General features: G+C 37.0%; 49 protein-coding genes (1 of these 49 cut by a window edge). 30 read left to right on the forward strand and 19 right to left on the reverse strand.

Translation table 11 applies throughout. The annotated features are described in order from the left end of the window. Positions 1-365: the 5' end (the start) of a histidine phosphatase family protein gene (locus AC6EI0_RS10665; protein ID WP_498522474.1), read on the reverse strand. The gene continues 964 nt to the left of window position 1, outside the view; only the first 365 of its 1,329 coding nucleotides appear in the window; it begins with the start codon at positions 363-365; its stop codon lies off the left edge, out of view. A 109-nt stretch (positions 366-474) separates the two neighbouring features. Here AC6EI0_RS10665 and AC6EI0_RS10670 point away from each other — a divergent pair, with 109 nt between their 5' ends. The 4 genes from AC6EI0_RS10670 to AC6EI0_RS10685 all read left to right on the forward strand — a co-directional run bounded on the left by AC6EI0_RS10670 (position 475) and on the right by AC6EI0_RS10685 (position 5,266). Then, positions 475-1,821 carry a CPBP family intramembrane glutamic endopeptidase gene (locus tag AC6EI0_RS10670; RefSeq protein WP_498522475.1) on the forward strand — a complete coding sequence of 449 codons (1,347 nt, stop codon included), beginning with the start codon at positions 475-477 and terminating at the stop codon, positions 1,819-1,821. Positions 1,822-1,971: 150 nt separating this feature from the next. After that, positions 1,972-2,370 (forward strand): hypothetical protein, encoded by a 399-nt coding sequence (locus tag AC6EI0_RS10675; RefSeq protein WP_498522476.1) that lies wholly within the window; start codon positions 1,972-1,974, stop codon positions 2,368-2,370. 8 nt (positions 2,371-2,378) lie between these two features. Next, a complete protein-coding gene (locus AC6EI0_RS10680) occupies positions 2,379-4,175 on the forward strand; it encodes a peptidoglycan D,D-transpeptidase FtsI family protein (RefSeq protein WP_498522477.1) in 1,797 nt (598 codons plus the stop codon). Positions 4,176-4,267: 92 nt separating this feature from the next. Continuing rightward, positions 4,268-5,266: a transaldolase gene (locus AC6EI0_RS10685; protein ID WP_498522478.1), complete on the forward strand. Its 999-nt coding sequence runs from the start codon at positions 4,268-4,270 to the stop codon at positions 5,264-5,266. On the opposite strand, the gene AC6EI0_RS10690 is transcribed toward AC6EI0_RS10685, so the two are convergent. The 5 genes from AC6EI0_RS10690 to AC6EI0_RS10710 form a co-directional block, all read right to left on the reverse strand. After that, the gene (locus AC6EI0_RS10690) at positions 5,255-6,400 is read right to left on the reverse strand and encodes an NAD(P)/FAD-dependent oxidoreductase (protein WP_498522479.1); all 1,146 of its coding nucleotides are present in this window, start codon (positions 6,398-6,400) and stop codon (positions 5,255-5,257) included. The genes AC6EI0_RS10685 and AC6EI0_RS10690 overlap by 12 nt on opposite strands. Continuing rightward, positions 6,397-6,945, reverse strand: a complete 549-nt coding sequence (gene frr / locus AC6EI0_RS10695) for a ribosome recycling factor (RefSeq protein ID WP_498522480.1) — start codon at positions 6,943-6,945, stop codon at positions 6,397-6,399. Before frr ends, AC6EI0_RS10690 begins: the two co-directional genes overlap by 4 nt. A gap of 52 nt (positions 6,946-6,997) precedes the next feature. Continuing rightward, the gene (gene pyrH / locus AC6EI0_RS10700) at positions 6,998-7,711 is read right to left on the reverse strand and encodes a UMP kinase (RefSeq protein WP_498522481.1); all 714 of its coding nucleotides are present in this window, start codon (positions 7,709-7,711) and stop codon (positions 6,998-7,000) included. Between the two features lie 97 nt (positions 7,712-7,808). Beyond that, a complete protein-coding gene (gene cobO / locus AC6EI0_RS10705; protein ID WP_498522482.1) occupies positions 7,809-8,501 on the reverse strand; it encodes a cob(I)yrinic acid a,c-diamide adenosyltransferase in 693 nt (230 codons plus the stop codon). An 81-nt stretch (positions 8,502-8,582) separates the two neighbouring features. Continuing rightward, positions 8,583-9,743, reverse strand: a complete 1,161-nt coding sequence (locus tag AC6EI0_RS10710; protein WP_498522483.1) for a site-specific integrase — start codon at positions 9,741-9,743, stop codon at positions 8,583-8,585. 71 nt (positions 9,744-9,814) lie between these two features. Between AC6EI0_RS10710 and hemH the strand changes: the two genes are divergently transcribed. From hemH to AC6EI0_RS10725, 3 genes are all read left to right on the forward strand, one after another. Beyond that, the gene (hemH, locus tag AC6EI0_RS10715) at positions 9,815-10,990 is read left to right on the forward strand and encodes a ferrochelatase (protein ID WP_498522484.1); all 1,176 of its coding nucleotides are present in this window, start codon (positions 9,815-9,817) and stop codon (positions 10,988-10,990) included. 146 nt (positions 10,991-11,136) lie between these two features. Continuing rightward, a complete protein-coding gene (ilvB, locus tag AC6EI0_RS10720; protein WP_498522485.1) occupies positions 11,137-12,900 on the forward strand; it encodes a biosynthetic-type acetolactate synthase large subunit in 1,764 nt (587 codons plus the stop codon). A 153-nt stretch (positions 12,901-13,053) separates the two neighbouring features. After that, positions 13,054-13,263 (forward strand): hypothetical protein, encoded by a 210-nt coding sequence (locus tag AC6EI0_RS10725; protein ID WP_498522486.1) that lies wholly within the window; start codon positions 13,054-13,056, stop codon positions 13,261-13,263. A gap of 27 nt (positions 13,264-13,290) precedes the next feature. Here the strand turns inward: AC6EI0_RS10725 and AC6EI0_RS10730 are convergent, their stop codons facing one another. The 3 genes from AC6EI0_RS10730 to AC6EI0_RS10740 all read right to left on the reverse strand — a co-directional run bounded on the left by AC6EI0_RS10730 (position 13,291) and on the right by AC6EI0_RS10740 (position 16,227). Then, a complete protein-coding gene (locus AC6EI0_RS10730) occupies positions 13,291-13,407 on the reverse strand; it encodes a hypothetical protein (protein ID WP_498523544.1) in 117 nt (38 codons plus the stop codon). Between the two features lie 631 nt (positions 13,408-14,038). Next, complete coding sequence (locus tag AC6EI0_RS10735) at positions 14,039-14,926, reverse strand: Tab2 family RNA-binding protein (RefSeq protein WP_498522487.1); 888 nt, start codon at positions 14,924-14,926, stop codon at positions 14,039-14,041. Positions 14,927-14,955: 29 nt separating this feature from the next. Continuing rightward, a complete protein-coding gene (locus AC6EI0_RS10740; RefSeq protein ID WP_498522488.1) occupies positions 14,956-16,227 on the reverse strand; it encodes a S1 RNA-binding domain-containing protein in 1,272 nt (423 codons plus the stop codon). Positions 16,228-16,328: 101 nt separating this feature from the next. Between AC6EI0_RS10740 and AC6EI0_RS10745 the strand changes: the two genes are divergently transcribed. The 5 genes from AC6EI0_RS10745 to AC6EI0_RS10765 all read left to right on the forward strand — a co-directional run bounded on the left by AC6EI0_RS10745 (position 16,329) and on the right by AC6EI0_RS10765 (position 20,862). Continuing rightward, positions 16,329-17,126, forward strand: coding sequence for a creatininase family protein (locus tag AC6EI0_RS10745; protein WP_498522489.1), 798 nt, complete (start codon positions 16,329-16,331; stop codon positions 17,124-17,126). A gap of 74 nt (positions 17,127-17,200) precedes the next feature. Continuing rightward, positions 17,201-17,926, forward strand: coding sequence for an aldehyde oxygenase (deformylating) (locus tag AC6EI0_RS10750; RefSeq protein ID WP_498522490.1), 726 nt, complete (start codon positions 17,201-17,203; stop codon positions 17,924-17,926). 145 nt (positions 17,927-18,071) lie between these two features. Beyond that, positions 18,072-19,112 carry a long-chain acyl-[acyl-carrier-protein] reductase gene (locus AC6EI0_RS10755; RefSeq protein ID WP_498522491.1) on the forward strand — a complete coding sequence of 347 codons (1,041 nt, stop codon included), beginning with the start codon at positions 18,072-18,074 and terminating at the stop codon, positions 19,110-19,112. Positions 19,113-19,138: 26 nt separating this feature from the next. Next, positions 19,139-20,128 (forward strand): acetyl-CoA carboxylase carboxyltransferase subunit alpha, encoded by a 990-nt coding sequence (locus AC6EI0_RS10760; RefSeq protein WP_498522492.1) that lies wholly within the window; start codon positions 19,139-19,141, stop codon positions 20,126-20,128. 26 nt (positions 20,129-20,154) lie between these two features. Continuing rightward, positions 20,155-20,862, forward strand: coding sequence for an SDR family oxidoreductase (locus AC6EI0_RS10765; protein ID WP_498522493.1), 708 nt, complete (start codon positions 20,155-20,157; stop codon positions 20,860-20,862). Between the two features lie 22 nt (positions 20,863-20,884). Here the strand turns inward: AC6EI0_RS10765 and AC6EI0_RS10770 are convergent, their stop codons facing one another. Continuing rightward, positions 20,885-21,565, reverse strand: coding sequence for a phosphoribosylanthranilate isomerase (locus AC6EI0_RS10770; protein ID WP_498522494.1), 681 nt, complete (start codon positions 21,563-21,565; stop codon positions 20,885-20,887). 20 nt (positions 21,566-21,585) lie between these two features. Between AC6EI0_RS10770 and AC6EI0_RS10775 the strand changes: the two genes are divergently transcribed. Beyond that, positions 21,586-22,869: a site-2 protease family protein gene (locus tag AC6EI0_RS10775; protein WP_498522495.1), complete on the forward strand. Its 1,284-nt coding sequence runs from the start codon at positions 21,586-21,588 to the stop codon at positions 22,867-22,869. Here AC6EI0_RS10775 and AC6EI0_RS10780 read toward each other — a convergent pair. Next, positions 22,860-23,609: a lipoyl protein ligase domain-containing protein gene (locus AC6EI0_RS10780; RefSeq protein ID WP_498522496.1), complete on the reverse strand. Its 750-nt coding sequence runs from the start codon at positions 23,607-23,609 to the stop codon at positions 22,860-22,862. The two genes, AC6EI0_RS10775 and AC6EI0_RS10780, sit on opposite strands and share 10 nt — an antisense overlap. Positions 23,610-23,878: 269 nt before the next feature. On the opposite strand from AC6EI0_RS10780, the gene AC6EI0_RS10785 reads away from it, so the two are divergent. Together AC6EI0_RS10785 and AC6EI0_RS10790 are read left to right on the forward strand one after the other, a co-directional pair. Beyond that, positions 23,879-24,283: a hypothetical protein gene (locus tag AC6EI0_RS10785; protein ID WP_498522497.1), complete on the forward strand. Its 405-nt coding sequence runs from the start codon at positions 23,879-23,881 to the stop codon at positions 24,281-24,283. 69 nt (positions 24,284-24,352) lie between these two features. Next, positions 24,353-25,366: a protochlorophyllide reductase gene (locus AC6EI0_RS10790; RefSeq protein WP_498522498.1), complete on the forward strand. Its 1,014-nt coding sequence runs from the start codon at positions 24,353-24,355 to the stop codon at positions 25,364-25,366. 16 nt (positions 25,367-25,382) lie between these two features. Here the strand turns inward: AC6EI0_RS10790 and bchL are convergent, their stop codons facing one another. Further along, on the reverse strand, positions 25,383-26,273 hold the full coding sequence (gene bchL, locus AC6EI0_RS10795) for a ferredoxin:protochlorophyllide reductase (ATP-dependent) iron-sulfur ATP-binding protein (protein WP_036906964.1): 891 nt from the start codon (positions 26,271-26,273) through the stop codon (positions 25,383-25,385). A 360-nt stretch (positions 26,274-26,633) separates the two neighbouring features. Between bchL and AC6EI0_RS10800 the strand changes: the two genes are divergently transcribed. Next, on the forward strand, positions 26,634-27,890 hold the full coding sequence (locus AC6EI0_RS10800) for a ferredoxin:protochlorophyllide reductase (ATP-dependent) subunit N (RefSeq protein ID WP_498522499.1): 1,257 nt from the start codon (positions 26,634-26,636) through the stop codon (positions 27,888-27,890). A gap of 4 nt (positions 27,891-27,894) precedes the next feature. Next, positions 27,895-29,472, forward strand: coding sequence for a ferredoxin:protochlorophyllide reductase (ATP-dependent) subunit B (locus AC6EI0_RS10805; protein ID WP_498522500.1), 1,578 nt, complete (start codon positions 27,895-27,897; stop codon positions 29,470-29,472). Between the two features lie 11 nt (positions 29,473-29,483). On the opposite strand, the gene AC6EI0_RS10810 is transcribed toward AC6EI0_RS10805, so the two are convergent. Then, positions 29,484-29,849 (reverse strand): DUF8679 domain-containing protein, encoded by a 366-nt coding sequence (locus AC6EI0_RS10810; RefSeq protein ID WP_498522501.1) that lies wholly within the window; start codon positions 29,847-29,849, stop codon positions 29,484-29,486. Positions 29,850-29,950: 101 nt separating this feature from the next. On the opposite strand from AC6EI0_RS10810, the gene AC6EI0_RS10815 reads away from it, so the two are divergent. Beyond that, entirely contained in the window at positions 29,951-30,727 is a 777-nt protein-coding gene (locus tag AC6EI0_RS10815) for a BMC domain-containing protein (RefSeq protein WP_498522502.1), read from the forward strand. Here the strand turns inward: AC6EI0_RS10815 and AC6EI0_RS10820 are convergent, their stop codons facing one another. Beyond that, a complete protein-coding gene (locus AC6EI0_RS10820; protein WP_498522503.1) occupies positions 30,728-31,315 on the reverse strand; it encodes a non-canonical purine NTP pyrophosphatase in 588 nt (195 codons plus the stop codon). It abuts the gene before it with no gap. A gap of 357 nt (positions 31,316-31,672) precedes the next feature. Here AC6EI0_RS10820 and csoS1 (AC6EI0_RS10825) point away from each other — a divergent pair, with 357 nt between their 5' ends. The 9 genes from csoS1 (AC6EI0_RS10825) (at position 31,673) to AC6EI0_RS10865 (ending at position 39,423) form a co-directional block, all read left to right on the forward strand. Then, positions 31,673-31,984 carry an alpha-carboxysome major shell protein CsoS1 gene (gene csoS1, locus AC6EI0_RS10825; RefSeq protein WP_011130577.1) on the forward strand — a complete coding sequence of 104 codons (312 nt, stop codon included), beginning with the start codon at positions 31,673-31,675 and terminating at the stop codon, positions 31,982-31,984. A 73-nt stretch (positions 31,985-32,057) separates the two neighbouring features. Continuing rightward, positions 32,058-33,470, forward strand: a complete 1,413-nt coding sequence (locus AC6EI0_RS10830) for a form I ribulose bisphosphate carboxylase large subunit (RefSeq protein WP_036906976.1) — start codon at positions 32,058-32,060, stop codon at positions 33,468-33,470. 100 nt (positions 33,471-33,570) lie between these two features. Continuing rightward, a complete protein-coding gene (locus AC6EI0_RS10835) occupies positions 33,571-33,912 on the forward strand; it encodes a ribulose bisphosphate carboxylase small subunit (RefSeq protein WP_036906978.1) in 342 nt (113 codons plus the stop codon). A 98-nt stretch (positions 33,913-34,010) separates the two neighbouring features. Continuing rightward, entirely contained in the window at positions 34,011-36,395 is a 2,385-nt protein-coding gene (csoS2, locus tag AC6EI0_RS10840) for an alpha-carboxysome scaffolding protein CsoS2 (protein WP_498522504.1), read from the forward strand. A gap of 7 nt (positions 36,396-36,402) precedes the next feature. Then, positions 36,403-37,962, forward strand: coding sequence for a carboxysome shell carbonic anhydrase (locus AC6EI0_RS10845; protein ID WP_498522505.1), 1,560 nt, complete (start codon positions 36,403-36,405; stop codon positions 37,960-37,962). Continuing rightward, positions 37,963-38,238, forward strand: a complete 276-nt coding sequence (csoS4, locus tag AC6EI0_RS10850; protein WP_269609931.1) for an alpha-carboxysome shell vertex protein CsoS4 — start codon at positions 37,963-37,965, stop codon at positions 38,236-38,238. After that, complete coding sequence (locus AC6EI0_RS10855; protein WP_498522506.1) at positions 38,238-38,489, forward strand: carboxysome peptide B; 252 nt, start codon at positions 38,238-38,240, stop codon at positions 38,487-38,489. Before csoS4 ends, AC6EI0_RS10855 begins: the two co-directional genes overlap by 1 nt. 45 nt (positions 38,490-38,534) lie before the next feature. Continuing rightward, the gene (csoS1, locus tag AC6EI0_RS10860) at positions 38,535-39,083 is read left to right on the forward strand and encodes an alpha-carboxysome major shell protein CsoS1 (RefSeq protein ID WP_498522507.1); all 549 of its coding nucleotides are present in this window, start codon (positions 38,535-38,537) and stop codon (positions 39,081-39,083) included. A 76-nt stretch (positions 39,084-39,159) separates the two neighbouring features. Further along, positions 39,160-39,423, forward strand: a complete 264-nt coding sequence (locus AC6EI0_RS10865; RefSeq protein ID WP_498521652.1) for a 4a-hydroxytetrahydrobiopterin dehydratase — start codon at positions 39,160-39,162, stop codon at positions 39,421-39,423. On the opposite strand, the gene AC6EI0_RS10870 is transcribed toward AC6EI0_RS10865, so the two are convergent. The 3 genes from AC6EI0_RS10870 to gloB all read right to left on the reverse strand — a co-directional run bounded on the left by AC6EI0_RS10870 (position 39,420) and on the right by gloB (position 40,948). Continuing rightward, complete coding sequence (locus tag AC6EI0_RS10870; protein ID WP_011294518.1) at positions 39,420-39,650, reverse strand: DUF3136 domain-containing protein; 231 nt, start codon at positions 39,648-39,650, stop codon at positions 39,420-39,422. The two genes, AC6EI0_RS10865 and AC6EI0_RS10870, sit on opposite strands and share 4 nt — an antisense overlap. 86 nt (positions 39,651-39,736) lie before the next feature. Further along, complete coding sequence (locus tag AC6EI0_RS10875) at positions 39,737-40,147, reverse strand: Rid family detoxifying hydrolase (RefSeq protein ID WP_498522508.1); 411 nt, start codon at positions 40,145-40,147, stop codon at positions 39,737-39,739. Between the two features lie 45 nt (positions 40,148-40,192). After that, positions 40,193-40,948 carry a hydroxyacylglutathione hydrolase gene (gene gloB, locus AC6EI0_RS10880; RefSeq protein WP_498522509.1) on the reverse strand — a complete coding sequence of 252 codons (756 nt, stop codon included), beginning with the start codon at positions 40,946-40,948 and terminating at the stop codon, positions 40,193-40,195. Positions 40,949-40,998: 50 nt separating this feature from the next. Here gloB and hisG point away from each other — a divergent pair, with 50 nt between their 5' ends. Genes hisG through AC6EI0_RS10895 form a run of 3 tightly spaced genes read left to right on the forward strand, consistent with a single transcriptional unit; the run spans position 40,999 to position 44,000 of the window. Then, positions 40,999-41,661 (forward strand): ATP phosphoribosyltransferase, encoded by a 663-nt coding sequence (gene hisG / locus AC6EI0_RS10885; protein ID WP_498523545.1) that lies wholly within the window; start codon positions 40,999-41,001, stop codon positions 41,659-41,661. Continuing rightward, positions 41,648-43,444, forward strand: coding sequence for an ABC transporter ATP-binding protein (locus AC6EI0_RS10890; protein WP_498522510.1), 1,797 nt, complete (start codon positions 41,648-41,650; stop codon positions 43,442-43,444). Before hisG ends, AC6EI0_RS10890 begins: the two co-directional genes overlap by 14 nt. Before the next feature lie 13 nt (positions 43,445-43,457). Further along, positions 43,458-44,000 (forward strand): GNAT family N-acetyltransferase, encoded by a 543-nt coding sequence (locus AC6EI0_RS10895; RefSeq protein WP_498522511.1) that lies wholly within the window; start codon positions 43,458-43,460, stop codon positions 43,998-44,000. Positions 44,001-44,023: 23 nt separating this feature from the next. Here AC6EI0_RS10895 and AC6EI0_RS10900 read toward each other — a convergent pair whose 3' ends face one another. After that, entirely contained in the window at positions 44,024-44,728 is a 705-nt protein-coding gene (locus tag AC6EI0_RS10900; RefSeq protein ID WP_498522512.1) for a TIGR04283 family arsenosugar biosynthesis glycosyltransferase, read from the reverse strand. Then, positions 44,677-45,339: a TIGR04282 family arsenosugar biosynthesis glycosyltransferase gene (locus AC6EI0_RS10905; RefSeq protein WP_498522513.1), complete on the reverse strand. Its 663-nt coding sequence runs from the start codon at positions 45,337-45,339 to the stop codon at positions 44,677-44,679. The genes AC6EI0_RS10900 and AC6EI0_RS10905 overlap by 52 nt, the downstream gene beginning before the upstream one ends. Between the last annotated feature and the right edge of the window lie 289 nt (positions 45,340-45,628).

Here is a 45,628-nt window from a genome sequence, read left to right on the forward strand (position 1 = left end):
TTATTAATGGTTAGTTCATTTGGCTCTTTTTGCCAAACAGAAAGCTCTTGTGGAAAATCGTTTTTTATTTCATTTTTTGTTAAACCGCTCCAAGGCCCAAGGTCAACCTCTAATAGTTCGTCCGTATAAATTGCTTGAAGGTCTCTTTGATGTTGTTCGATAATGATTTTTGTGGTTTCTGAGGCTCTTTGCAGAGGGGAACTATAAATTGCATCTATTGGAATAGAGGAAATTGTTTTTCCAGCAGCCTCTGCTTGTAATTGACCTTCTTTAGTTAATTTTGAAAGGTCGTTTCTTCCTTGAATACGCCCTTCCTTGTTAAAACTACTCAATCCATGACGGACAAAAATTAGACGCAATGTCATTAAATAAAGTGTCTTCTAAATAATTATGGTATTAGCCATGAAGGCAATCTAATGTTCTTTTGGTAAAGATAGAAGTCTTTCTCCATGTCAGTCGTCACAAATTGATTTTATGAGACAAGCCAAAACTTGGTGGAAATGGGCTGTAGCTCTGTTTTCATTACTTTTAACTATTCTGATATGGCGGCAAGGTTTGCAAGAAAGCTTTGAGCGACCTTCCGTCGCTCCAAAGATTTCATTGATGCAAACTGAGATGGCAGTTTCAGCTTCTTCATCCATACCTGAAAAAATACAAAATGTATTTTTAGGATCAGAACCTCAAGAAAAACTATATCAAGCTCTTCGAGAGATTCCTTTAGAACAACTTGAGGATAGGCAGAGGCTGTTATTGGCAATGCTGGAAGAGTCTGAGGATGAGAAAAAATTAATCCTGACGAAAAATTTTAAGGATAAAAACTTTGAAACTGTTCGAAACTATACATTGGATAGACAAGAAGGAAAAGAAGTAAATAAATTTCCTGAATTTAATGAGATTAAATTAGACCCTTTACTTTACCAAATTTCATGCTCTACTCTCGGATTCTCGGATGGAAAATGTATTGATGAAAAATATAACTCAATAGCTGCTATAAGACTTTTAACTTCACAATTTTTACCACTTTTTGCTTCCTTTGTAGGGAGTATATTACTAATTAGGTATGCTTTTATTTTCTTAAGAAATAAAAATACTCCCTGGCCAGAAATTATAGCTCCACCTCTATCATTCCTAGATATGATTCTACTTGTTTCTGGTGGTTTCGTTGTAATAGGTGAAGTCGTTTTTCCTGCACTAGTAATACCAATAACTGATTTATTATTTAATAATTTATCCTCTCCATTAAAACAATCTTTAAGAGTATTTATTGGTTACTGTTCAATGACTATAGGTCCTTTATTTATTATTCGATATCAATTAATGGGTCTAGTTCCCACGGGAATAGATGGAGGATGGTTGCAATGGAAGATCAAACCAATTAAAGAAGGACTTTTTAAATCTATAAGTGGATGGTTAATGATTATGCCTTTAGTGCTATTTATTGGGTGGCTAATGAATGAGATTATAGGTGACCAGGGTGGTAGTAATCCTTTGTTGGAACTTGTTTTAAGCAGTGATGAAATTTTCCCATTGTTTTTACTTTTGATTACAACGGTTGTTTTGGCTCCTGTTTTTGAAGAATTAGTTTTTAGAGGTATTCTTCTGCCTGTATTGGTATCCAAAGTTGGCAAAATCAGCGGTGTTTTATTGAGTGCCTTGATCTTTGCTTTAGCTCATTTAAGTGTAGGAGAATTACCTCCTTTATTTGTTTTAGGGATTGGTCTCGGTTTAATGAGATTGAGTTCAGGAAGGTTGTTCCCTTGTGCTCTTATGCATTCTCTTTGGAATGGAGTCACTTTTATTAGCTTATTATTAGTAGCTTGATATTAAATAAATAAAACATCATTATTTCAGCTCTTGCAGTTGCTTGATCAAGGTGTTTGACTTGGATTACTTTCGAAGTTTGATTTGGTTAGTCATACTCTATATAAACAAAAAGTAGGACAATTTCAAAAAAAGAAGTTGCCCAAAGGATTGTTAAACAGTGTTTTTTCATCTAAGCAGGTTCAAAGAAAATTTCCAGTTCAAGCTGCTCTTCATATCGTTTTAGATGGTGCATTGATAGGAATACTCACAACAGTGGCGATCATGTCATCAGTAGCTCTGCACTCTCAATATTTGTGGACTAAGTCTTTTACTAAACTTGAGAAAACCAGAGACTTGAACCGAAGGATATTGGAATCAACTTCAATTATTGAAGGTTACCTATTGAAAAATCAAAAGTTGTCTAGAGATTTAGTCCCGACTAAAGCAGAAGATCTAATATATGTAGATAGACCAAAAACAGAAAAAGCCAAGAAATCATTCGATAAAACATTAAAAACCAGGTTATTAGCACAAATATCTGCTTTCCCAATGAAGTCAGGTTATTAATAATTTCGATGAGAAAAATTAATTCTAAAAAAAAGCGAAAGACCTTTAAAGCGAAAACTCTTTCCCCTCTATCTCAGTCAAGGTTTAGGATTGTATTTGCTTTATTATGCTTTGGACTTGGCGGTCTTTTCTTAAGAGTAGGTTGGCTTCAACTATTTCAGGCTGATCAATTAAGATCACTAGCACGCGAAGTTCAAACGGAACAAAAGAACCCTCTAGGAACCCGTCGATCTATTTTTGATAGGAATGGAAAGCTTGTCGCAATAGATGAGAAACGTTTTAAGATTTGGGCTCATCCCAGATATTTTAATTTTCCTGGTGATTCATATGGAACCATTCGTAAGCCAGTTGAAGTAGCAAAAATTCTCTCTACTCCACTATCCAAAAGTGTTGATGAGATTTTAAATAAATTAGGAAATTATTCTTCAGGGGTAAAACTTGCAGAGGGGATAACACAAGAGCAGGCTAATGCAATTAAGAAACTTGGAATAAGTGGTATCGACTTGGAGGTTTATCCTCAAAGGCTTTATCCTCATGGATCACTTTTTGCGAATGTGGTTGGTTTTTTGGATTTAGATAGAAGGCCTCAGGCTGGACTCGAATTAAGTTTAGATAGAGATCTTAAACGTCTTGAAAAAGCTAGTGTAATCAGGAGAGGAGCTGATGGAACACCTTTGCCTATAGGTGTTCAGCGTGGCGTATTTGATGAGGACCAATTGAATCTCCAGTTAACCTTAGATGTAAGGCTCCAAGAAGTAGCAGTTAAAGAAATAAGCAAGCAAGTAAAGGAGTGGAATGCAAAAAAAGGCGTGGTAATCGTAATGGATATTAATACGGGAGAACTTTTAGCATTGGCTTCAACCCCAACTTATGATCCCAATAAGTATTGGGACTATTCGCCATCTCTTTTTAAAGAGTGGTCTGTGCAAGAATTATTTGAACCTGGGTCTACCTTTAAGCCCATCAATTTAGCCTTGGCTTTGGAAGAGGGAGTTATAACTCCCAATGGAGAAGTAAATGATGATGGTCTAATTACGGTCGGAGGATGGCCTCTCTCGAATTGGAATCGAAAGCCTAATGGAATACTTACTTATCCTGAGGTGTTACAAGTCTCAAGCAATGTCGCTATGGTTAAGATTATGAATAAATTGAATGCAAATAATTACTGGCAATGGTTAAGGCGATTAGGGATAGATGAAATACCAGAAACTGATCTTCCAGGTGCAGTAGGTGGCCAAATAAAATCAAAGCAGATTTTTGTAAATCACCCTATAGAACCTGCAGTAGCTTCCTTTGGCCAAGGTTTTTCTATTACACCTCTGAAACTAGCTCAATTACATGCTTTGATTGCTAATGGAGGCAAACTTGTTACCCCTCACATCACTAAAGGACTGAAAGGTGATTATGAGTCGTATTTCAATACTCCGTCTGTATCTAAGCAAGTTTTATCTCCTGAAGTTACGAATACTGTTCTTGGCTGGATGGAAACTGTTGTGTCTTTTTACGATGAAAGTGGTATTGAGGTAAATGTTCCTGGTTATCGAATTGGAGGAAAAACAGGAACGGCACAAAAATCTCAGGATGGCCTGAATTATAGTTCTAAAATTTGCAGTTTTGTTGCAAGTCTTCCTATTGATGATCCCCGCTATGTCGTTTTAGCAGTTATTGATGAACCCCAAAAGCCAAATGCCTATGGATCAACTGTGGCCCTACCTGTGGCAAAAAAAATTATTGAAACTTTGCTTGTTATTGAAAAAATCCCACCAAGTATTTCTAAAAAAGAATATTTAGCTATCAAAAGCTAAGAGATGGCTAAATTTTTCCAAAAGTGCAAATTAAAGGGTGAAATCCAAAAAAAATATAGCTAGTCTATTTCCTATGCAAGACGTTTTTTATTATGGAATCCCTTCTTAAGCAGTTATCTTCAATGACTGTAGTAGTGGCTGATACTGGTGATCTTGAAGCGATTAAAAAATTTCAACCTAGAGACGCGACAACAAATCCTTCTTTAATTCTGGCGGCGGCACAAATACCTGCTTATCAAAGTTTGATTGACAAAGCGCTAACCACTTCAAGAGAAATGCTAGGAGCTAAGGCCTCGAGAGCTAATGTTGTCAAAGAAGCTTTGGATGAACTATGTGTTGTATTTGGTAAAGAGATTCTGAAATTAATTCCTGGCCGAGTTTCAACAGAGGTTGATGCAAGACTTAGCTTTGATACTGATGCCACAATTGCAAAAGCGAGGAAAATAATTTCTAAATACAACCAAGATGGCATTACTAACGATCGGGTTTTAATCAAAATAGCTTCTACTTGGGAGGGGATAAAAGCTGCTGAGGTACTGGAAAAAGAGAATATTCATTGTAACCTAACTTTGCTGTTTAATTTTTATCAAGCAGTTGCTTGTGCTGAGGCAGGTGTAACTCTTATTTCACCCTTTGTCGGCAGGATTTTAGATTGGTATAAATCCGCTACAGGAAGAGATTCTTATCCAGCAATTGAGGACCCAGGGGTCGTTTCTGTTACTAAAATATTTAATTATTTCAAGTCAAATGGTTATGAAACAGAAGTCATGGGAGCAAGTTTCAGGAATATAGAGGAAATAACTGAGCTTGCAGGATGTGATTTGTTAACGATTTCCCCTAAATTGCTTCAGGAACTTAATGAATCATATTCGGTTTTGCCAATCAAGTTAAACGCACAAAAACCTTTAGTGATTGATGAGACGATTCATTTAGATCAGACTGCTTTTGAACTAATGATGGCCGGAGATAAAATGGCTACGGAAAAACTAAATGAAGGAATTAGCGGTTTCAGCCAAGCAATTGATAAATTGGAAAATCAATTGAATGAAAGACTTGAGTTGATTGAAAGAGGAATTGCACTAACTCTTTGAACTTGAATTTTGAAAGAGTAATCTCTTAATTACTCTTTTTGCGATGTCTTCATAACTCATCTCACCAGAAAGAATTTGTGCAATCCTTTTTGGAGCAGTAGGTCTTTTTACACCTAATTGATATCCAACTTTTGGAAAACGATAAAAAACTTGAGAAATTCTTTTACCCCAAGCCATCGAATTTCCCCATTTTTCTTGCATTGTTTTCGTGTATGAATCTAAACAATTGACTTCTCCATCTAACCAATAGATAAGGTTTTTTGCAGCTTCAAATCCACTCATTAAAGCGGGCCTTAATCCCTCTGCTAAAAAGGGATCACATAATGAGGCGGCATCACCAACAAGAAGAATCCCTTCCCCGTTTAATTTACTGTGGCTATTCCATATCCTTAATTTTTTTTTATGACCGATTATTTCAGTTGGGTCTAAGCCCAAATCAGGCAGAAATGATTGAAGTATTTTATTAACTTGAATTGAAGTCGTATTATCCAGAAAAGTTCCCATACCAATATTTACTTCATTTTTTAATGGAAATGCCCATGCAAAACCATTTTTTACTAGGCCAAATTCAAATCTAGCAGTTTCATTTCCTAAGTTTCCCCTCCTTTTAATTCTTCCTGAGAAAGTGGAGGCGAATTTTTGTTGATTTGGACCTAAATTAAAAGTTTTAGGCCATGGTGATTCAGAGCCATCAGCAATAACAACTGCTCTTGCCTCTATTTGTCTCCCATCAAGAGCGGTAATATGCCAAATATTAGAAACTTTTTTTAGGTCGACTACTTTAAAAGTAGTCAATAAATTACAACCTGAAGATAGTGCTTTATCTAATAAGAATGCATCAAGTTTTTCACGTTTAACTATCCAAAAAGGAGAAGAGCCTGAGAGTTCAGCGACCACTTTGTCGGTATTGCACCAACTAAACTCTACATTTGTTATAACTTCATCAACTATTGGTAACAGTTCAAACGGAAACCAATTTTGCACTGCAGCAGACATTCCACCCCCACAGATTCTCTCTGGAGAGGAATTGTTTTTTTCAAGAATACATACTTTTTTCCCTTTACTAGCCAGATGAAATGCTGTAGTAGTGCCTGATGCTCCCCCTCCAATAATGGCAACATCTAAAAGTGTCAAACTTTTAAAATCTCAGCTTCTTTTTCTGAAAGTTTTTTTTCAATATCTTTAATAAAATTATCAGTCTCTTTTTGAATTGTTTCTTGTTCATCTCTACTTTGATCTTCGGAAAGATCACCATCCTTTTCAGATTTTTTGACTCTCTCTATTGCGTCACGGCGTATATTCCTTAGTGCGACTTTTCCTTCCTCTGCATATTTAGATGCGAGTTTGCAAAATTCTTTTCTACGCTCTTCAGTTAAAGGTGGAACATTGATACGAATTATTTTGCCATCATTGTTTGGAGTAAAACCTAGATCACTTGTAGCAATGGATTTTTCAATGGAAGCCAATGAGCCCAAGTCGAAAGGTTGAATTGCTATCGTTTGAGAGTCGGGAGTAGTTATTGTTGCTAGTGATTTTAGCGGAGTATCTGCTCCATAGTATTCGACTGAGATTCTATCTAATAAAGATGTATTTGCTCTTCCCGTCCTGATTGTATTGAAATTTCTTTGAGCTGCTTCAACAGATTTGCTCATTGTGGTTTTTAGCTCTTGGTTTGACATTTAGATAAAGTTATTGCGAATTGATTATTAAATAAGGTTCAAAAATTTAGTTTTAACTTGAATTAGATATTCTTGATCCAATTTGTTCGCCAGAAATAGCCTTTGCAATGTTCCCAGGTTGAAAAATATTAAAAACAACTATTGGGATTTTATTATCTTTGCAAAGAGCAATAGCAGTGCTATCCATTACTTCTATTTCGTTAGTTAATACATCTTGAAAGGTGAGATTGTCATATTTGACAGCATCAGAGAATTTCTTTGGATCTCGATCGTAAACCCCATCAACTTTCGTGGCTTTGAAAACAACTTCTGCGTTGATTTCAGCGGCCCTAAGAGCAGCAGTGGTATCAGTTGTAAAAAATGGATTGCCGCACCCACCTCCAAAAACTACTACCCTTCCTTTCTCTAGATGTCTTATTGCTCTTCTTCTTATGTATGGTTCAGCAATCTGTTGCATATCAATAGCAGATTGAACCCTGGTGGGCACTCCAGCTCTTTCTAATCCATCTTGAAGTGTGATTGCATTCATTACGGTTGCAAGCATTCCTACATAGTCAGCAGTGGCTCTGTCCATCCCTGCAGCGGATCCTTTTAGACCTCTAAAAATATTTCCACCGCCAACCACAATTGCTATTTGCGTTCCATTTTTAACCGCTTTTGAAACATCCTTTGCAATAGATTGAACTATTTCAGGATCAATTCCATAAGGTTTTTCTCCCATAAGAGCTTCACCACTGAGTTTTATAAGTGCTCTAGAGTATGTCATTAAAAGTTCATAACAAACTGACAGTAGCAAGTCTTGGGGGAACGTCTTTATGTCTGTATTGGATCCCTTGCGATGGAAATATTTCCAAGATTATAAACTAATATTCTATTCCTTCTTGTGCTTTTATTCCCTGCTCTCTAAAAGGATGGTGGATTAATTTCATTTCTGTCACAAGATCAGCTGAATGGATTAATTTTTCTGAAGCACCTCTCCCCGTCAAGACTACATGTGTAAGCTCGGGGCGTAAATTTATGCCATTTATAATTTCATCTTCATCTATGTATCCAAGTTTTATTGCAACGATAATCTCGTCTAAAATTATAAGTTTATAATTTGGGTTTTTAATATAAGAGACAGCTTTTTCCCAGCTTGATTTAACTAAATTTATATCTTTATTTCTATCTTGTGTTTCCCATGTGAACCCTTCTCCACAGGCATGAAATTTTAACTTGTCCCCAAATATTTTCAAGGCTAACGTCTCACCTGGTTCCCACCCACCCTTAATGAATTGAATGATTGCAACTTTGTGGTTATGACCAATAGCTCTTAATCCCATACCAAGAGCAGCAGTAGTTTTACCTTTGCCTTGTCCAGTATTGATTATTATAAGACCTTTTTCTTTATTCCTTTCTTGTAATCTTTGTGTTTGAACTTCTTTCCTCTTTTGCATCCTTTCTCGATATTTTTCTTCAGTTATATTTGGTATTAAATTACCTCCCATTCCTATTTTCTCTGCACTCTTATCTAGGCTGTTAAGTTTTAAATCTTCTTCGGAAATCTTATTTTTCATTCCTTTGGCTTAAATTATATAAGTTAATAAAAGAATAATTTCTAAAAATGATATGGCTATAAATATTAATTATTCTTCTTGTTAAAATTTAACTTTTGATAGAGCACTATCAACAGCAATTTGTTGGTCTCTTCTTGTTATCCAATGATGATAGGTTTTTGTGTGGATTGAGACTGAGTGCCCCATCATTTTTGCAGCTACGGTATTTGGTAGGCCTATTAAGATTGTCCTTACTGCCCATGCATGCCTTAAATCATAGGGGGTAAATGATATTTTATATCTTCTAAATTGTTCAGATACTCTTCTTCCGATATGTTGAAGAGTTGTCACCTTGAGATCCGTTTGGATATCTGGGAGTAAATCTGAAGTATTAATTTTGTTATCTAGCTCAAATAAGCCAACCCATTCAGGATGAAAGGGCCAAACTTGATGTTCTCCTGTTTTTGTGTTAGGAAAAACACGAAGTATTTGATCCCCACTTTTTTTTAAACAAGATAAGTCACTAAAAAAGACTTCATGATTTCTAAGCCCATAGGTTGCCATTAGCCCAAAAACAAATCTCCATTTTGGATTTGGTATTAATTTAAAACTATCAATAATTTCTTCGTCACTTGGTAATTCTCTGAAATTAAACTCGTGTATTCCATAACCACTTTGAAGTTGTTTCCAGTTCTCTGGAAGCTCCAATTTAAGATATCTAGCTAAAGCACCTAAAGCAATTCCACATTGTTGCCTGCTCCTTGAGTTTTTTTTGTAACTTAAAAGGATTTTCACTAGAAGATCATCGTTTAATTTTAAAGCAGATTTATTACTTTCTCCAATTAATCTGTTCAAATATGGTTTGTAAGCAGACTGCCAGGTGCTGATCATTCCAGCTGGTGATTTGCTCCTGGATGTGTCAGAAAAAAATTGCCTTTTAAAGTTTTCTATTTCATTGCTTACTACTGATTTATTAGTCTTTGTTGTTGTTATGGTTTTTTCTTTAATCCAATTAGACCAGGAAAATTGATTTTTTTTGAGTTGAAAATCAATTAACTCTATAGCTTTTCTAGCCTCTTCTAGACCATCAATGTTGTGTGGAAGTTTAAGACTTATTCTTTGTATTTTGGAAAGATTATGAGATTTCTTATCTGGCAAAGAACCTCGAATGTTTAAAACTTTACCCCTTTTCTCAATTCTCAGATTGATTCCCTTTGATTCAAGGTCTTGGTTGATATCTAGTAACTTTTGATTCTCGTCCATGATCCTGTAAATTTAGCTAGCTTTACTTTTATTAGGGTTTATATAACCTTTTATAAGGAGTTTTTTCTGAAATGGCTCGGGTTGGTGTCCTCTTATTAAATCTCGGAGGTCCAGAGAGGATTAAGGACGTTGGACCATTTTTGTATAATTTATTCTCTGATCCAGAGATAATTCGTTTACCAGTTCGTTCTTTTCAAAAACCTCTAGCGTGGCTTATAAGCTTATTAAGAAGCAGTAAATCACAAGAGGCTTATAGATCGATAGGAGGTGGATCACCTTTACGTCGTATTACCGAGCAGCAAGCACGAGAACTACAGAGCTATCTTAGAAATATTGGAATAGACGCTACAACATACGTTGCAATGAGGTATTGGCATCCATTTACTGAGTCGGCTGTAGCGGATATGAAGGCTGATGGTGTTAGCGAAGTTGTTGTTTTACCTCTTTATCCGCATTTTTCTATAAGTACAAGTGGATCAAGTTTTAGAGAATTGAAAAGGTTAAAAGATGGTGACTCTGAGTTCGCAGAATTATCAATTCGTTGTATTCGTAGCTGGTTTGATCATCCAGCCTATGTTTCCTCAATGGCTGAATTAATAAAGAAAGAAATCTTGGCTTGTGATTTACCCCAAGGGGCCCACGTTTTTTTTACTGCACATGGTGTTCCTAAAAGCTATGTAGAAGAAGCCGGTGATCCTTATCAAGATCAAATACAAAACTGTTCACTTTTGATTATTGATAAGCTTGAAAACTCACTTGGATATAGCAATTCATTCTCACTTGCTTATCAAAGCAGAGTTGGGCCAGAAGAGTGGCTAAAACCATACACTGAAGAGGTATTAGAAAAACTAGGCAAATCCGGCATAAAGGAACTTGTTGTGGTCCCCATAAGTTTTGTGAGTGAGCATATTGAAACCCTCCAGGAGATTGATATTGAGTACAAAGAAATTGCTGAGAAGAATGGAATTGTTAATTTTAAAAGAGTTCCAGCGCTTGATATATATCCTTTGTTTATTGAAGGATTGGCTGACCTTGTTTCTTCTTGCCTAAACGGTGCGGGGATAAGTTTAGAGGAAGCATCAAAATTGCCAGAAAGAGTAAAACTTTATCCTCAGGAGAAATGGCAGTGGGGTTGGAATAACAGCTCTGAAGTTTGGAATGGAAGAGTCGCAATGATTGTTTTTCTATGTTTTTTGGTGGAATTAATAATTGGTAGTGGACCTTTACATCAAATAGGTTTGCTCTAAAGAATTAAAATAATTATTTGTGTTGATTTATTTGATAAGTAAGCTTCCTATTAAAACTTAGAGAATTTAATTAAATCTTTGCTTAATTTAGATTAATTGAAATTATTCACACTAAGATTTATTGTTAGTTTAGTTTTTGTTTTGCCGTGACCCTGACTTCTGCGCCCAATCAAATAGGGGATTCAGGATCACAAACTCAAAATGAGATCTCAGGTGCTGATGCCTTGATGGATTCTCTTCGTAGGCATGGAGTAGATACTATTTTTGGCTATCCAGGCGGAGCAATACTCCCAATTTATGATGCGGTTTTTAAAGCAGAGCAAGAGGGGTGGTTAAAACATATTCTTGTTCGACATGAGCAAGGTGGAACTCATGCTGCAGATGGTTTTGCTAGGGCGACTGGCAAAGTAGGCGTTTGTTTTGGTACATCCGGTCCTGGAGCCACGAATCTCGTAACAGGAATTGCCACCGCTCAGATGGATTCTGTGCCTCTTGTCGTGATAACAGGACAAGTCCCTAGACCTGCAATAGGTACTGATGCTTTTCAAGAAACAGATATTTTTGGGATAACACTTCCAATTGTTAAACATTCATGGGTAGTAAGAGATCCATCTGAAATTGCCAGAGTTGTGGCTCAAGCTTTTCTTATTGCCTCATCGGGCAGACCCGGCCCTGTTTTGATTGACATACCAAAAGATGTTGGACAAGAGATGTTTAATTATCTTCCTGTTGAGCCAGGTTCAATAAAGCCACCAGGCTTTGAACTACCATTCGCGCCAGAACATAAAGCCATAAGTGCAGCCCTGGATTTAATTGAAAATGCTGAGCAACCACTCCTTTATGTTGGAGGGGGTGTTATTTCTTCGGGGGCACATGAAACTCTCGCGGCTATTGCTAATAGATTTCAAATACCCGTAACAACAACTTTGATGGGGAAAGGCGCGTTTGATGAACGTGAGCCTTTATCTGTTGGGATGCTTGGTATGCATGGAACAGCTTATGCAAACTTTGCTGTGACTGAATGTGATTTGTTGATTGCCATTGGAGCAAGATTTGATGACAGAGTTACAGGTAAACTAGATACGTTTGCTCCTAAGGCAAAAGTAATTCACTTTGAGATTGATCCTGCTGAAATAAATAAAAATAGAGTAGTTGAAGTTTCCGTATTAGGAGATGTAGGAATTAGTCTTGTTAAATTATTAGACCTCAGTAATCAAAGAAAAATAAATCCAAGAACCTCCAACTGGCTTAACAAAATTAATAACTGGAAAAATAATTTTCCTTTGATAACACCCCCTAAAGAAGGAGAAATTTATCCACAGGAAGTATTAATTGCTTTAAGAGAGTTGGCACAAGATGCTTTCATTACAACTGATGTTGGACAACATCAGATGTGGGCAGCTCAATACTTGTTAAATGGACCAAGACAATGGATTAGCAGTGCTGGACTAGGAACAATGGGTTTTGGAATGCCCGCTGCAATGGGAGTAAAAGTTGCTTTACCTAAGGAGCAAGTAATTTGTATCGCCGGTGATGCAAGTATCCTCATGAATATCCAGGAGCTTGGAACTATTGCTCAATATAAGTTGAACATAAAAGTAATTATTATCAATAATCATTGGCAAGGGATGGTTAGGCAATGGCAAGAAAGTTTTTATGATGAACGATATTCAGCATCTAATATGTCCGTTGGGGAACCTGACTTTATTTCTCTATCTAAGGCTTTTGGTATTGAGGGGATTGTAATTTCTGATAGAGACCAGCTAATACCTAAGCTTCAAGAAGCCTTGGCTAGTGAAGGCCCAGTTCTTGTTAACGTAAATGTACGAAAAGGTGAAAATTGTTATCCTATGGTGCCACCTGGGAAAAGTAACGCCCAAATGGTTGGTATCCCTGAGATGAAAAAATAATTGTAAAAACTTTTTATGAATAAATTTTTTACAAAGATTTTAATATTACTAATTTCTTTTTTTTGTTTTTATTTGGAAGTTGATGCGGCCGAAATTTTGCAAGTTACAAGTTCGTCTGTGTTGCTGATCGGTGATCATAATCGTACCTATACTGTGAAATTAGCATGCACAGAAATCAACCCTGATTTAGAAGAAAAATCAGTTAATTGGCTCAAAAAACAACTACCAAGACATACAAAAGTAAATTTAAAACCTAAAGGCTCAGTAGATGGTGTCTTGGTGGCTAAAGTTATTCCTTTTGATAGCAATATTGACATCGCCGAGGAATACATAAATGAAGGATTAGCAACAAATAAATGCTAAATTAATTATATATATCTTTATCTATGATCATGAATATATGCAGATCCATTGTCTTGAATTATTTTTTTCTCTTCTATAAGAATTAAATAGTCTTGGGTTTGAGTATGTGCAAATTCTATTTGTATTGATTTGATATTGTTTAATAACTTCTTTATATAATGTTAGATAGCAGAACCTTGTATGTCAAAAAGTATTTTATTAGGGTTAGAGTCTTTTTTGAATAAGGGAATCATTTCTTCTCCTTTAATTGCTTTTATACTTGAATTTTTCTTCGCTAAATTTTCACCTGTGATTTGAATAATTAAGTTGTTTTTATGAGATCCTATTTTTTCTAAACGTTTTAAAGTTTTTGTGATAATTTTCTTTTCAAGACCTTTAAATCCGAAATGAAAGGCAGCGATCTTCCTTTTTTATATCAGCGATAAGTATAGGTATGTAATCTGTTTAATATATCCATAGACTTTGATTTTTTGCTTATGTTATTAAACAATCAGTAATTTTATATTTTGAAGTTACTGTATTATTTACTTGAATTACTTTGCTACTATATTTTAGCTTCAGGTAATTGAGCTTAGAAGTAAGATTTAGCTACTCTTGTGATTTTACTGGCTCATTATTGCGAGTTCTTTTAGTGAAGAATGCATGTATGAAATCATATTCTTTGAATAGTTTAGATTGAAAAAATTAACATTTTTACAGCTGGATAAAATCATTTTTTTATAATTATTTCTTAAGGGGGACTAACCTAATTCAATAGTTTTGTTCAATATTGTTGTTAAATTTCTCCAATATCTTTTAGCATCCAAAAACCATCTAGAGAATTTTCTTCAGGACTTTTTTGAACGGAAATAAATTGAAGTCCATCGGCGTCTGTTTTTGTATTTAGAAAATTATTTTCAATAGCCTTTTGTGCTTCTTCTTCTACATCAGTTACCAACCATCTATCAGCTTGCCCTGCTTCTAATATTATTTGGGTCCCTTCGATTAAAAGCTTTGCAGGTTCAAGTCCCCCAAGCCAAGCTGCAAGTGCTAAGGATCTTTTTGGACTAAAAAGTCTAATACCTGGAATAGAAATATTTTGATTAATTGAATCTTTTATGGGGATTAAATTGGAAAACTCTATTTCCCATTCATCGGCTTCTCTAAGTGTATCTAGAGTTAGGGAAGCAAAGCTCCAAGAGTCACCTCTTACCTCTTCTGGTAAAGGGATAGCCTGGTTTGTAATTGGTTTTGAAGGAGGAGAAAGATTGACGCCGATATAGCCTTTTTGCTGGGGATAAAAATTCCTTTCTCTGTCAATAAGCCACTCCAATAATGAATATGTTCTTCTGCTAGAAACAAGTTCAATACCTATTTGATCTGCTGCACGTTTGATCATTGTTTTCATAGAGGATCGCCAACAACGAATAACGGAAGGTTTATCCCAACCTTGTGAATAAGCTGTATCAATAGCTTCGTCTAAAGCATCTTTTAACCAAATAGAATTAACACTGGATGCTGGGCATATCTTTTCCCATTTAAAAGTTTTCGTTGCTTTGAAATTATTTGTAGATGTGATTAATAATTCCCATCTTTTTTTCCCATTTTCATCAATTATTGGGCGGGAATAAAAGTCCATTTCCCAGTCTGCTTTTTTTAAATCAGATTTTTTTGAAGCAATCACAAGTTTTTTTCTTTGTAAATTTAAGAGGGTTAGTTGATGCCTTTCTCTTCCTTCTGAGGATCAACTTTTTCTTTATTCAAGCTATTGCGAGCTTTCACTGCTCGCTCATCCGCTTCTTCCATTACTTTTGCTTTGTCACTAATAAGTTCTCCTGGAGGACCTTCCAAAAGAGCTGTGTTTAATCCAATTCGTCCCCGGGAAGGGTCTAAATCAGTTATCAAAGCCTTAATAGACTCGCCTGTTTGAAAAACTTCTCCAAGGCTTCTCATGCTTCCATTGGTTACCATTGAATGATGCAATAATCCACTGACTCCCTTCAAATCAACAAAAAAACCATAGGGTTTTATGGTTAAGATTTTACCTTCAATTAATTGTCCAATTTCTAATTCAGAAAATCTTGAAGCAATTGCAGCTTTCTTCTCGGAGAGAACAAGTTTTCTTTTCTCTGGATTTACCTCTAAAAAAGCGGTGTTGAGTGTCTTTGAAACAAGAGATTGATGATTCTCTCCGTCTTCAAGTTGAGATCTTGGAATAAAGCCTCTTAAACCTTCGAAGTCGCATGTAACACCACCACGGTTAAAACCATTTATTTTAACTCGAACAACTTTTCCTTCTTTTGCAAGGTTTTGAACTTTTTCCCAGCTTTTTCTTAGTTCTAATGCCCTACAACTAACTGTTACCATCCCATCTGCATTTTGTTCTCTAGTAACAAGAACTTCGACTTGTAACCCTTTTGGGAAACGTTCTTTTAAATTCGTAATTACCCCTAGACCGCATTCATTTTTAGGCATGAAGCCAGGTGCTTTTCCACCAATGTCTACGTATATACCATCACTTTCAATTGCAATAACTGAACCTTTTGCAATTTCTCCAGTTGTACCGATTGGTTGATTTTCTTCTAAGGCTGCTAAAAATTCGTCTTCATCAAAATCAAATTCATCAACTGTTCTACTTCTTTGGTCAAGAATATTTTGATCATCAAAAGTCTGAATATTTTTATTGTCAGAACTATTTTCAAATCTCAGAACATCTTCCATGGTCTGTGTTTTGAGATTGGCGCTAGAGTCTGCGGGAATTGAAGGAGCTTTATTTAACTGAGAAGTTTCTTTTTGATCTAAAACGTTTGCATCAAATCTTTTATCTTTAGATTGATCTGAAATTTCTTTCTCAGCTGATCCTTTGTCAATTATTTTTTCTTCAGTCTTTCGACTGATGTGCATAACCTGTAATGGTTTGCGCGGAGCATTTGCTGCCGGCCTGGGGGGAGTAGCTTTTTTAGGCTGAGAATCTGACCCGGCCATAATACCCTTGTAATAAGTTAAACATTCTTACAGTCAAGGGTAAGTTGTTTTTTAATTATTAGGAGATTTCTATCATTTTTCAAACTCGCCGATTTGAGCATTTGACCTGGCCTGAGGCATCTAAAGCCGCTTCTGCTAAAGGATCTACCTTGGTTTGGCCTTTTGGTGCATGTGAACAACATGGACCTCATTTACCTTTGATTACTGATACTTTTTTTGCTGAGAATATTTTAATTAAGACACTTGAATGTTTGCCAGAAAAAATGCCGATATGGATGATGCCATCCCAGACAATTGGATTCTCTCCTGAGCATCAAGCTTTCCCAGGAACTTTATCTTTGTCAGCAGATGTTTTACTTTCACTTGTTACTGATGTCGGTCAGCAAATAGCTAAAATGGGATTCGATAGATTGGTCTTCTTCAATGCACATGGAGGACAAATAGGACTTTTACAAGCGGTTTCAAGGCAACTAAGAATTCAATGTCCGTCCTTAGCAGTATTGCCTTGTTTCCTTTGGAGCGGTGTTCGGGGCTTAGATGATCTTCTGCCTGAGAAAGAAGTTGAGGAAGGACTACATGCTGCTTTAGCCGAAACAAGCCTTATGTTGCACATGGAACAGGAGTTGGTCCGAAATGATTCATATCTAGAAAAAAAAGAAATAGACAAGGACAGCAGTTCTTCCCCTGAAGGATGGAGCCTTGAGGGTGCATCACCATGCGCATGGCTGACAGAAGATTTGAGCTCATCAGGTGTTATTGGGGATGCTAGTGCTTCAAATTCTGAATTGGGTGCCGCTTTGGAAAATGCACTAATAGATCATTGGAAGTCTCTATTTACAAGCCTTTTAGAGAGTGATTGGCCTCCAATTATGTCAGAAAGACCTATTTCTAGCAGTTAAGATGTGATAACTGAACTACCATTTTGCGTTTAATTCTGTAAGATCACTCAGATTGATAAATTTCTAATAGATCTATGCAAGCTCTTGCATCCGACAAATTAACCGTAGAAAAAGAAGAGTTATGTGCTGACTCTCTACCGGATTTCACCTCAGAGTCCTACAAAGATGCCTACAGCAGGATTAATGCAGTAGTTATTGAAGGTGAGCAAGAGGCTTATGCGAATTTTCTAGATCTAGCGAAATTGATCCCTGAGCATGCAGATGAGCTCGTGAGACTAGGGAAGATGGAGAAAAAGCATATGAATGGTTTTTGCGCTTGTGGAAGAAATCTCGCAGTAAAGCCAGATATGCCTTTTGCTAAAACTTTTTTCTCAAGACTTCATAACAATTTTTTAGAGGCTTTCAAAGTCGGAGATACAACTACTTGTCTTCTTATCCAATGCATTTTGATTGAATCTTTTGCAATATCTGCTTATCACGTTTACATACGTGTTGCAGATCCTTTCGCAAAAAGAATTACAGAAGGTGTTGTTCAAGATGAATATCTGCACTTGAATTATGGTCAAGAATGGCTCAAAGCTAATCTCAAGACAGTCAAGAAAGATCTTATGAAGGCCAACAAAGAAAATTTGCCTCTGATAAAATCAATGTTGGATGAAGTTTCAAATGACGCTGAAGTGCTTCATATGGATAAGGAAGAATTAATGGAGGAATTCATGATTGCTTATCAAGACTCCCTCCTTGAAATAGGTCTTGACAATAGAGAAATTGCCAGAATGGCTCTTGCAGCAGTGATTTAGAGTTTCTTAAAATTATATTTTTATAGCTTCAACTATTCCTCAAGAACTTTCAGTTCTTGAGGAATTCTTTTTTTTTGACCTTGGTGGTCTAACCTTCAATCTTGGAAAAATATTTAGTTTCAATTTTGACCTCGCTTGCTGCCAAATGTTTGGGCTAATTGGACATTCAACAAGTTTTGAAGATGCCAAACGAAAGGCATTGGACTTGGGGTATGATCATATTGCTGAAGGAGATTTGGATGTCTGGTGTACTGCTCCTCCTCAGTTGGTAGAGCATGTGAAAATTGTCAGTGCGATTGGAAAGACAATCGAAGGCGCTTATATCGATTCATGCTTTGTCCCTGAAATGCTAAGCCGCTTCAAAACTGCGAGAAGAAAAGTTTTAAATGCGATGGAGCTAGCGCAAAAGAAAGGTATAAGCATTACAGCTCTTGGTGGATTCACATCAATAATTTTTGAAAATTTTAATTTGCTTCAAAATCAACAAGTGAGAAATACGACACTTGATTGGCAAAGATTTACTACTGGTAATACTCATACTGCTTGGGTTATTTGTAGGCAGTTAGAGCAAAATGCTCCTCGAATAGGAATTGATTTAAGTAAATCAAAAGTTGCGGTTGTTGGAGCTACTGGCGACATTGGTAGTGCGGTTTGTAGATGGCTTACAAGTCGAACTGGTGTCTCTGAACTTCTATTAGTAGCTAGGCAGCAAAAACCTTTGATTGAACTGCAATCTCAGCTTGGAGGAGGGAGAATTCTTAGTCTTGATGAGGCTTTGCCCGAAGCTGATATTGTGATTTGGGTTGCAAGTATGCCTAAAACCTTAGAAATTGATCCATCCAAAATTAAGCGACCCTGCTTGATGATTGATGGAGGATATCCTAAAAATTTAGGTGAGAAGTTTTCAGGACCTGGTATCCATGTCTTAAAAGGTGGAATAGTTCAATTCTTTAAAGATATTGGTTGGAGCATGATGGAATTGGCTGAGATGGACAATCCTAAAAGGGAAATGTTTGCTTGTTTTGCTGAAGCAATGATTCTTGAATTCGAAAATTGTCATACAAATTTCAGTTGGGGTAGGAACAATATCACCCTTGAAAAGATGGATTTTATTGGTCAAGCCTCCAAGAGGCACGGATTTTCTGCGGTTGGCTTGAAAAAAAACATTCAGACTTTAACCGTCTGAATGTTTGAATAGTTGGTTATTTTTCTATGGCTAGACGTTTTCTGCTCGAATTTGAAAAACCTCTTGTTGAATTAGAGAATCAGATTGATCAAATCAGAGAATTAGCAAGAGATTCTGAGGTTGATGTAAGTCAACAACTTCTGCAATTAGAAACTCTTGCTGCAAGAAGGCGTGAAGAAATATTTAATGCACTTACTCCAGCTCAAAAGATTCAAGTAGCTAGGCATCCTCAAAGGCCTAGCACGCTTGATTACATCCAGATGTTTTGTGATGATTGGGTTGAATTACATGGGGACCGAAGCGGAACTGATGATCAAGCTCTCATAGGAGGGTTGGCTCGAATAGGTGAAAGACCTGTTCTTCTAATTGGACAACAAAAAGGTAGAGATACAAAAGAGAATGTCGCAAGAAACTTTGGCATGGCGAAGCCTGGAGGCTATAGAAAGGCTTTAAGGCTTATGGACCATGCAGATCGCTTCAGTCTCCCAATAATATCTTTCATAGACACTCCTGGGGCTTACGCAGGGCTCGTAGCGGAAGAACAAGGCCAGGGTGAGGCAATAGCAGTTAATTTGCGAGAAATGTTCAGATTAAAAGTGCCCATCATTGCGACAGTGATTGGGGAGGGAGGTTCTGGCGGTGCCCTTGGTATAGGAGTCGCAGATAGATTGCTGATGTTTGAACATAGTGTTTATACGGTTGCGAGTCCCGAAGCTTGTGCTTCGATTCTATGGAGAGATGCGGGGAAGGCTCCTGAGGCAGCATTATCTCTAAAAATCACTGGACCTGATCTTGTGAAATTAGGAATTGTTGATGAGGTTCTAAAAGAGCCTTCTGGTGGGAACAATTGGGCACCGCTTCAGGCTGGAGAAACTTTAAAAAATGCCCTTGAGAAGCATTTATCTGAATTATTGGCTTTATCTACTGATGAATTGAGAAAAAACAGGTATACAAAATTTAGAGAAATGGGAAAATTTTTGGAAACTCAGTCTATAGAAAGTGAAATTTCAGTTTAAAGTTTTCATGTTTGCTATTAACTTTCTTGTCAACAGTATTAATCACAGGTGCTTCTAGAGGAATTGGGAGGGCAACTGCCAAAGCTTTTGCTGATTCTGGATGGGATTTACTACTATTGTCTAGATCCGAAGATGAACTGGAAAGTCTATCTCAGGAAATTGAGAATAAGAAAGTCAAGATCCTATACAAATCTATTGACCTCAGTAATTCCAAAAATATCTCTAGTGGGATAGTTGAATTGATGAATAGTGGATTGATTCCCTCAGTATTGATCAATAATGCAGGAGTTGCTTGGACTGGAGATCTTTTATCTATGCCACTTGAGAAATGGGAATGGATCATGCAAATGAACCTAACCAGTATCTTTCAGGTTTGCTCTGAAGTGGTTCCTTTAATGAGAAAAAAAGGAGGATTAGTTATCAACGTTAGTAGCCATGCTGCTAGAAATGTTTTCCCGCAATGGGGAGCATATTGTGTTTCCAAAGCAGCATTAGCAAGTTTTACTAAATGCTTAGCAGAAGAAGAACGAAGTAATTTAATACGAGCATGCACACTTACACTTGGATCAGTAAATTCATCTCTTTGGGATGCTGATAGCGTCGGGATGCAATTTGATAGAGATTCTATGCTCTCAGTTGATCAAGCGGCATCTCAGCTTTTACATCTTGCTAATCAGCCAATTAATCAAATTATTGAGGACATAACACTTATGCCCTCCGCAGGAGCATTCTAAATTAGTCAAATCAAAGTAAAACTCATTTATTGTTTTGTTCTCTTATTTCACGCACAAGAGATTCAACTTTATTCAGGTCTTTAATTCCTGGAGATATTTCTAATCGACTTGAGGCGTCAACCCCATCAGGCTTAAGTTTAGAAAAAATTTCAGGAATTATCTCGGCTGATATTCCACCAGCTAATATCCAAGGAGCTTTAAAAGTTTTGTTAACCAGTAACTCTACTGGGACTCTATTACCCGTTCCACCAAGTGACTTTTCATCCCATGCATCTAGGAGGATAGCGTCAACATACTCCTCGTATTGACTTATGATATTTAAATCATTAATAGATTTTAATCTGAAGGCTTTCCATAATTTAATTGTTGAAAATTTATTCTTTAATTCACGACAATAATCAACTGATTCATCCCCATGTAGTTGGATAACTGATGGTGGAATTGATCTGTTGCTTATACATTTAATTGTTCCTAAATTTTCATTTGCAATAACTAATACTTTCTCAATTTCTGAAGAAACCTTTTCTACTTCATTAAAAATTTTTATACATTCTTCTTCTTCTACAAAACGAGGGGAATTTTTTACGCCAATAACCCCAATAGCATTTATTTTGAATTGAGCTATAGATTTTGCTTGCGTAGTATTTGTTATCCCACAAATTTTTATTGCTGTTGATTTTATCGAAGGAGATTTTCTGATCATTTTCAGAACTTTTATTAGGATTGATTGAAATAGATTTATTGAGAGTTTGGAGGAATTTAAGCTTGGATAGTTGGGAAGTTATGAAAATCAAAGGCATCCCCTTAAGGGTCCATCCTAGTTGGTTTTTGGTTTTCTTATATTTTACTTTGTCAGCAAGAGAGCAGTTTGAGACAATGTTGGATGGTCAAGCATCTATTTTTGATGGCTGGCTGATAGGTGTTTTGACGTCGATTCTTTTGTTCATATCTGTTTTATTGCATGAATTGGCTCATTCCTTTGTAGCAATTGGAGAAGGTCTAAAAGTTAGAGACATAACACTTTTTTTTCTTGGGGGAATGGCAAACCTAGAAAAAGAATGTACAACTTCAAAAGGAAGTTTGAAAATCGCAATTTCAGGACCAATTGTTAGTCTTTTTTTAGCCTTTTTAATGATTTTATTAAGTAATAATTTATCAGTATCAAATCTTGTTTTTTCGAACTTATTTAAGCAGGTTGGGAACCTTAATCTTTTAATAGGGTTATTTAACTTGCTTCCGATAATCCCTCTGGATGGTGGTGTAATATTAAAATCTTTAATTTGGCATTTTACTGGTAGTAAAAGGACAGGTATTAAAGTTGCAATAGCCTCTGCAAGATTGATTTCTTTTATTGCAATATTTTTAGGCCTTTTTAGTTTGCTCAGTGGTAGCTTTTATGTTGCATTTTGCTTATTTATTATTGGTTTATTTATCTTTACTTCAGCCAAGTCACAGAGCCAAATTATTCAAATACAAAAGATATTATCTGAATTGAATGTCAATCAAGTATGCAGTCGCTCATACAGGGTCCTAGAGGATAATTTGCCAGTTAAAATTTTATCTAAATCTAATTCATTAAATAAAAATAATGACTTTAATCAAGATTGGATTCTTTTGTGTAGAGAAGGTAGATGGGTTGGTTATGTGCATGAAAAAATCTTGAAAAATATTGTTGTACAAAATTGGGATAAAAAGTTTCTTTATGAGTTTTCATTGCCAATAGATCAATTGCCATCGATTAGTGAAAAAGAATCTTTATGGCAAGCAATAATAAAAATTGAAAAAACAAGAGACGCAAGATTACTTGTTCTCTCGAGTGCTGGCCTTCCTTTAGGAACACTCGATAGAGTAGATATAGGTAAAGCAGTACTAAAAAAAATTGGATTAAATCTTCCAGATCAATTAATTAAAGTCGCAAGACAAGAAAATATTTATCCAATAGGATTGAATCTTTCTCAAATAGCAAATTCAATGGCTTCGATTGATCTAGAGGATAGTCAAAAATGATTGATTTTGTTGAAATTTTCTATAGATAAACGTTTTATCATTTCTTTGTCTTCTTCATCTAATTTGTAATTAGACATTTCTAAACCAGGCCATATTTCGCTGAATGACTCTTTTAAAATATTTATAACCTTACCTTTATCTTTTATTTCATTTTTTATTTTTGGTGGATCAGTATTAAAAACTTTCTTCCATAATTGTTTTGACGGTTCCATTAATATTTCTCCATGTTGAAGCAAGTGTCCCTTTCTCCAGTATTGGGCACTTCCAATATGCTTGTTTTTATCTTTATCAATCAAGTCAGCTAATGTTGAAGTTGAAAAACAATTACTATTAGATAAATGCACAGGTTCAGTCCCGAAAGATAAATCCACTCCAGCTTTTTTTAGACCACATTTTAACCATTGAGTTGTCTTTAGGTATGATTCTTTTTTGTTCCTTGGTGGATATTTCCATATGAGTGCATAAGTCAGCCCTCTGCTATGAAGAACAGCATTCCCTCCGCTAGGCCTTCTTACGATTTTTAACTGTTCATTTTTTAAAAGTTTAAGCCAGCCTTTTGGTAGTTCTTTTTGATTTTTACCAATCGACAACCAGTCCCCATCCCAGGTGTAAAAACGTACTGCCATATTAAATTTTTGGTCAGTAAATGATTTCTCTAATAAGAAGAGATCAATTGCCATTTGTTCTGGTCCACTTAATTCAAGAGGATTTAAATAAAGAACTTCTTCTCGATTATTCATTTTGCTTTTTAGTTATTTGTTATGAAAACTTTTCAAGTAGAAGCTAAAACATCATAAACTTAATCTAAGAATAGTAAAAGCTATTTGATTATATTTTGAGTCAAAGTATGATATTAAAGACTTATTTGATTTCTTAAAAACATTACTTTCATTATATTCTCCTTTACTTATTTATTTTTCTTGAATTTATAAAGCATTAAAAGTATTGAAAGAATTGATTCTATTGTTAATTAAGTTAACATGAAAACATGTGAGACTTTCATTTGATTTTGGGACAACCTCAGCGTATTGAAGAGCCATTCAGAAGGAAGCGATCAAAGAAAATTATTAAGAGGAATCCTTCTGTAAATAAAAAAATCGATGCTTTTACTCAAGTTTCTCAATTTCAGAGAGAAGAAATTAGGCGAGAGCTTTTATATAGCTATGTGGGATTAATTTTGAAGCTTGGTCTATTGATTGTATTTTCAACAAGTCTCGTGAACTTAGGACTTGCATCTCATCAACGTGTAAATAGGAATCTGGAATTGTCATATCTATTAGAAAGAGAATCAAAAAAACTTCAAAAGTTAAGACTACGTTTTGATGAAATGTTTATAAATGGTGGAGAACAAAGTTTTTTTAAGGAGCAAGATCAGTGGATTACTCCAAATAGTGTCAGAGTTATCTGGCGATGATTAACTTTGCGTCTCTTAGGTTTAGATTTGTCTTTGAAAATTGATTAAAAATAGTTTTTTCTAAAGAAGATGGCTCTAGTACAAGCGGCACCAGGAACTGTCTTAATTACTGGTACAACCTCAGGTGTTGGTTTGTATGCAACAAAGTCTTTGGTAGAGAGGGGGTGGAGAGTTATTACTGCAAATAGATCTTCTTTGAGAGCTGAAACTTCGGCCTCAGCTATTGGTTTACCTATCAATAGTCCAAGACAACTGAAACATATACAAATTGATCTTGGCGACTTGGATAGCGTTCGCAATGGGGCTAAAAGTCTTCTAGAGGATTTGGATAAACCATTGGATGCTTTGGTTTGTAATGCTGCTGTGTATCTGCCTCGTTTAAAAAAACCATTGAGATCTCCACAGGGATATGAAATATCAATGGCAACAAATCATTTTGGGCATTTTTTATTGATTCAGTTGCTTTTGGAAAATCTTAGTAAGTCCTCAAGACCGGTCTGGAAGGGAAGATCTTGGGGGGTGGAATCATCTAGAGTAGTTATTTTAGGGACAGTAACTGCTAACAACAAAGAGTTAGGCGGGAAAATACCAATACCAGCTCAAGCTGATCTAGGAAATCTATCTGGTTTTGAAGAGGGTTTTTGCGAACCAATATCAATGGCTAGTGGTAAACGTTTTAAACCAGGGAAAGCCTATAAAGACAGTAAGTTATGCAATATGATTACGACTCAAGAATTACATAGGCGATTTAATTCTTCTCCCATTCTTTTTAGTTCTCTATATCCAGGATGTGTCGCTAATACAAGATTATTTAGAAACACTCCTAAACTGTTTCAGTGGTTGTTCCCATGGTTTCAGAAATTAATAACTGGAGGTTTTGTCAGTGAAGCGCTCGCTGGTGACAGAGTAGCGCAAGTCGTTGCAGACCCTCAATTTGCTATTTCAGGTGTCCATTGGAGCTGGGGTAATAGACAACGTAAGGACAGACAACAATTCTCACAAGAGTTGTCCGATAGAGTGACAGATCCAGTCACTTCTAGAAAAGTTTGGGAATTGTCTATGCGTTTAGTTGGTCTGAAATAGCCCTTTAAGTATTTATTTAGTCAAATCCAAGTAGATCAAATATTTCACGGTCTTTTAAAGGTTCTGCCTCTAATGGCTCAACGTTATCTATCATTTTCTGGGCTAACGAAAGATATTCATTTTGTACTTCCACTACGCCATCTTCTTCTGGATCCATCTCAAAAATTGTGCACTTTTTAAGTCTTGATCTGCGTATTGCGTCTACGTTACGAAAATGAGCCATGGTCTTAAGACCTGTTTTTTCATTGAATTTTTCTATCTGATCCAATTCAGCAGAACGGTTGGCTATTACACCTCCTAAGCGAACTTTGTAATTTTTTGCTTTGGCATTTATTGCTGCGACGATGCGATTCATTGCGAAAATTGAATCAAAATCATTTGCGGTAACAATTAGACAATAATTTGCATGTTGTAATGGAGCAGCGAAACCACCGCATACAACGTCACCAAGAACATCGAATATAACCACATCAGTATCTTCTAAAAGATGGTGCTCTTTTAGAAGTTTGACTGTTTGACCAGTGACATAGCCACCACAGCCTGTTCCGGCTGGAGGCCCACCACTCTCAACGCACATGACACCATTGAAACCTTTAAACATAAAGTCTTCAGGTCTCAGCTCTTCACTATGAAAATCTACTTCTTCAAGAATATCTATGACGGTAGGCACCATCTTGTGCGTAAGGGTAAAAGTGCTGTCATGCTTTGGATCACAACCGATTTGAAGCACTTTCTTTCCAAGTTTTGAAAATGCAGCTGATAAATTTGAAGAAGTAGTTGATTTGCCAATACCTCCTTTGCCATATACAGCAATAACAAGAGCTCCTTCTTGGATTTGTGCTTTTGGATCTTGTTTTACCTGAACGCTACCTTCACCGTCCTCCTTACGAGTTATTGTCGAAGTCATTAATCTTTTTCTTTCGAAAGTCCTTGTTTATATTCTTGCAGTCAAATATCTCTTTAGGAAATGTTTAGCGAATTCGATACATTTGGCATTAAATATATATCTTCAAATGAAAACATACACATCTTAAGCGGCGAGTATGCGTATTTCTACTCATGCCTTCAGCTTGCGTTGTGGATAAGGAATTGCCTTCTAAATATGTTGTGCGAACTGAGAACTGCTAACTGTTGGGAGCACAAAAGTTACCGTAGTCAGATATTAGGTAACTAAAAAGTAACTAAATGCGAAAGAGATTAAGTGTTTGTTGACGGTTTACCCTTTTTGGATGCAATTTGAATATATACATGTATTAAATTTATTTCTATGAGCGGTGCAACGCTCCTTAAGGAATCTGGTCCAAGAGAGGTTTTCTGCGGCCTAACATCTATTGTTTGGCTCCACAGGAGAATGCCTGATGCTTTCTTTCTGGTTGTGGGTTCTAGAACCTGTGCCCATTTGATTCAAAGTGCAGCTGGTGTGATGATTTTTGCTGAGCCGCGTTTTGGCACAGCTATTTTGGAAGAAAGAGATTTGGCAGGATTAGCTGATGCTCATGACGAGTTAAACAGAGTAGTTAAAAATCTTTTAGCAAGACGACCGGAAATAAAAACTCTTTTTCTAGTTGGTTCATGCCCAAGCGAAGTAATAAAAATAGATCTTTCACGAGTTGCCGAAAATCTGAATATTGAACTTAAGGGTCAAGTAAAAGTATTGAATTATTCGGGTAGTGGAATTGAAACAACTTTCACTCAAGGAGAAGATGGAGCTTTAAAAGCATTGATCCCGTTGATGCCGAAGAGTGATCAAAAGAAATTGCTTTTAGTAGGTACTCTTGCGAATGCTGTAGAGGATCGGCTTACAAGTATTTTTAATCGACTTGGTATAGACAATGTAGAAAGTTTTCCACCCAGGCAGTCAACTGAATTACCTTCAATTGGCCCGGAGACTAAAGTCCTTCTTACGCAGCCATATTTAACTGATACGGCAAGAGAGTTAAAAAATAAAGGTGCTGAAATAATTGAAGCTCCCTTTCCATTAGGTGTCACGGGAAGTACATTATGGATTCAGGCGGCTGCGAATTCATTTGGAATAGAGAAATCTCTAGTTGATTCAATATTAAATCCATTGATATCTAGGGCAAAGCAAGCCTTGATACCACATGTAGAGAAACTTTCTGGAAAGAAATTGTTTCTTTTGCCCGAATCTCAGTTAGAAATACCTCTCGCCAGATTTCTAAGTAACGAGTGTGGAATGGAGATTGTTGAAATAGGAACGCCTTACTTAAATAGAGATTTAATGAAAGCAGAAATAGACTTGCTCCCACCCGATTGTCGTATTGTTGAGGGACAGCATGTTGAGAGGCAATTAGACAGAGTAAGAGATAGTTCGCCAGATCTAGTTGTTTGTGGCATGGGGCTTGCTAATCCACTCGAAGCAGAAGGGATATCAACTAAATGGTCGATTGAAATGGTTTTTAGCCCAATTCACGGGATTGATCAAGCTTCTGATCTAGCAGAATTGTTCTCAAGGCCACTTCGCAGGCATGACATTCTAAATCCTAAAACACTTACATCAAATTAATTTCATGGAATTAACTCTCTGGACATACGAAGGCCCTCCTCATATTGGTGCGATGAGAATTGCCACGTCGATGAAAAAATTACATTATGTTTTACACGCTCCTCAAGGAGATACTTACGCTGATCTTCTTTTTACGATGATTGAACGTCGAGGTAGTAGGCCACCCGTAACATATACAACTTTTCAAGCTAGAGATTTAGGAGGTGATACAGCTGAACTCGTAAAAGGACATATAAAAGAAGCTGTCGATAGGTTTAATCCAGAGGCTCTTTTAGTTGGAGAAAGCTGTACAGCTGAATTAATTCAAGATCAGCCTGGTTCACTTGCTAAAGGTATGGGGTTTGACATCCCAATTGTCAGCCTAGAGTTGCCTGCCTATAGCAAAAAGGAAAACTGGGGTGGCTCTGAGACTTTTTATCAAATAGTAAGAAATTTACTTAAAGACAAATCGGAAGAATCAAAACAAGCGTGGCAGGAGGAAAAAAGAAGACCGAGAGTAAATCTTCTTGGTCCAACTTTACTTGGCTTTAGATGTCGTGATGACATTTTGGAAATACAAAAACTTCTTGGTCAGCACGGTATAGACGTCAATGTTGTGGCGCCATTAGGAGCTTCACCTGCAGATATAATTCGAATACCAGATGCAGATCTGAATGTTTGCCTTTATCCAGAGATAGCGGAATCAACTTGTATTTGGCTTGAAAGAAATTTAAATATGCCTTTTACCACAACAGTTCCTCTTGGCGTTGGGGCTACTCAGGATTTTCTTAGAGAATTACACGAAATTTTAGGGATGGAAATCCCAAAATCAGTAAACGAAGCTAATAATTCGAAACTAACTTGGTATTCGAATTCAGTGGATTCGAATTACTTAACAGGGAAAAGAGTCTTTATTTTTGGAGATGGAACTCATGCTCTTGCTGCAGCAAGAATTGCTAGCGAGGAGCTTGGTTTTAAAGTTGTTGGTCTAGGAACTTATAGCCGTGAGATGGCTAGGAAAGTTCGTCCGGCTGCTAAGGCTCTTGGCTTAGAGGCATTGATAACAAATGACTACTTGGAAGTAGAAGAGGCGATAAAAGAAACGTCTCCAGAATTGGTTCTTGGTACACAAATGGAGCGACACAGTGCAAAAAGACTTGGCATACCATGTGCAGTAATTAGCACACCGATGCATGTTCAGGATGTACCTGCTAGATATAGTCCTCAAATGGGATGGGAGGGGGCAAATGTCATTTTTGACGACTGGGTCCATCCTCTAATGATGGGACTTGAAGAACATTTAATTGGAATGTTTAAGCATGATTTTGAATTCGTAGACGGTCATCAAAGCCATTTAGGCCATTTAGGTGGAAAAGAAACTGAAAATATTAATCAAGTAGTTAAAACTACAATTTCGAATGATTCAACAAATACAAGTTCAGATCCTATATGGACTCATGAAGGTGAAAGGGAGCTTTCTAAAATCCCATTTTTTGTAAGAGGTAAAGTAAGAAGAAATACAGAGAATTATGCCCGCCAAGCAGGATGCAGAGAAATCAATGAAGAAACTCTTTACGATGCTAAGGCTCATTATAAAGCCTAAATTTGGTACTTCTAATTACGCCAATGAGAACTTTCTTGGCTTGATTTAATTAATCTCCAAACATTTCTTGATATCTTTTTAGCAATGAGACCACCTCTCTCAACTCTTGAGGAGCCTGGCCTAACGCCTAACAGTTTTGATACCTCTGTCGTGCTAAGTGGAGCTCCTGTTTCTATGGCTAGAGAAGTTAGCTCAAGCCTTTGACGAAGTTCATAGGTATCACATCTTTCGTCTTCTTTTAGCCAATTCAAGTTGTCAATACCTTTGTCAGACAATTTTTGCATAAGACCCAATGAGACTAAACCAAGCGCTTGCTCCGGATTGATTTCAGTATTTGAGTTATTAGTTTTTGAAACCTTTGGCTGAGGTGCAGTCATTCTTCAATCAGATCTATATATATTGAATTTATCGGCTTAAATTCAGCATGCAAGTCTAAATTGCTAGCTAAAAAGGCAATCTTTGAGGTAATATCTCGCGCATGACAAGATTCGCCACATTTGAAAATAATGAAAGGCGACTAGGTGGCAGCCAGAGAGTTACTGGTGCAGAGGTAAACGAATATCTTGCTGACGATCCAAAGAGAGTAATAACAACTGATTCGGAAAAATCGTTAGTTGCTCGGCAAGCAAGTCATGTAAAACAAATTGAATTAAGAACATATGTTTTCCTGGATTCTTTGCAACCTCAACTTGCGGCTTATATGGGAACTGCAAGTTCAGGATTCTTACCCATACCTGGCGATGCTTGCCTTTGGATGGAGGTTTCTCCTGGAATGGCTGTGCACAGGGTTACAGATATCGCACTAAAAGCCAGCAACGTGCGATTAGGCCAAATGATCGTTGAAAGGGCATTTGGATCTCTTGCTCTTTATCACCGAGATCAAAGCACAGTAATTCATTCTGGCGATGTAGTTTTAGATGCTATAGGAAGCACAATTGATAGGAGAACTAATCCTCAAGTTACATGGACCGAAGTTATTCGATCTATTACTCCTGACCATGCTGTTTTGATCAATCGCCAAAATAGACGTGGCTCAATGATTCAATCTGGCATGAGTATGTTCATCCTTGAGACTGAACCAGCGGGATATGTTTTGATGGCTGCAAACGAGGCAGAGAAGTCATCAAATATCACAATCGTTGATGTGAAAGGAGTTGGTGCTTTTGGAAGGCTGACTTTAGCGGGAAAAGAAGGCGATGTTGAAGAGGCTGCGGCGGCGGCGATGAGAGCTATTGATTACATAAATAAAAATTAATTATTTTTTAATTCCTATAGCTTTCAAAAGGTAAGGAGCTAATTCTCTAGCTGCTTTGCCTCTACTTCCATGTTTTGATAATTGGGCATTATTTAATTCTCCATAAGTGCAATTAGTTTCACGAACCCAAAATAATGATTCAAATTCACCATTTGGATAAGCAGGCTTTTTTAAAATTTCACCCCAGCAAATCCCTATTGTATTTTTAATAATCTCTCCAGTGTTTGTACAGAGCACCATTACGCTGCATACTTTTGCACTTCTGTAAGGACTGTCGCCAAGAGCCGTAAGAATCTTCTCTATCTTTTTTTCATTTGTGTCGGCAAGTCGCGCAGAAAAGATACCGGGAGCATTACCAAGAGAATCAATTTCAAGTCCAGAATCGTCTGCAATGGTCCAACTGTTAGTTAATTCTGCCGCTGCTTTTGCTTTCAATATTGCATTGTCCAGATATGTTTTTCCGGTTTCTTCAACATCCAGAGAGCTAGGTTGTTTCTTGACTTCAATTGGGAGCGGCCCAAGCATTGCCTCTATTTCGGCAACCTTTTTCGGATTACCACTAGCAATGGTTATTAGTGGCTTTTCCAAATCTAATAATTTAAACAGATCTATATAGTCTTACAGGAAGAACTCAAAAACAATAGTCGTCAAATTTTTTAGAAGATTTTGAGACAGTTTTTGGGTGAACATTCCAACCCTGACATAGCCAGGAAGCTGTCTCTTGGGTAAAAATAACTACACGCACGTGTTTACGCAATGCAATATGAGTATGCCCTAACTATTAATCGAACAGTGTTACTCAACTGTCATAGCAAGGGTGATAAGTTTAGCTTATACAAAAGACTAGAAACTGTAATCAGCGCTATTAAAGAATCCCCTTGACTAATCGCTATTTGACGGGCCATTGTCCCACCTGAACATTCCATCCCTTTACTGAAATAGGACATGGCTAGCGAAACTATGGGTATTGCTCTCGGCATGATCGAGACACGCGGTTTAGTACCAGCAATTGAAGCTGCTGACGCGATGACCAAGGCAGCAGAAGTGCGCTTGATTGGTCGTGAGTTCGTTGGTGGTGGTTACGTAACAGTTTTGGTTCGAGGAGAAACTGGTGCTGTAAACGCAGCAGTTCGTGCAGGTGCAGATGCTTGTGAGCGTGTAGGCGACGGACTCGTTGCAGCTCACATCATTGCTCGCCCACATCGTGAAGTTGAGCCAGCTTTGGGCAACGGTAACTTCTTAGGTCAGAAGGACTGATTTTTGAGTAAGTCCCAAGAGGAGAGGACTTTTCAAATTTTCAACCTTCTAAACTAATTAACAGGAGCTATCAATGGCTAAAAAGTATGATGCTGGAGTTAAGGAGTATAGAGATACTTACTTCACTCCTGACTATGTCCCCCTAGATACTGATCTACTTGCATGTTTTAAATGCACAGGTCAGGAAGGTGTACCAAAGGAAGAGGTTGCAGCAGCTGTTGCAGCTGAATCATCTACAGGTACATGGTCAACAGTTTGGTCCGAATTGCTTGTAGATCTTGAGTTCTACAAAGGTCGCTGTTACCGCATTGAAGATGTCCCTGGAGACAAGGATGCCTTCTACGCATTTATTGCCTATCCATTAGATCTTTTTGAAGAAGGATCTATAACTAACGTTTTAACATCACTCGTTGGAAACGTCTTTGGTTTTAAAGCCCTGCGTCATCTTCGTCTTGAAGATATCCGCTTCCCAATGGCATTTATCAAAACCTGTGGCGGACCTCCTAGCGGGATCGTAGTTGAACGTGATCGTCTTAATAAGTACGGTCGTCCATTACTTGGTTGTACTATTAAGCCTAAGCTTGGTCTTTCGGGTAAAAACTACGGTCGAGTTGTATACGAATGTCTAAGAGGCGGTCTTGATCTAACTAAGGATGATGAGAATATTAATTCTCAGCCATTCCAGCGTTGGAGAGAGCGTTTTGAGTTTGTGGCTGAAGCAGTAAAGCTAGCCCAGCAGGAAACAGGTGAAGTTAAAGGTCATTACCTTAACTGTACTGCGACTACTCCTGAGGAGATGTATGAGCGTGCTGAGTTTGCTAAAGAACTCGATATGCCCATCATTATGCATGACTACATTACTGGTGGTTTTACCGCTAATACAGGTCTGGCTAACTGGTGTCGTAAGAACGGCATGCTTCTTCATATCCACCGTGCTATGCATGCGGTTATTGACCGTCATCCTCAGCATGGTATTCACTTCAGAGTTCTTGCGAAATGTCTACGCCTATCAGGCGGAGACCAACTTCATACAGGAACAGTTGTTGGAAAACTAGAAGGAGATCGTCAAACAACTCTTGGTTATATCGATAACCTCCGTGAATCCTTTGTCCCTGAAGACCGTTCTCGCGGTAACTTCTTCGATCAAGATTGGGGTTCTATGCCTGGTGTATTTGCTGTGGCATCTGGTGGTATCCATGTTTGGCATATGCCAGCATTGCTCGCAATCTTTGGAGATGATTCATGTCTCCAGTTTGGTGGTGGTACTCATGGTCACCCATGGGGATCAGCTGCTGGTGCGGCTGCGAACCGTGTAGCTCTAGAAGCATGTGTTAAAGCACGTAATGCAGGTAGAGAAATCGAAAAAGAAAGTCGCGATATCCTTCTTGAAGCTGCAAAGCATAGCCCTGAGCTAGCAATTGCGCTTGAGACATGGAAAGAGATTAAGTTCGAATTCGATACAGTCGATAAACTCGACGTTCAGTAAAAAAAATTTAGAGGTGATTTTAAAAGTCGCCTCTAAATTTCTCAAATTCACTAGTCGATGACTCAGTCGACTTTCATTCATTCACTAATCTAAGTTCACCATGCCTTTCCAGAGCACAGTAGGTGACTACCAGACAGTCGCCACCCTGGAAACATTCGGCTTCTTACCGCCGATGACCCAGGACGAAATTTACGATCAAATCGCTTATATCATTGCTCAGGGTTGGAGCCCAGTTATTGAGCATGTTCATCCAAGTGGTTCAATGCAGACCTATTGGTCTTATTGGAAATTACCTTTCTTTGGTGAAAAGGATTTGAATCTCGTAGTAAGTGAGTTAGAAGCTTGTCATAGAGCATATCCTGATCATCATGTGCGTATCGTTGGATATGACGCCTATACACAAAGCCAAGGTACTTGCTTTGTAGTTTTCCAAGGCCGCTAGTTTCAGGCTTTGATAAATTTAGCCCTGAAAAGCTTTCGGGGCTAATAATTCTTTAGAGAATTAAAAAATTATTTCTTCGGTCTCTCCATTGGATTGATATGGCTAAACAAACAAGTAGACAATTGGTTCTTGATCGCCGCAAGGCTTTGAGTCAAGGAGGTAAAAATGCCTCTATTAAAGGTTCAACACCTAATAGAGTTCGTTCTTCCGCTGACGCGAGAGCTACTAGAACTGATTCAACTTTTGTTAAGCCCAAAAAGAATTTAACCCATTCAAATAATTCCTCTTCTCAGTTAAGTACTAATAATTATCAATCAGGTACTTCTGGAAGTTCAATAGGTTCAAGATCATATAAAAGCTCAGTAGCCCATTCTAGTCGACAACTTGTTATTGCCAGACGAGAAGCTCTATCTCGTAGAGGTAAATCTGCTGATCATACAAAAGATATAACTCGGGTCGACGTTGAGAAGAAGAAGGGTCAAAATACTCTTTCTTATAGTGAAAAAAAGGCTGAACATTGTTGTCCAGAGTGTGAGCAAAAAGCTCTAGAGCAATCTACTAATACAATTTCAAAACCAGAAGTTACTTTGACTTTAAATAAAAGAACAACGGATCGCCGTTCGACTGGTAAAAGAAAAGCTATTACTAATTCAAGTAGAGCACTTGTTCTTGCTCGAAGAGAGGCTTTGTCAAAACACGGTAAATCTGCAGGGAAGCAACCAACATCAGCTGCATCTGTTGCAAGACAAGGTAATCCAGATCTAACTACTAAGGAAATAGCTCAAAGAGTAAGAGAGCTTAAAAGCAAAACTGGTGCTACTGGAACAAACCGTACTGCCGTAACACGTCCTTGTGGGCCAAATAAAAATGGAGCAAAACAGAATGCTAGTGCTCCAGATGCTCATTGGAAGGTAGGTATGAGTCAAACTTCTACTGGTCAACTTGTTACTGGAACTCAAGCAAATAGATCTCTGAAAACTACGGGTAATGAAGCAAGTACATGCCGTTCGATTACAGGTACTCAATATTTAGGTTCCGAAGTTATAGATTCTTTTTGTAATGGTGCTAATACTTCCATAAGTCAACCCCCCAAGGTAGCCGTTACAAGTACAACTCATGGAAATTTAGTAACAGGTAATGAGGTAGGTAGATCAGAAAAAGTTACTGGAGATGAGCCAGGAACATGTAAGAATCTTACAGGCACAGAATATATTTCTGCTAATCAATCAAATGCCTACTGCGGAAGTGTTAATCCTTCACCTTCAAAAATTGGCTATAGCAATACACTTGATGGTAGAAAAGTAAGTGGAACTATGACTGGAAGGTCAGAGTTGGTAACAGGTAATGAAGCAGGCTCAGGTAAGGATTTAACTGGAGACCAGTATTTAGGTGCTGATCCATTGCCCTCTGGAAGACCTGCTGAAAAGGTTGGTTCCTTAAAAACAATTCGTGGTAATGGTGTAACTGGAACTGATGTCTCAAGAAGAGAAAATGTGACTGGTAATGAGGCTGGCAGTTGTAAAAATGTGACAGGAGACGAATATGTAGGTTCTAGGCAATTCGATTCTTTTTGTGGTGGTAAACCTGAACCTGATCCTGCCAAGGTTGGTTTAAGTTTGACTAATAAGACTCAGTCTGTCAGTGGAACAATGACAGGTAGATCTCAGCTTGTAACTGGAGATGAACCTGGAACTTGTAAAGCAGTAACTGGAACACCATATGCAGGTCTAGAACAAGCAAATCAATGGTGTGATAAAGCCACCTCTGCTGAGATAGAGGCTAGAACCCCTCGGCAACTTGGGACTCCTGCGGCAAGATTGACTGGTCAGCAACCTGGTATAGGCGGGAAAATGACAGGAGCTAACAAAGGTGCTTGCGAGCCTTTAACCGGAACACCATATGTTGGTGGTGATCAATTAAACGAAAATTGTGGTCTTTCAAATAGTTCTGCAGGTTATGCGCATCAAGAAAATACTGAACAAGCACCTTGGACAAGTTTTAGTGTGAAATCTCCAGCAAGGGAGGCTCATATTCAAACAGAATTAAAATCAGGTGTTACTGGAACAAGCTACGAAGATAGTTCCAGAATTACAGGGCCATTCGACATGGCTGCTAATAAAGTAACTGGTACCGAACAATTTAGATTTGATAAAAAAATATCTAATGCTAAGCAAAATAAAGTTGATGAGGTAGTTAACGAAGAGACCAAACAAAGACCAACCTCACGAATCACAGGCGAGGGCCAATCAGCTGGTTTAAATATTACTGGAGATGATTGGGCAAGAGGACAACATGTAACTGGAACAGAAGGAGCCTCTGCTAAGAGACGTAATCCTTCTCGCCCAGGTCCAATGAGCGCAATGCAGGCAGCTGAATTGAAAAGAAATCAGGAAGTCCCTGAACCAGACTTTTTGATCACAGGATCTAGTGGCAATACAAGGGAAGGTCAATTGGTTACTTTCTCTGGTGGAGCAAGAGGTTAAATAGTCGATGGCCTATCGTAATTTGGCCAAGAAATCTTTTCGTGGGCCTACAGCTCCTATGAAGAGATTTGTCGATCTAGAGAACCAGAGCTTGAATTCTGAAGTAATTAAGACTACTAATTCTTTCTCTGATGAAATCAAAACTATTAGCTCTTTCTCAACTGATCATCCATTGACGAATTCTCAAGAAAATCAGAAGTTAATTCAATACGAAAAAAAGGTTAAAGGTCGATTTGATAATATTGTCCCTCTTTTAAAAAGAGTTTCTAGTCTTCAAAATGATTTAAATTTTGTAGAAAGAGCTCAAAATTTATGTCGCTCAGAATTAGGGTATGAATTACCATCGCACATACTTGAAAAGGCGTGGGTCGGGAGTGTTGATATTAGTGCCTTGTTTGCATGGTGTGTTTTTCAATCACACCAATTGACTAGTAATGAATTTTTTAATTCAGATCCAATAGAGGGATCTGAAGATAGTCAATATGCTAAATCTTTTCAATCTTTTCTTTATCAATGTGGCTTTCATCTTTTAGATATCACTCCTTGTGCCGATGGCCGATTAGCTCATGCTATTTCCTACGCTTTACGTATACCTTTTAGCTCTGTTAGGAGGCGTTCTCATGCCGGTGCACTATTCGATATTGAAAAAACAGTTAATCGTTGGATTAAAACTGAACATAGTAGATATAGAGAGTCAACTCCTAACTCTGCAACTGAGCCAACAAGATATTTAAAATCAGTAATCTATCATTTTAGTTCTGTTGATCCTACGCACCAAGGATGTGCTGCTCATGGTAGTAATGATGAGTTGGCGGCATCAGAAGGCTTACAGCGATTATTAGATTTTAGGGAAGCAGTCGAAAATAGTTTTTGCTGTGGTGCATCTGTTGATTTACTTTTAATTGGTATTGACACAGATACAGATGCGATAAGAGTTCATACTCCCTCAAAAACTAATGAAGTTGATTTGAAATCATGGGTTTGTGCAAATGAAATCTACAAAGAGACTCAATTTCTAAATGCTGAGGATGCTCTTCAAAAAATTCAAGAAAATATCAAAAGTGTTTGTCCTGGAGAAACTGATCCAAATATGGTTATGTTTATCACTAAACTCATTTCAAATAATATTTCTCAAATTGATTATGTAAAAAACTTTCACGATGGAAGTTATAAAGATGCTGGTCATGCTGAGAGATTTATTGGTGTAGGGATTGGTTTTAAAGAAGTGCATTTGAGAAACCTTACTTATTTTGCTCATTTAGAGACTGTCGAGCAAGGTGCCCCTGACTTAGATGTCGGAGTGAAAATTTTTACAGGTCTCAATATCTCTAGGAGTTTACCAATCCCTATTGTCATTCGCTTTGATTACTCAGGTAGTGTCCCTCATGCAAGAAATAGGGCGTTATCTGATTGTCATAGAATTAATGAGGCTATTAAGTCTCGTTATCGAGATTTAATAGATGATGGATCACTTCACACATTTCTTACTATTCGAGATCGAGACAAAAAGGCTCCTGCAGAAGTTGTAGGTTCTTCCCTCGATCCAGTCACTCAGGAGGCTCACTAAATGCTCATTTGTAAAGTTCTCAAACCACTTGTCTCAACCAATCGCATTCCAGGCTTTGAACATAAACATTTACAGGTTGTATTGGACGGCAGCTCAAAAAAAGTTGCTGTTGATGCTGTTGGATGTAAACCAGATGATTGGGTTATATGTGTAGGAAGTTCTGCGGCTCGCGAAGCTGCTGGAAGTAAGTCTTATCCAAGTGATTTAACAATTGTTGGGATTATTGATCATTGGGATCCGGAGACACAACAGCAGATTCCAGGAGGAGCAAAATAATGGAGATCATGCAAGTTATGGGACGGTTGGTATGTTCACAGAGAGTGGAAGGTTTAGGACATATGCATTTAAGAATATTGTGTAATAACAAAGGTAAAAGACTTGTGGCTGTTGACCCCGTCGGTGCGCGAGAAGGTAATTGGGTCTTTACCGCAACAGGAACCGCAGCGAGGTGGGGATGCCCAGATCCAAATACTCAAACTGATTTAACTATTGGTGGGATTATTGATAATTGGTCACCTGATGATTAGTTATAACACTATTCAATAAAGCTTAATTTTATAAATTCCTAAATTATGACTAACTCTTCAAATCGACAACCAAAAACTGGTAATAAAATCATTAAACCTAAAGATCAGGTTGTTGATATTACTCCCTTGAATTCAAGCACTAAATTAAAAAATACTTCCAACATAAAGTCCTCTTCGACTGAAAAAGTATCTAATACTAAAAGTATTTCTAGGGCTAAAAATGTATTAAATGGCACTGGAGGTTATGGCTCAACTAAAACTCCAATTGGAAAAAATAGAGGTTTTAAAAGTTATCCAAAAACTGGTATTGCACTAGGAATGATAGAGACTCGTGGACTTGTACCCGCAATAGAAGCAGCAGATGCAATGACTAAGGCTGCTGAAGTGAATTTGATCGTTAAGGAACTCGTAGGTGGTGGATATGTAACAGTAATGGTTCGTGGTGAAACTGGTGCTGTGAATGCTTCAGTGAGAGCAGGTGCTGATGCATGTGAGCGTGTTGGCGATGGTTTAGTTGCGGCACATATCATTGCTCGTCCACATATCGAAGTTGAGCCGGCTTTGAAATGGAGTGGTGCTAAAAGGAGAAGTTAAGTAGTTTTTTGTTTATCAATTATTTCTTCAATCAATTCACGATGTAGTAGTTTTTATAAAAGAAATGTTTTTTTTTATGGAAGGGTGGAGGCAAAAGAAAAGACCAGAGTGTCTAGAAAAAAGGTTTGAATTCCAATCTTATGAAAAAAATAGAGACTTTCTTGATGAGCTAGGTGATTTTTGCGAGAAGGTAAATCGCTTCCCTGACATAAGTTTCGGGAAGACTTATGCAAACATCACCATCAGGCCTGTAGAAAATAATGAGAAAGAAGAAATATCAAAAGATGATTTTGATTTCGCAAGTAAAATAGATTTTTTAAATAATCAGCAAAAAAATTAATCTTCCTCTTTTGGTTGTTCTAGGTCTCTTTTGATTAATGCCATTAGATAAGAGGGAGTTTTATATCTCCCTGGTAAACAGCGATTGAGAGTCTCTAGATGGCTCCAGCAAACTGTTCTTTGAATTTGATCAGCGGTACGTCCTTGTTGCAAGAGCCTCCTAAGTGCTTTGCAGTACAGAGGGTATCCTGCTTCTAGTTCGCCAATAGTCAACTTGGCAGTGGACATTGTCTATTGCGAATCAATTATCAATTTAGACAATCATGGGGCCACTTAGCAAAGTGGCAATGTTCTGTTTAGTCACAAAGTTGTTTTTATTTCTTGTTTCCTAGCCAAGCAACGCAATCTATTTCAATTTTTCCTCCCTTTGGAAGATTTGATACTTCCACGCATGCTCTTGCTGGGCTCGTCGCTGCTCCCCCAAAGGTTTCCGCATAAATCGCATTCACTTTTGCGAAGTCGTTTAAATCAGTTAAATAAATAGTTGTTCTTACTACATTTGAATTTTTCCCACCAGCAGCTTCAACTACTGCTATTAAGTTTTTTAAAACTTGTCTGGTTTCATCCTCTATGTTCCCATTCCCTAGCATTACCCCAGTTGAAGGGTCTAAAGCAATTTGTCCTGAGCAATACAACCAGTTCTCTACTAACACAGCTTGGTTATATGGGCCAACTGGGTTAGGTGCGAATTCTGTTTCGATTGGCTCTATATCTGAACTTTTCATAAATGTATAGGCTTGTGTTAAGAGATTTGATAGTTAAATTAGAATTTAACATTTCCAACTATCTTTGTGCATTCTTAGTTTTTTAAATTCTTCGACATTTTGCGCTCTTAAAAATAAATTTGTTTTTCTTTCTTCTGAGATTGTTGATGGGAGACTAGGTATCCCATTTCGAAGCTTATTCTGAACAAGCTCTAATCTTTCTTTAATAGAAATATTTTTTGAATCTAAAGTTAATGCCCATTTTAAGTTGTTTTCTGTATATTCATGAGCTGAGTATATTTTTGTGTTTTCTGGTAAGGAATTAAGTTTATATAAACTTTCAAACATTTGAGATGGCGTTCCTTCTAGAAGGCGACCACAACCACCTCCAAAAATTGTGTCTCCAGGGAATAATATATTATATTTAGCATTTTCTTTTGATACATAAAAGGCAATATGGTTGTTCGTATGACCGTGCACTTCAATGACTTGAATCTCACCATCCATTAAATGAAAAATATCATTATCACCTACTGAAAATGTTTGAAAAGGTATTCTTGTAAGTTCTTTTTTTGAAGCAATTACCTTTGCATTCGGCCATCTTTTGATTAGCTTTTGTGTCCCACCTATATGGTCATCGTGATGATGCGTTTGAAGGATAGCTTCCAAGGATAGGTTTTTCTCTAAAAGCCATTTTTCTACAGGACTTGAGATGGATGGATCTATTACTACCGCATTGCAATTGTGGACCCATACCCATACGATATTGTCCTGTAAAACAGTAATTGGGTGAATAGTGAATTCGCTTTCTTTCTCTAACATTTTTTATTTAAGTAATGAAATAGTTGGAATCAATTTCAATGGTTTTTGACATGTTTACAGTTGCACTAGCAAAAGGCGCCTTATTGAAAGAATCAGTCTCAATGTTTTTGAACGTTGGACTTGACTTCTCGGCTGTTTTAGAAGATAGCAATCGTCAATTGATGGTCCCGTCAGTTTGTGGACGTGCTAAAGCCCTTTTAGTAAGAAACAGTGATGTCCCTGTTTACGTATCTTATGGACAGGCACAACTGGGAATAGTGGGTTTTGATGTGTTACAAGAGCAGAAATTGCAGGTGTCTAATTTAGTTGATCTTGGTTTTGGAGCTTGCCATATGTCTGTTGCAGTTAAATCGAGTAGTGGTTATTTGAGTGCTTCTGACTTGCCACCTAACTGTCGTGTTGCAAGTAAATTTACAAACTGTGCAAAGAAATTTTTTGATCAAATTGATTTGCCTGTTGAATTGGTTCATTTGAGTGGATCGGTTGAACTTGGTCCAATAACAGGTATGGCTGAAGCAATCGTTGATTTAGTCGCAACTGGTCGTACTCTTAGAGATAATGGTCTGATAGAAATTGAAGAACTTTTCAAATCAAGCGCTCGGCTTGTTGGTCATCCACTATCACTAAGGTTAGATAGAGGTCCACTTCAAGAAATTATTGATTCAATTCAAATCCAATCTCAGATTAATCTCTCTCCTGATGGCAAAAAATGATTTTCGAAGAGTTAAGAAACTTGGTAAGTATTTAAAAAAGGAAAAAAAACGTTTAATCCTAATACTTTTAATACTATTACCTGTTGCTTTAGCCGGTGCAATTCAACCTCTCCTTGTAGGCCAAGCTATTTCTGTTTTAAGAGGAGAAGATACGATATCTTTTTTTGATAATTTATCTAGTCAATCATCAATTAGTTTGATAATAGTAACTCTATTCATAACAGTATTACTAAGACTTGGATTACAGGGTTTTCAGTCATACAATATACAGGCTGTAGGGCAAAGGTTGACTGCAAGAATTAGAAATGATTTGTTTTCCCATTCCATGTCATTGTCATTGCGTTTTCATGACAAAATGCCTGTTGGTAAATTGCTAACAAGATTAACTAGTGATGTTGATGCATTGTCAGAAGTTTTTGGAAGTGGAGCTGTTGGTGTTTTAGCTGATTTTGTTAGCCTTATAGTTATATCAATAACTATGATTTTAATTGAATGGAGATTGGGTTTGCTTCTTTTAATTATTCAAATACCTGTTACAGCTTTTATTCTTTGGCTACAAAAACGTTATCGAATAGAAAACTATAAAGTTAGAGAAGAACTTTCCCAACTAAATGCAAACTTTCAGGAAAATTTACAAGGCCTAGAAGTTGTTCAGATGTTCAGAAGGCAATCATTAAATGGTCAAAAATTTTCCAAAACAGGTATTAATTATAAAAATGCGGTAAACGGGACTATTTTTTATGACAGCAGTATTTCTGCTTTTATTGAATGGGTCTCATTGGCAGCAGTCGCATTGGTTATTTCTTTGGGCGGTTATATGGTTACGGCAGGAGCTATGGGACTTGGTACTCTAACCACATTTATTCTTTATTCACAAAGATTATTTGAACCTCTGAGACAATTGGCAGAAAGATTTACACAAATCCAGGGTGGGCTAACAGCAGTTGAAAGAATAAGTGAGCTGCTTGAAAAGAAAATAGAGATTTATGATCAAATTGATAAGAAGGTAGAAAATAAAAAGAGAATCAATTCAAATGAAACTCGAATTGGAGAAGTTTTATTTGAAAATGTTAGTTTTTTTTACAGAGAAGATGAACCTATAATAAACGATTTAAGTTTCAAAATTAATCCCGGTGAACATGTCGCTCTCGTTGGCCCAACTGGGTCAGGTAAGACTACTTTGATTAGATTATTATGTAGGCTTTATGAACCTCAAAAAGGAAATATATACATTGATGGTCAAAATATTAGAAACATTTCTATTCAAGCTCTTAGGAAACAACTTGGAGTAGTTCTTCAAGACACTTTCCTTTTTAGTGGAAATGTTGCAGATAATCTTCGCTTGGATTCTTCAATAGATAATCAGGGCTTGAAAGATATATGCAGTGAATTAGGACTCGATAATTTATTGAGAAAGCTTCCAAATGGATTAGATACATATATTAGGGAAAGAGGAGGGAATCTTTCTTCAGGTGAGAGACAGCTTTTGTCTATTGCAAGAGTTGCAATAAGAGATCCAAAAGTATTAATCATGGATGAAGCTACTGCTTTTATGGATCCATCAACTGAGGCAACTTTGCAAAGAGATCTTGATAGGTTGTTAGAGAAAAGAACAGCGCTTGTTATTGCACATAGATTAGCAACAATAGAATCATCTGATCGAATCCTTGTAATGAGAAAAGGAAGGCTAGTTGAGCAAGGTAATCATGAAGAGTTGAGGGCTTTGGGTGGACTTTATGCCCAACTATCTGATTTGCAAGAAAAAGGTCTCGCATCTATCTGACTAGTACTAATTTATGATTAATCTAGGGTCAAAAAAACTAGGAATGCCAGGCTGGAGGAATCAAAATGTTCTTTCAGATGAAACCTTAAAAAATATATATGGAAAACAAGCTATTCAATATTTTAATCAAGATAATTCATCCCTCTTCGTTTTTAGTGATTCCAAATCTTTTGACTTAATTGAACTTGAGCAACTTTTACAAGCAGTTGGTTGGGGAAGAAGACCACTTCGAAGAGTGAAACGAGCTCTAGATAATAGCTTGCTTAAGATTGGTCTATGGCAACATGATCCTAAGTTTCCAAGATTAATTGGATTTGCAAGATGCACCGGAGACGGAGTTATTGATGCAACGATATGGGATGTAGCTATTAACCCTGTTTATCAAGGTTATGGATTAGGGAAACAACTTATGTCTTATTTAATGAGGAGTTTAAAAAGGGAAGGTGTTACTAGAGTTACTCTATTTGCTGATTCTGATGTGATAACTTTTTATAAAAGACAAGGATGGAATCTAGAACCAAAAGGGAATAAATGTGCCTTTTGGTATTCTAATTAATTGATTAAATTACAGTTGATAAATTATGAATAGTATTCTTTTGATAATTTATCTGTTTCATGGCCTTGGCGCCATTTCTTTCTTAACCTTGCATTCTTAATAGCACGTTTAATTATATTTGAATTAGACCATCTTATGCCGTCAGTGTATAAATTTAAACCGATACGCTTTACTTTTGCAGTTTTCGTAATTCTAGTTATCAAGTCGAGATCCTCCATTATTTTTAAGGATGAGAACCCTCCTGATCGGTAGTAAAGGTCTTTGTGAATTAGTAAGCCTTGGTCGCCATAAGGACGTTGTAAAAAATGACTTCTAAGTGCTACAGCGAGTTCTAAAATTCTGTATTCTAATTTATCTTTTTTGACTTTAAAATCAAAATACCATGCAAAATTCTTTGATGTTTTATTTTGCATTATTTTAAACAAAGTTTCTCCACATTTTTTGTCGAGCCTACTATCTGCATGAAGAAATAGAAGCCAATTTCCTTTTGCTTTGGAGGCACCAGTTTTTAATTGATATCCTCTATTTTTCTTAGGACTATTGATAACACTAACTCCTTGTATTTTTGCAATTGAAATAGTTAAATCTGTACTCCCTCCATCCACTAATGTTAAATCAAAATCATCAGGCCATTCATTTAAATCAGCAAAGAGAAGAGGAAGATGATCTGCTTCGTTTAGAGTTGGTATGACGATGCTGAGAGTTGGAAACTGTTGTGATCTAGCCATGGTGATAAATCCAAAATATTGTCAAGATCATTTTTAGTTTGAAGTAATTGATAATTTATTTGATTTAAGGAAGCCAATCGTATTGTCTCTTCCAGCACTTTATCGCTTCCCCATTTTATACCAGAAAATGGCCAGTTGCATAGTGGATTTAAGAGTTTGTTTGATAATCCTATAAGCCAGTATCCACCGTCTTTTGAAGGACCTAATACCATTTCTTTTCTATTAAGTATTTGAATAGCTTGAATTAAGTCAAAGTGTGAGATTGATGGTAAATCAGTTCCAATTAATAGGACAGGTTTATGAATCGTTTTGTGAGAAATAGTATTTTCAAATTGAGTCTTTAAAAACTGTCTTTTCATTTTTGTTCCTAGATTGCCAGCCCCTTGAAGCGTAATTTTTTGAATCTTATTTTTGAGCGCCCATTTTTTCGCTGCCTGAATTCCAATTCCATCGATGGCAACTGTTACATCAGCGAGACCATCTTTTTGAATATCTTTAGCTACTTTAATAGTGTGATTAGTTAGTTTTTCTTGGATCTTTGCTGCTTGAAGTGCCCCTATATCCTTGGATAAACGACTTTTACATCTAAAGATAGCGTGCCATCTTGTCATTAAAACTATGGTTGGTTTATTGCTTTTAATGAATCTTGCTGTTTTAACTACCTTATGCATAGTTATTGATTTCAGGCTTTTCGATGTTCTTGAAGTCTAAGTTACTATTTATTTCATCTGATTAATTTTTGTTCTTAAAAAAATAAAACCTATTTGCGTTTTCTTTTTCTGATCGATGACGAAATTTACCTTTTTGAATGTGACGACTCAATTTTTACAACTGGATTCCCAGATTTTACAATTTATGATTGAAGTTCTCGCTAAAATCAAGATCCATTAGGTAATTTCT

Source organism: Prochlorococcus sp. G5PB11, from assembly GCF_059772425.1.

What these genes read in the sequence shown, in the direction of transcription:
- AC6EI0_RS10670 (WP_498522475.1), top strand. Translation starts at nt 475, where the DNA reads ATGAGACAAGCCAAAACTTGGTGGAAATGGGCTGTAGCTCTGTTTTCA.
- AC6EI0_RS10680 (WP_498522477.1), top strand. Translation starts at nt 2,379, where the DNA reads ATGAGAAAAATTAATTCTAAAAAAAAGCGAAAGACCTTTAAAGCGAAA.
- AC6EI0_RS10685 (WP_498522478.1), top strand. Translation starts at nt 4,268, where the DNA reads ATGGAATCCCTTCTTAAGCAGTTATCTTCAATGACTGTAGTAGTGGCT.
- frr (WP_498522480.1), bottom strand. Translation starts at nt 6,945, where the DNA reads ATGTCAAACCAAGAGCTAAAAACCACAATGAGCAAATCTGTTGAAGCA.
- pyrH (WP_498522481.1), bottom strand. Translation starts at nt 7,711, where the DNA reads ATGACATACTCTAGAGCACTTATAAAACTCAGTGGTGAAGCTCTTATG.
- cobO (WP_498522482.1), bottom strand. Translation starts at nt 8,501, where the DNA reads ATGAAAAATAAGATTTCCGAAGAAGATTTAAAACTTAACAGCCTAGAT.
- AC6EI0_RS10710 (WP_498522483.1), bottom strand. Translation starts at nt 9,743, where the DNA reads ATGGACGAGAATCAAAAGTTACTAGATATCAACCAAGACCTTGAATCA.
- hemH (WP_498522484.1), top strand. Translation starts at nt 9,815, where the DNA reads ATGGCTCGGGTTGGTGTCCTCTTATTAAATCTCGGAGGTCCAGAGAGG.
- AC6EI0_RS10740 (WP_498522488.1), bottom strand. Translation starts at nt 16,227, where the DNA reads ATGGCCGGGTCAGATTCTCAGCCTAAAAAAGCTACTCCCCCCAGGCCG.
- AC6EI0_RS10750 (WP_498522490.1), top strand. Translation starts at nt 17,201, where the DNA reads ATGCAAGCTCTTGCATCCGACAAATTAACCGTAGAAAAAGAAGAGTTA.
- AC6EI0_RS10755 (WP_498522491.1), top strand. Translation starts at nt 18,072, where the DNA reads ATGTTTGGGCTAATTGGACATTCAACAAGTTTTGAAGATGCCAAACGA.
- AC6EI0_RS10760 (WP_498522492.1), top strand. Translation starts at nt 19,139, where the DNA reads ATGGCTAGACGTTTTCTGCTCGAATTTGAAAAACCTCTTGTTGAATTA.
- AC6EI0_RS10770 (WP_498522494.1), bottom strand. Translation starts at nt 21,565, where the DNA reads ATGATCAGAAAATCTCCTTCGATAAAATCAACAGCAATAAAAATTTGT.
- AC6EI0_RS10780 (WP_498522496.1), bottom strand. Translation starts at nt 23,609, where the DNA reads ATGAATAATCGAGAAGAAGTTCTTTATTTAAATCCTCTTGAATTAAGT.
- AC6EI0_RS10790 (WP_498522498.1), top strand. Translation starts at nt 24,353, where the DNA reads ATGGCTCTAGTACAAGCGGCACCAGGAACTGTCTTAATTACTGGTACA.
- bchL (WP_036906964.1), bottom strand. Translation starts at nt 26,273, where the DNA reads ATGACTTCGACAATAACTCGTAAGGAGGACGGTGAAGGTAGCGTTCAG.
- AC6EI0_RS10800 (WP_498522499.1), top strand. Translation starts at nt 26,634, where the DNA reads ATGAGCGGTGCAACGCTCCTTAAGGAATCTGGTCCAAGAGAGGTTTTC.
- AC6EI0_RS10805 (WP_498522500.1), top strand. Translation starts at nt 27,895, where the DNA reads ATGGAATTAACTCTCTGGACATACGAAGGCCCTCCTCATATTGGTGCG.
- AC6EI0_RS10810 (WP_498522501.1), bottom strand. Translation starts at nt 29,849, where the DNA reads ATGACTGCACCTCAGCCAAAGGTTTCAAAAACTAATAACTCAAATACT.
- AC6EI0_RS10815 (WP_498522502.1), top strand. Translation starts at nt 29,951, where the DNA reads ATGACAAGATTCGCCACATTTGAAAATAATGAAAGGCGACTAGGTGGC.
- csoS1 (WP_011130577.1), top strand. Translation starts at nt 31,673, where the DNA reads ATGGCTAGCGAAACTATGGGTATTGCTCTCGGCATGATCGAGACACGC.
- AC6EI0_RS10830 (WP_036906976.1), top strand. Translation starts at nt 32,058, where the DNA reads ATGGCTAAAAAGTATGATGCTGGAGTTAAGGAGTATAGAGATACTTAC.
- AC6EI0_RS10835 (WP_036906978.1), top strand. Translation starts at nt 33,571, where the DNA reads ATGCCTTTCCAGAGCACAGTAGGTGACTACCAGACAGTCGCCACCCTG.
- csoS2 (WP_498522504.1), top strand. Translation starts at nt 34,011, where the DNA reads ATGGCTAAACAAACAAGTAGACAATTGGTTCTTGATCGCCGCAAGGCT.
- AC6EI0_RS10845 (WP_498522505.1), top strand. Translation starts at nt 36,403, where the DNA reads ATGGCCTATCGTAATTTGGCCAAGAAATCTTTTCGTGGGCCTACAGCT.
- csoS4 (WP_269609931.1), top strand. Translation starts at nt 37,963, where the DNA reads ATGCTCATTTGTAAAGTTCTCAAACCACTTGTCTCAACCAATCGCATT.
- AC6EI0_RS10855 (WP_498522506.1), top strand. Translation starts at nt 38,238, where the DNA reads ATGGAGATCATGCAAGTTATGGGACGGTTGGTATGTTCACAGAGAGTG.
- csoS1 (WP_498522507.1), top strand. Translation starts at nt 38,535, where the DNA reads ATGACTAACTCTTCAAATCGACAACCAAAAACTGGTAATAAAATCATT.
- AC6EI0_RS10865 (WP_498521652.1), top strand. Translation starts at nt 39,160, where the DNA reads ATGGAAGGGTGGAGGCAAAAGAAAAGACCAGAGTGTCTAGAAAAAAGG.
- AC6EI0_RS10870 (WP_011294518.1), bottom strand. Translation starts at nt 39,650, where the DNA reads ATGTCCACTGCCAAGTTGACTATTGGCGAACTAGAAGCAGGATACCCT.
- AC6EI0_RS10875 (WP_498522508.1), bottom strand. Translation starts at nt 40,147, where the DNA reads ATGAAAAGTTCAGATATAGAGCCAATCGAAACAGAATTCGCACCTAAC.
- gloB (WP_498522509.1), bottom strand. Translation starts at nt 40,948, where the DNA reads ATGTTAGAGAAAGAAAGCGAATTCACTATTCACCCAATTACTGTTTTA.
- hisG (WP_498523545.1), top strand. Translation starts at nt 40,999, where the DNA reads ATGTTTACAGTTGCACTAGCAAAAGGCGCCTTATTGAAAGAATCAGTC.
- AC6EI0_RS10890 (WP_498522510.1), top strand. Translation starts at nt 41,648, where the DNA reads ATGGCAAAAAATGATTTTCGAAGAGTTAAGAAACTTGGTAAGTATTTA.
- AC6EI0_RS10895 (WP_498522511.1), top strand. Translation starts at nt 43,458, where the DNA reads ATGATTAATCTAGGGTCAAAAAAACTAGGAATGCCAGGCTGGAGGAAT.
- AC6EI0_RS10900 (WP_498522512.1), bottom strand. Translation starts at nt 44,728, where the DNA reads ATGGCTAGATCACAACAGTTTCCAACTCTCAGCATCGTCATACCAACT.
- AC6EI0_RS10905 (WP_498522513.1), bottom strand. Translation starts at nt 45,339, where the DNA reads ATGACAAGATGGCACGCTATCTTTAGATGTAAAAGTCGTTTATCCAAG.